Genomic DNA, 54,811 nt, shown 5'->3' with positions numbered 1-54,811 from the left:
CTCGCGGCCCTCGCGAAGCCGGCGGGAGCGCCGGGCGGCGGGGCCGCGTGCGGCGTCGTGCTCGCCGTCTCGGCCGGACTCCTGCACATGGTCGCCGGCTACACCGACGACCCGCGCGCCGAGGAGTGCGCGGACCGCGTCGCGCTGGCTCGCCGTGCCGCGCTCGACGCCGCCGAGGCCGACGGCATCCGCTCCGCCGGCTTCGGGGCCGCGCTCGCCCTGCCCGCCGACGACGCCGAGCGCGACGCCCGGGTGCGCGACGCCGCTCTGTCGGCCGCGCGGTCGTCGATGGAGGTGGGCGAGGTCGGACGGGGTCTCGTGCCCGACCTCGCCCTGCTCGCCGAGATCGGCAACCCCGCGGTGCGCGCCGACCTCGCCATCGCCGCCGAGACCCTCGCGGTCGGCATCTCGGGCGCCGCCATCAACCTCCGCGCCGACCTGGCGCTCGCGACGAAGCACGGCGCCGACGCGTCCGAGCGCGGGCGTCTCGACGAGGCTGCGGCGGCCCTCGGTGACGACCGCGCGCGCACGGTCGAGATCGCCGCGCGCATCCGCGCGGAGATGTGACTACCATTTCAGGGTGGCCGACATGACGCGCGTGATGATTCGCACGCACCTCAAGATCGATGGCGACACGTATGCCCTGTCGCAGGGCACCGACGTCGAGGAGCTCAAAGACCAGGTGCGCGCATGCGTCGCATCGGGCGGGGACTTCCTCGAGTTCGTGGTCGTGGGGAACCGCCTCGTCAGCGTCTTCATATCGCGGCGCAGCCGGATCGTGTTCAGCGTCGAGACCGTTCGTCACGACGCCCGCGACACCGGCGACCGCGACCATCCGTACGGCGGCTTCTTCGATTACGAGTACTGACGCGCCCGTCTGCTGCGCACGCCCAGCACCGCCCCGCCCAGCACCGCCGCAGCGAACGACCCGAGCAGCACGCCGATCTTGACGTGCTCGTCGGCCACCGAGCTCGCGCCGTACGCGAGTTCGCCCACGAGCAGCGACACGGTGAAGCCGATACCGGCCAGCAGCGACATGCCCGCCAGGTCGGGCCAGCGCAGGCCGTCGTCGAGGCGCAGTGCGGGCACCCGGCTGAGCGCGAACGTCGTGCCGAGGATGCCGATCGGCTTGCCCAGCACGAGGCCGGCGATGATGCCGAGAGTGATCGGATCGCGCAGCGCCGAGACCAGCCCGTCGATGCCGCCGATCGTCACGCCGGCCGCGAAGAACGCGAACACGGGCACCGCGAAGAGCGTCGCGACGACGCCCCATCGGTCGGCGAGATGCGGCGCCATGCCGTCGTACTCGGGCTCGCCGTCGGGTCCGACGCGCTTCGCCACGCGCGCGCGGGCGGTCGGCAGCACGGGAACGACGAAGCCGAGGAGCACGCCAGCGACGGTCGCGTGGACCCCGGCCGCGTGCACGCACACCCACACGGCGATCGCCAGCGGCAGCAGGATCCACCACGCGCGGATGCCCGTGCGCACCGCGAGGGCGAACCCCGCGAGGGGCAGCAGCGCGAGCACCAGCCAGGGCACGCTGATCGACTCGGTGTAGAACGTCGCGATGATGGTGATCGCGATGAGGTCGTCGACGATCGCGAGCGTCAGCAGGAACACGCGCAGCGCCGGCGGCAGGAAGCGGCCGACCACCGCGAGCACCGCGACGGCGAACGCGATGTCGGTGGCGGTGGGGATCGCCCACCCCCGCAGCACGTCGGGGCCGCTCCCCGCGGCGATGAGCAGGAAGATCGCGGCCGGCACGACGACGCCGCCCACGGCCGCGGCGATCGGCAGGGCCGCGCGTCGCGGGTCGCGCAGGCGCCCGGTGACGAACTCCTCTTTCAGCTCCAACCCGACGACGAAGAAGAAGATCGCGAGCAGCCCGTCGGCCGCCCAGGCGCCGACGCTCAGTTCGAGATGCAGCTCGGGGATGCCGAAGCGGAAGTCGCGCACCTGTTCGTACCAGGGCGCGAGGGGAGAGTTGGCGAGAACGAGGGCGGCGACGGTCGCGGTCAGCAGGAGGGCGCCGCCGAGCACGTCGCTGCGTGCGTTCTGGCGGATGCCCCGCCAGAGCTCGTGAGGGGCGCGGCGCAGCCGGGAAGGGGTGGACGAAGACATGGAGGCACCTCGGGGTGAGAAGGAAGGGTGACGCGTCTGGCCGCTCCTCCTTCGGATCCCGGAGGGCGGCCTAGATGCGGCGGGGCGGCGGGCAGCCCGCGATCTCGCCGTGCGAGATCGTTCCCCAGACACTGGTCCACCCGTTGGTACCGGGGTGCATGACCACACGCATCCACTCCCCCATCGGCGTCGCCGAGGCGAGGCGACGCGGGGCGCGCGACGCGCCGGCGGAGAGCAGGGTCATGCTCGTCAGCCTATCGGGCCGCCCACGGCCTTCCCTGGGACGCCGTCGTTTTCGTGCCGTCCGCGCCGAGGCCATCAATTGCGCCACGAGACCCCATGCCTCCCGTGGTGTCTCAGGCGCGAGGCGGTGTCTCGCCGGCGCCGTCGAGCGCCAGCGCGGTGAGCACCCGATCCACGTGCGCCTGCACGTCGAGCGCGGAGGGCGCGGCCGCGAGACCGAGAAGCCGACGGCGATGCGGTTCGCCGAGCAGAGCCGCGAAGAGCAGGTCTGCGCAGTCCGCGGCATGCGGCGGAAGGTGCTCGGCCAGGAATCGCTGCGCCCGGCCCGGACCCTGTTCGTAGAACTCGGCCGCGAGCGAGGCATCCGCTCCGGCCGCGCCGACGAGCGCGCGGTGCACGGCGATCGCGTCGTCATCGAGCAGGTGCGCGACGACCGAGACGGATGCCGCCCGCAGGTCGGCTTCGGACGCCCAGGCCTCGTCGACATAGGCGTGCTGCCGTCGCACGGCGGCGCGCACGAGGCCGAGGCGGTCGCCGTAGTCGGCGTAGAGCGTGCGCTTGGCGACCTGCGCCTCGGCCGAGACCCTATCGAAGCCGACGGCACCGTACCCTTCGGCGGCGAGCAGCGCGACGACCACGTCGACCACGCGCTCGTGTCGCTGCGCCCTTTCGCCGGCCGAGGGTCGTCCGCGCTTTCCCGTCATGGGAGTAGCCTACCGTTAATGCAACGAAACCGTTTCATTGAGGAGGGCCCGTGAACACCCACATCCATCACATCGCGATCCAGGACGACTGGGAGATGAGTCGCGGCTTCGGCGAGTACGCCGTCGCCACCCGGGGCACGCACCTCGACGACGAGGGGTTCATCCACGCCACGACCGCCGACCGCGTGTTGCAGGTGGTCGCCCGGCGGTACGGAGACCTCGCCCTGCCCCTGCTCGACATCACGATCGACGTCGAACAGCTGCAGAGCGCCGGCGTCGATGTCGAATGGGTCGACGGCGCGCCCCGCATCCTCGGCGAGCTGCCGATGTCGAGCGAGGTCATCGTGGCGGAGCATCCGATCGCGCGCTGAGCGCTCGCGTCGCACCCCGCGACGGGTTTACTCCCCTGCAGGATCCTTCGCGGCCTGCGCCTCGGCGATCGACGCCCGCACGGCGTCCATGTCGAGTGCGCGCACCTGACCGATCAGGTCTTCCAGCGCCGGCGCGGGAAGGGCCCCGGCCTGCGAGAAGACGAGCACGTTGTCGCGGAACGCCATGAGCGTGGGGATCGAGACGATGCCCGCTGCTCGCGCGAGATCCTGATTGGCCTCGGTGTCGACCTTGGCGAAGGTGATGTCCGAGTGCTGCTCGGACGCCTTCTCGAAGATGGGGCCGAACATGCGGCAGGGACCGCACCATTCCGCCCAGAAGTCGACGAGCACGATGCCGTCGTCGGCGACCGTCTGGGCGAAGTCTGCACTGCTGAGGGCTGTGGTTGCCATGGGTATCCTTCCGTCGTCTCCAGTATGGGTGCGACGGCACCCGTCGAGGGCCGCGACAGAGTCGGTCAGGAATTCGCCGCTCGCGCCAAGGGAGCCCCGGGGCGATCGGCCGCACTCGCCTACCGTCACTGGGGAGGGGGCGAGATGTGGCGAGTGTTCTGGGTGGCGTCGTTGGCCGTCGGGGTTGCGGCGGTGGCAGTCGCAGCGATGTCGGGCACGCCGGAGGGCGTTCTCGAGGCAGACGTTCCGGCGTCGGCGGCGCGTGTCGCGGTCTTCCTGCTGGGCGGGATGCTCGTCGTGACGGCGATCGTCGGCAACATCGCGCTCACCGCGATCGAGCCCCGTGTGCGACTCGACGAAGGTCTGTAAGGAATCGTCCCGAGCCGCAAAGAGGGCTGCCGCGGGCGTCGGCTCGGCCGATCCATACTGAAAGCCGGGGGGCCGGCTCGTGCGCCCCCGGGGAGGGGCGCACGAGTGCCGGCGCTAGCGTGGGCAAGACGACGATGACACGGAGCGGGGTGGCGATGCTGCGGGGGACAGCGCTGTTCGTGCCACTCTCCGCGGTGCTCGCGGCAGCCATGCCGACCCGGCGTGGCGCCCGGAGCCGGTCGTCGACCTGGCCGTCCCACGCCCCGTCGGGCCGGGCGGCATCGGCGAAGGCGTCGGCGAGCCGGGCATCGGCGGGCCGGGCGGCGGCGAGCCGCGCATCGTCGGGCCGCGCATCGTCGGGCCGGGTATCGTCGGCGAGGGCGTCGTCCCCGGGGACGACATCGACCACCGCATCGTCGACCGCCGCGGCACCGATGCGCGGGGCGCCGCCGAACAAGGCGATGGTGTTCCGCATCCTCTTCGACGAGCACCTGCCGCGGGTGCGGCGCCACCTCGCGTGCTACGTCGACGACCCCGACGAGGTCGACGAGATCGCGGCCGACGTGTTCACCATCGCGTGGCGCAAGCTGCGCCCGCACAGCCCCATGGGCCTCGCCTGGCTGCTGCGCACCGCCGACAACAAACTGAAGGATGCCGCTCGGCGCCACCGCTCGCGCGAACAGGCCCTCGTCGCACTCACCCGTGGCATGCGCGAAGACACCGGCGACCTGCATCCGCTCGAGGCGCTGGCTCTGCGCGAGGCCATGACGGCCCTGTCGGCACGCGAGCGGCAGGTCGTGGTGCTCACCTACTGGGACGAACTGAGTGCCGGCGAGACCGCCGCCGTGCTGCGCTGCAGCCCCGCATCGGTCTGGACCACACTCACCCGCGCACGCGCCAAGCTCCGCGCGCAGCTCGAGACGAAGGAGGAGTCGTGACGATCACCGACGAGCGCATCGACCGCCTCTTCGCCGCCGCGAACCCGGCCCCCACCGGCGAGCGTGCCGACCAGCGCGCCGCCGACATCGCGCTGCGCGAGCGCATCATCCGCGGCGAGCGCCGCCCGGCCCGCCGCCGGGCCCGCCGCCCAGCCCGAGTGGCGCGTCGCAGGGCCTGGGTCGCCGGGGCGTCGATCGCCGTCGCCGCTGCGGCGGTCATGACGATCGTCGCCGTCGACGTGCTGTCGCCGGGGCAACAGGCGAGCGCTCTCGCCCCTCCCCCGCTGACCTATGTCGACCCGGAGCCGCTCGACGACGTGATCCGCGATGCGCAGACCGCCCTGGCCGATGGCGACGGGCCCGCGCAGAGTCCGCACGTCGCGTCGATCGGCTGGGCCTGGAGCATCGACATGGGCGACGAGCAGATCGAGATCGTGCCGCAGGAGGTCACCACCGACTGGTCGTACGAGACCGGATCGGTCACGACGATCGTCGCCGGCGAGTCGTACTGGCCAAACGACGATCGTCCCGACGGCGTCGCCGACAGCCCCTACGACCCGGGCGAGGTGATCGGCGTCGCCACCCAGTCGTCGGCCGAGTTCGACCTGCCCCGCGTGTTGGGCGACCTCGACGGCGCGAGCGAGCAGGACCTCCGGTCGGCGATGTCGGGGTACGAGGTGGGCGACGCGACGACCTCAGGCGAGCTCGCGCGGGGCATCGTGTCACTGCAGAGCTGGTGGACGCTCACCGACGAGCAGCACGCGACGCTGCTCGGGATGCTCGCGGATGCCGGGGACGTGACCGTGCTCGGGCGAACCGAGGACCGCCTCGGACGCGACGTCGTGGGGCTGCGCGTGTCGGGCGGCAGCGAGGTTCACGACGTGACGCTGCTGGTGTCGGTCGAGACGGGGCGCATCGTCGGCGAGGAGGTGGAGCTGCGGGAGCCGCAGGACTTCATCCCGACCGGGGTCATCCAGTACACCCTCTGGGACGTGGAGTAGGGGCGGCTCAGTCGTCGGCGCGGACCGACACGACGTCGCCGTCCAAGACGAACTCGAGCCCCGTGCCGTCGGCGAATCGTTCACGCAGCGCCTCGGGCTGACCGGGGTTGACGGTCATGTGCAGGGTCGGCGGGAAGTCGCCCGCCCCGCACGCCCACGTGACCGGCTGGAGCGCGCCGACCTCTTCGCGCAGCAGCTCGCTGCGCACGATCACGAGACACGTGTCCCGTTCCTCCTCGGGCGAGAACCAACCGATGTCGCGGATGACCGTGAGCCCGTGGAAGTCCTCGAACAGCGCGGCATCGGGGGTCCGCGCGCCGAGCAGCTCGGGCCAGGGAGCATCCGCGTCGACGGCGATGGTCGCGACCTGCCGCGGGTCGGGCCACGGCAATGTGGTCACCACGGTGGTCACCGCCACCGTGGCGAGCGCGATGCACGCCGCGCCGAGCCAGGTCCGTCCGGACGGACTCAGCGTGTCGAGCATCCGTCGGATGCTCCCCGCCCACCCCCGCCCGGGCGCATCCAGCCCTCCCTCGCCCGAGGGGTCCTCCCTGGCCCGTGAGGGGTCAAGAAATGCCTCATCCGGGGTGCGGAACCCGGCCGCTTCTGACCCCTCGCGCCCCGACCCCAGCCCGCGCGCGCTCGCGTGCCCCACCTCGCGTGAAGAGTCCCCCACCTCACGTGAGGGGTCGAGAACCGCCGTGTCCGGGGTGCCGAACCCGGCCACTTCCGCCCCCTCATGCCCGGGACGGGGGGACGCGGGCACGGAGGGGCGCGGAGCGTTCGCGCGCTCGAGTTCGGCGAGACGCGCCTGGGCGGCGGGGTCGTCGGCGATGTCGGCATCCCGGCCGTACGCGCGGGCCTGCAGTCGGCGCAGCTCGTCCGCCTCGTCCATGGACTCCTCCCCCACGCCGCGCTACTCGATCTGACCGATCGGCTCGCGCTTCTCGGCCTGGAACTGGTCCTCGGCCCGCCCTCGCGCCCAGTACGCCGAGATCGACAGCGCCTCGCGGGGCACCTCGTGCTCCTTCAGCAGCGCCCGCACGGCCTTGATCGTGCCGCGCTCCCCGTGGGCGAACACGCCGGGGTGCCCTTCGCGCCAGGGCAGCGCGGCGAGTTCGGCGAGCAGGGCCTCGTCGTCGGCGACCCAGTGGATGCTCAGACCAGCCGACGCATCCGGCAGCAGCCGATCGGCGGGATCGGGGATGCTGAGCAGGACGTGCCCGACGGCATCCGGCCCCATCGCCTCGACGGCGGAGGAGATCGCGGGCAGTGCCGTGTGATCGCCGATCAGCAGATGCCAGGGGCTCGCGGGATCGGGGCGGTATCCGCCGCCCGCGCCGCTGATGACGAGCGTCTGCCCGGGCTGCGCCTGTCGCGCCCAGGGCCCGGCGACCCCCTCGTCGCCGTGCACGACGAAATCGATGACCACGCGGCGACGCTCGGGGTCCGACGCGCGGATCGTGTAGGTGCGGCGCGTGGGCAGCTTCTCGGGGCTCTCGTCGCGCAGGCGCGCGAGATCGTACGGAGGGGTGAGACCGTGCGCCGGGTCGGCGAAGAGCACCTTGACGTACTTGTCGGTGAACGGGTTGTCGGTGAAGTCGTCGTAGCCGTCGCCGCCCGCTGTGACGCGGATCAGGTCGGGACTGATCTCCTCGACGTCCTCCACCGTGAGAACGGCCTGGGCGGGGGTGCGACGCGGTTCCGTCATTCGATCTCCTGGGTTCGCGGGTCGGATGCCTCCAGTCTGCCCGCGCCGCCGCCGGTCAGGGCCGTTCGAGCGATGCGTCCTGCTCCCACACGTACTCCTGCTCGCGCTCCCGCAGAACCCACCCGACCGGGTCGCCGACCCGCCGCACGCCGGGCGCGAACCAGCACGTCTCGTCGGGGTGCCACCCCGCGATGACCGACGCTCGCGTCTCGTCGACGGCGATCGCCGTACCCGCCGCCGCGAGATAGGTCGCGACGGGCAGGTGCACCGCGTCGTAGTGCTCCGCCACCCGCACCCAGTCGGGCACCACCCAGGCGCCGTCGCGCCCCGTGGCGCGGAACCAGTCGTGCCGCTTCTGCGCGGTCGCCTCGAAGGGGAACCTGGCGCACAACTCGGCCCAGGCCTCCGCCGAGTCGATCTCGAAGACGCGCGCATCCTGCGGGGTCTGCACGCGGAACGCGTGCGCCGCGTCCCAGCCCATCGCGTCCTCCCACGCCCAGAGCGCCACCGGTGCGTCATCGGCGTAGGCGCGGGTCGACGTGGGGATGCCCCAGTTCGGGGTCGACCACCAGTTGCCGCTCCACCGCGCCGTCGGGTCGGAGGGTCGCTCGCGCTGCGCCTGCGCCTCCTCCTCGAGCTCCTGCACCCGCCGTTCACGCAGACGCTCGCGCGGATCGTGGTGCAGCGGCTCGCGCGGCATATCGTCGACCCACTCGACCGCCCACTGATCGGCGGCGAGCGGCGACCACCACCACGCGCTGTCCGGCGCCTGCGCGACGTGTGCGGCGACCCGGGCGAGCGCGTCACGCATCTCGGGGGTCGCGGCGAGCACGTCGTCACCGTCGGGTTCCTGCCAGTACCGGGCCGCATCCGCCGCAGCCTGCAGCGACTGGCGCAGCCGCGGCATGGTCGGCGCGGGGAGGTCGAGTGCGGCGAGCGCGTCGGCAACCTCACGCGGCGACACCTGCGGAACATCCGGCACCGCGCCCGGGTCGCCGCCGATCATGACGAGCGTGCTCGACCCTCGATGCGGGTCCAGATGATGCGCGGCATGGTTCACCGCCAACCCGAACGATCCGAGCCAGCCGTCCGCCGTGGGCGCTTCCGAGGCGCGCGCGAAATCGAGCAGCATCCGCCGTCCGCGGGGTCCGCGCAGCAGTGCTTCCGCGCGCTGCGCCGCCGTCGAGGCATCCGTCATCGTCGCCCTCCCCTGTCCGCGCTCCACGGTAACGGGAACGCGCGGCGCGAACCGGTCTGTCAGGAATTCCTCGCTCGCGCAAAGGCGCGTTCCGACAGTGGCCATCCGTCGTCGCACCCGCTTCACTGGGCCGATGAGGAAGATCGCGGCGACGGCGCTGCTCGCTCTGTCCATCGGGATGCTGAGCGGATGCGTGTCGTCGGCCACTCCCGTCCCCGAGTTCGATGCGCCCGCCGACGCCGACGACGCCCTCCCGCCCGGATCGGACGTCATCGAGTCGTCGGCCCTCGTCGAGTCGAGCATCCGTCAGGTCGGCACCGTGCAGGACTGGCGCGTGTTCATCGCCCGCTCCTCCCCCGACGACGTCCCCGGCTACTGCATCGTGGTGGTACCGGCCGACGACGGGGCCGGCAGCGGATGCTCCACGAGCCTGCCCGTCTCGATCACCCCCGACGACGGCCCGACGTTCTGGTTCACGGGAGACGTCGGCACGCCGCCGGACGACGCCGAAGCCCTCTCGCCGAGCGTCTCGTGGGTGAGGTGACGCGTCCGAACTCATAGCCGGGATGCATGAGTGAACCCGCTCGAGCTATTTGTGGTCATGAGTCGACCGTGATGTCGTGGGTCGGTGAGACGTCCAGACCACCTCCGGCGCATCGCCGACGAGACCCGCTCGACCGACCCCTTCGAAACGGGCGCCGCCGAGACTGGACCGGCCTCCCGTCGCCGCCGACGCCGGCGCACCCTCGGCGTGGCCGGCGGGGCCGTGGCGCTGGGCCTCATCTTGAGCACGGTCGTCGCCGTCGCCCAACTGCAGGGCAACGTGACCACCGCACCGATCCGGTCCGACCCGGGCGCCGAGACCGATGACGCCGCGCCCGCGCTCGACACCGGGTCGCTGAACATCCTGCTCCTGGGGTCGGACGCTCGCGCCCTCTCCTCCGACGCCTTCGGTGATGATGACGGCACGCAGCGCAGCGATGCGATGGTGCTCGCGCACATCTCCGCCGACAACACCCGCATCGACGCCGTTCAGCTGCCCCGCGACACCCTCATGGACCTGCCGCCGTGCCCCGACACGGGGCGCGGCGCGACGCGCGGGGGCCAGGGGATGCTGAACTCGGCGCTCAACGCAGGACCCGCATGCTCGGTGGCGGCGGTGGAGAGGCTCACCGGTGTGCACGTCGATCATTTCGTGCAGATGGACTTCGAAGGCTTCATCGGCATGGTCGACGCGATGGGGGGAATCGACGTATGCCTGCCCGAGCCCCTGCAGGATCCTCACGCGATGCTCGATCTCCCGGCCGGACCGCAGGCGGTCGACGGCACCCAGGCTCTCGCGCTCGCCCGCACTCGCCACGCCCTCGCGGAAGAGAGCGACATCGCCCGACTCGGGCATCAGCAGATGGTGCTGTCGGCGATCGTGCAGAAGGCGACCCGCAGCGACGTGCTGGTGCGTCCCGACCGCCTCTACGCCTTCCTCGACGCCGCGACCTCGTCGATGACCGTCGACCCCGATCTCGGCGCCCTGTCCTCGCTCGTCGGCCTCGCGGCGCGCGTCGCGAACGTACCGCTGAGCGACGTCACGTTCCTCACCATGCCCTGGGCACCGGCGCCGCAGGACCGCAATCGCGTCGTGCCGGCCGCCGACGCTGCCGTCGTGTTCCAAGCCCTCCGCGACGACACCCCGGTGACGCTGACGACGGATGCCGTCGACGCGACGACCGAGCAGCCCGTCTCGCCCGACCCGGGCACGGTCGACACGGCACCCGCCGTCCGGAGCGCCCCGGTGCTCGTGGCGAATGGAGCGGGCGTGGCGGGACTCGCCGCACAGGTGGCGGAGGAGGCCAGGGGCCTGGGGTTCGGCATCCGCGGCCTCTCGAACGCCGACGCGACCGATGTCACCGTGATCCTCGCAGCGGACGATGCGGAGGCGCAGGCCACCGCGCGAACGCTCGCCGCCGATCTCGGCGGAGACATCGAGATCCGTACCGAGCAGGTCGACGGCGTGCGCCTGGTCCTCGGCCGCGACTATCCCGACCGCGCGGCCGCCGTCGTGGTGTCGCCGCGCCCGGTGGATGCCGTGAGCCGAAGCGCGGACATCGACCTCTGTACCGCATAGAGCGCGCCGCTCGTGGTCGTTCCGGCGTCGAGGCGGCGACGCTGGGCTCACGCCGCGAGGAAGGCGAGCGCGGCGTCCAGCGCGGGATTCCGCCGCGCCTCGGCCGTATACAGCACACCGACCGGCCGGGTCGACTGGTCGTCGAGTTCGAGACACCGCCCGCCGAGTGCGTGTGCGAGGTCGCCGAACGCGTCGGGAACGATCGTGACGCCCCCGACGGACAGGGCGAGTCGCACCAGGCTGTCGCGCTGGGTGGTCGTCATCACCCGAGGCGGTGCGATTCCCCGTCGGCGGTACGCCTGATCGGCCAACGATCGCATCGAGGTCCCGGCGGGCAGCGTGACGAGGGTGGACCCGCGCAGCAGGTTCTCGAGGTCGCCGTCGGCCGCGTCAGCGCGCGCGACCGCGACGAATCGCTGCGGCGGCAGCTCGATGCTCCGGAGGTCGCTGGGCACACCGTCGAGCACGCACAGCGCGAGGTCCGCACGCCCGGAGCGGAGCGCCTCGACCACCGACGCGGTGTCCTCCTCGGTGGCCATACTGATCGCCACCCCGGGATGCGCGCGATGGAAGGGCGCGACGAAATCGGGCGCCAGCGACGAGACCAGCGACGGGAGCCCTGTGATGCGGAGCGATCCCGCAGCGAGCGTGCGCACCGACTCCGACAGCGCATCGACCACGGCGACCTCGGCAAGCGCACGGCGCGCGGCGGCGACGGCCTCGGCGCCCGCCGGGGTCAGTGCGACTCCGCGACCCGAGGGGCGGAGGATCGCCACACCGAGCGCCTCTTCCAGTCCCTGCAGACGTCGGGAGAGCGACGGCTGCGAGACCCCGAGCTCGTCCGCGGCGGCCGTGACGGACGCATGGTCGGCGACCGCGACGAGCGCTTCGAGCTGACCGAGGGAGAGGCGAGACATCGGGAGGCACGCTACCAGCCACGGCCCTGGCGAATCGCTCCTCGGCGGAGGAGGATCGAAAAAGGGCGACGGCGGAAGGAGAACCGAACGTGTCGAAGAGCGAATCCCCGGGGACGACCCTCCCCCTCGAAATGGACAGCGCCGAATGCTGGCGGATGCTCGGCTCGACCGCCCTCTGCCGGCTGGCGTTCGACGGGCCGGACGGGGCTCCCGACATCCGACCGGTGAACCACCTCGTTGTCGACGACGCCGTCTATATCCGCTCGGCGTTCGATGCGAAGGTCGTCGCGATCGCCGCGCACTCGTACGTCGCGGTGGAGGTCGACGGGGAGGACGATCAGGGGTACTGGAGCGTCGTCGTGCGCGGTGTCGCGGCTCAGGTGACGAGCGAGGCCGAACTCCGCCGAATCGGAGTCGAGCGCTTCGCTTCGTGGACGGCGACCCCGAAGCCGTTCGTCCTGAAGGTCGATGCGCGATCGGTCACGGGCCGCAGGTTCCCGAAGAATCCCCGGATCGCACCCCCGGTGTACGCGGTGCCCCTCACCGACGAGGCGGCCGCCGAACACCGGAACCAGCGCGGCGAGCGCCCCTCGCCCATCCCGCACTTCGCTCCGCCGGCCGCCGACTGAGCGCACGGGTTACATGACCCAGGCGCGAAGCCGAGTCTCAGCTGGGGACCGTCCGCCGCTACCTCCGCCGAACTCGCTTCAGTAGTACATCCAGCTGTATTGCGCCGGCAGCACGACCAGCGCCAGGATCAGCGCCGCCACCGTGAGGCCGCTGGACAGAGAGATGAGGGCGGTCCCGAGACTCTTCGCCTTCATGCCACCCACTGTTGCAGCGCCGGTCCGCGAGACGACGGCTGTCGCGATCAGCGACGCCAGCCACACGAGAAGCCACATGACGGCGAGACCCACACCGACGTCGCTCTCCATGGGGTCCCAATAGGGGGCGTGGCCGAATCCGTCGCCCGCCCAGACGAGACCGGAAAGGTTGAACTGAGCGGCGCCGCTCAGACCGCAGAGCACCCCGACGACGGTGATGAGAATCAGACCGATGATCTTCAGCACTCGCGCCCCTCCCCGTCCCCGCGCAGTCGTAACCCCCGGTGGCTGCGGCTCAGCGTCCAGTACAGCATGCGATGGCGCCGACCTCGCGCACGCCGGCCCTGATCTTCCGGCGCGGGGAACGCCGAAATCTTGAATGGTACGGCGGGCGAGGGACGCGGATAGCCCTCGCGGCGGATGCCCGCGGCCGAGCGTACCGCTCTCGTCAGCGCGCCCCTGTTCCCGTTCCAGGTTGTGATCGGTCCGTATGCCCGGTGACCGGTGACCGGGGCGTCCGCCGCGCGTCGGCGCGGAACGCGGGGCCGCTCCTCGGTCAGCGGATGCTGCGACGCATGCGCAGCGCGCCGAACACTGTGACCACGGCGACGAGTGCGGCGAAGATCAGCAGCACGGTCGTCTGCGGCACGACCGTCAACGCGGCGCCGATCGCGAGCACCGGCACGGCGAGGCCGAGGTAGGCGACGAGGAAAATGCCGGCGAGCGTCTCGCCGCGCTTCCCGGGCTCAGCGACGCTCGCCGCCGCGGCGAGCGCGTTCTTGAACAGCGCCCCGACACCGGCGCCGGCGACCAGGCCGCCGCCGATGAAGAGCGGCAGAGAGGGGAGCACGGCTCCCAGGGCGATGAGCACCAGCCCCGAGCCACTCGCGAGGGCGGCGAACAGCAGCTGCACCCGCTGCGGGAGCGCGCCGAGCACGACCTGTGCGGCCGCGGCGGCCCCGAACACCGCGAAAACGGTGAGCCCGGCGACGAGGTGCGCCGTCTGGTCGAAGGTGCCGATGAGGATGCTCGGGGCGAGCGAGGTGAAGAGGCCGAAAAGGGCGAAGCCGGCGAAGGCTGCGAAGCCGGCGGTGAGGAAGGTGCTGCGGGCGCCCCGCGGCACGGCGATGCGCTGCGGGCGGTAGGCGCGGGGGGCGGCATCCACCGTCTCGGGTACGAGCGTGACGGCGATGGCGAGCCCGATGAGCACGATCGCGAACACGGTGTGCGGCAGGTGCAGCGGGTCGGGCAGGTAGTCGGCGAAGAGGCCGCCGATGACGGGGCCGAGCCCCAGACCGCCGAGGTTCGCGCCACCCGCGACCGCCGCCGCGACGATGACGTTCTCGTCGGGGCGCGCCTGCGCGCGCAGCTCTCCCAGGTGGGCGGTCGCGGTGGCCGTCAGCACGCCGATGCTCACACCGTTCACGACCCGCGCGACGAGCAGCCCGGCGACGTCGGTGAACACCATGAACAGCACGGCCGAGAGCGCCGACACGAGGATCGCGATGACGAGCATCCGCCGACGTCCCATCCAGTCGCTGATGTGACCGAGCAGGAACAGGCTCGCCACGACGCCCACGGCGTACGCCGCGAAGATCACGGTGATGGTCGACACCGGGAACCCGTCCGCCGCTTGGTAGAGGGGATAGAGGGGTGTCGGCACGGTCGAGTACGCCATGACGAGCAGGAACGTCACCGCCACGACCCAGAAGCCCCTCGCGTGTCGGGGTGAAACGGCGGATGCGGTCATGACGTGCTCCTTCTCGGGCGGGCCCTCTCGACCCGACGATGAGGGAACCGCGAACCGCACCGGTTTCTTCCCGGGTGCCCCTAGCGGCGCGTGCGGGCGGTGTTCACCGCGCCGCCACCCAGCGACCGAGCGCCGCGGCGAACGCCGCCGGTTGGTCGAACCAGGGGTATGTCGGTGGTGCCGGTACGTGAGTGCGTGCGGGCCGCCTCATTCCCGCGCTCATCCGCCTGGTCTACAGCCCGAGGAACGACGAAGGCCGGACCCGATGGGCCCGGCCTTCTCACACTCGCTGTGCGCGAGGGGGGACTTGAACCCCCACGTCCTTACGGACACTGGCACCTGAAGCCAGCGCGTCTACCATTCCGCCACTCGCGCGAGTCGTCTCGTTCCGAAGAACTCAACTTCGCAAGGCTATCACGCAGTCCGCCGCACCGAAAACTCGCGCCACGCTCGCCCGCCACGACCCCCGGAAACCGGCGCCACAACCGCCTGCGCGGGGGATTTCCAGGACACCTGGCTACGATGGCCGTACCAGTCGGCATGCCAGAGGAGCCCCGTGGGACTACTTGACAGCTTCGAGAAAGGTCTCGAGCGCGCGGTCAATGGCGCGTTCGCGAAGACCTTTCGCAGCGGCATCCAGCCGGTCGAGATCGCCTCGGCCCTGCGCCGCGAGGCCGACACGAAGGCCGCGGTCGTCAGCCGCGACCGCATCATCACGCCCAACAACTTCGTCGTGCGCCTCAGTGCCGACGACGCCGACCGCATGCGCGGCCTCGGCAGCGCGCTGACCGACGAACTGCACGCGCTGCTCACGAAGCACGCGTCGTCGCAGGGCTACAGCTTCGCCGGACCCCTCACCATCTCGCTCGAGAGCGACGAGAAGGTCGCCACCGGAACGGTGCGGGTCAGCTCGGGTTCGGTCGAGAGCCGCGTCAGCTGGCAGGCCGTCGTCGACGTCGACGGCCGCCGCCACGTCGTCACGCAGGCGCGCACCGTGATCGGGCGCGGGTCGGATGCCGACATCACGATCGCGGATGCCGGTTCGAGCCGCAAGCACGCCGAGATCCTGTGGGACGGCGAGCGCGCCATGATGCGCGACCTCGGCTCGACCAACGGCACGAAGGTCAACGGACAGAAGCTGCGCGAGGCATCCCTTCCGTCTGACACGACCATCACGATCGGCCGCACCGACCTCGTCTTCCGCGTCGTGCCGCAGTCGACGCCGTCGCGCGGCTCCGGCGGCGACGCGGCGACCCGCATGTTCGGGGGCCTGTCGTGAGTGAGCTCGTCCTCCTGCTGCTGCGCATCGGGTTCCTGGTGCTGCTGTGGTTCTTCGTGTTCGGCGTCGTGTATTCGCTGCGCGCCGACCTGTTCGGCGTGAAGGCGCGCAAGCTCCCCGCCGAGGCTGCCGCGGGCGCCGCCGCATCGCCCGGCGCCGCCGCCCCGAAGCCGGCGGCCAAGCCCGCCTCCGCCCGGGCCCAGACCGGCCCCGCGACCATCGCCACGGCCAAGCGCCTCGTCATCACCTCCGGCCCGAAGGCGGGCCTCGAACTGCCGCTCGGCAACGACACCCTCACGATCGGGCGGTCGAGCGAGTCGGCCCTCGTGATCCGTGACGACTACACGTCCAGCCATCACGCCCGCCTCGTGCTCCGCGGCGACGCGTGGGCGGTGCAGGACCTCGACTCCACCAACGGCACGTTCGTCGCCGGACAGCGGGTCAGCGGCTCGCCGGTCTCCCTGTCGCTCGGCACGCCCGTCAAGGTCGGGGCCACGACGTTCGAGCTGCGGGCCTGACTCCGGCATGGTCTTCGAGGGTTCGAGCGCCGCGATCTCCCACACCGGGAAGGTCCGCTCCAACAACCAGGACTCCGGCTACGCCGGGGCCAACCTGTTCGCCGTCGCCGACGGCATGGGCGGCCACGCGGGTGGCGACGTCGCATCGAGCATCGCGATTCAGCGCCTCGAACCGCTCGACCAGGCCTACGAGTCGACCGACGACGCGCAGGCATCTCTGCAGGCGGCGGCGACGACCGCGGCCGGCGACCTGATCCGCGCCGCGAAAGACCGCCCCGAGCTCGCCGGCCTCGGCACCACCGTCAGCGCGATCATCATGGTCGACGACTATGCGGTGATCGGCCACATCGGCGACTCCCGCATCTACCTGTACCGCGACGACGCGCTCACCCAGATCACCGCCGACCACACGTTCGTGCAGCGGCTCGTCGACTCGGGCCGCATCACACCAGAAGAGGCGCGGTACCACCCGCGCCGCTCGGTGCTCATGCGCGTGCTCAGCGACATGGACTCCGACCCCGAGCTCGACATGTTCGTCATGCCGACGCAGCCCGGCGACCGCTGGCTGCTCTGCTCCGACGGGCTCTCGGGCGTCGTCGACGAGACCCGCATCCTCAAGGCGCTGCGCCTCGACCAGCCTCCGGGCCGCACGGCGGACAACCTGCTCAAGCAGGCGCTCGACGGCGGCGCGCCCGACAACGTCACGATCGTGCTCGTCGACGTCGGCGGCCAGCATCCGCTCTCCTCCGGCACCCCGACGATCGTCGGCTCCGCCTCGAACCCGTCGGGCGTCATCGTGCCGCCGGTGCGCGCACCGCGCAGCAGCTGGCTGCACCCGGTGCGCCAGGCCGCGAACGAACCGACGCACTTCGAACCCGCGGCCGAGTACCTCGAAGAGCTCATCGAGGAGGACCGCCGCCGGGCCACGCGCCGACGCGTGGGCTGGATCGCCGCGATGCTGCTCGTGATCGGCATGCTCGCGTTCGCGGCGTTCGCCGCCTACAGCTGGACGCAGACGCGCTACTTCATCGGCGCCGACGACGACAGCGTCGTGATCTTCCAGGGCGTGCAGCAGAACATCGGCCCGATCACCCTGTCGACGGTCGCGGAGGACACCGACATCCTGCTCGCCGACCTTCCGCAGTTCCAACGCGCGACGGTCGAGCGCACGATCTCGGCGCGGTCGCTGTCGGATGCCATGGCGATCGTCGACCGTCTGCGTGCGGCCGCCGAGGCCAACGTGCTGCCGACCCCGCTGCCCACCGAGACCCCGCTGCCCACTCCGGCGCCCGAGGAGACGACCGACGGGGGTGAGGGATGAGCACCGACGTCTCGACCGACACCGCCGTCCTCAAGGCGCTGAAGCGTCTGCGCATGCCGCAGACCCAGCGCAACCGCGAATTCTGGCTGCTGCTGTTCGCCGTGGTCGTCGCCGCGTCGTCGCTCACGCTGGTGCAGCTCGGCGCGCTGGGCACGATCGACCCGATGATCCTCGCGATCGGCGGCGGCCTCGCCGTCCTCGCCTTCGCCCTGCACTTCACGCTGCGGTTCGTCGCGTCGGATGCCGATCCCTTCGTGCTGCCGATCGGCACGCTCCTCACGGGGCTGGGCATCGCGATGATCTACCGCATCGACATCGCCAAGCGGCTCACCGGGTGGGATGCCTACTCGACGAAGCAGCTCGCCTGGACGGCGATCTCGCTCGCCGGCGCGATCACCGTGGTCATCATGCTGCGGAACTACCGGGTGCTGTTCCGCTACACCTACATCTTCGGCTTCGCGGGCATCCTGCTGCTGCTGCTGCCCTTCGTGCCCGGTCTGCGCATCCCCGAGGCGAACGCGCAGGTGTGGGTGTCGCTCGGCGGCCTGTTCGCCTTTCAGCCCGGCGAGATCGCGAAGATCTGCCTCGCCATCTTCTTCGCGGGCTACCTCGTGCGCACCCGCGAGAGCCTGACCTCGGTCGGCACGCGGTTCCTCGGCATCACCTGGCCGCGCATGCGCGAGCTCGGGCCGGTGCTGGTGGTCTGGGCGATCTCGCTCGGCATCATCGTGATCCAGCGCGACCTGGGTACCGGAACGCTCATCTTCGGCCTCTTCATCGCGATGCTCTACGTCGCCACGGGCAAGACGAGCTGGGTGGTGATCGGCCTCGGCCTCGTCGCCGCGGGCGTGGCCGTCGCCACGCAGATCCTCAGCTACGTGCGCGGACGCTTCATCAACTGGCTGTTCCTGTTCGACCCCGAGCAGGTCGACCCCGACGGACCCGGCTACCAGCCGATGCAGGGCCTGTTCGGCCTCGCCCGCGGCGGGCTCATGGGCACCGGCTGGGGCCAGGGACGGCCCGAGGTCACCCCGCTCGCCCACAGCGACTACATCATCACCAGCCTCGGCGAGGAACTCGGGCTCATCGGCCTGTTCGCCATCCTCTGCCTGTACATGGTGTTCGTCAGCCGGGGCATCCGCATCGGCCTCGCCGGGCAGGACGACTTCGGGAAGCTGCTCGCCACCGGCCTGTCGTTCACGATCGCGCTGCAGGTGTTCATCATGGTCGGCGGGGTCACGCGGCTGATCCCGCTCACCGGACTCACGACGCCGTTCCTCGCGGCGGGCGGGTCGTCGCTGATCGCGAACTGGCTCATCATCGCGATTCTGCTGCGCATCTCCGACGGCGTGCGCCGCCAACCGAGAGTGGTGATCGGATGACTCGGACCACGACGACCACGGGAGGTGCCGCATGACCAAGGAACTGCGACGCCTCAGCATCGTGATGCTCTTCATGTTCATCGCGCTCTTCGCCTCGACCAGCTTCATCCAGGTCGTGCAGGCCGACGCCCTCGCGCAGAACGGCAACAACAAGCGCACCCAGCTCGACAGCTACGAGATCCAGCGCGGCGCGATCATCGTCGACGGCGTCACGATCGCCTCGTCGGTACCGAGCGACGATCGCTATCAGTACCAGCGGGTGTATGCGGATGCCCCGATGTGGGCGCCCGTGACCGGCTACTTCAACGCCGCCCTCGACTCCCGCACGGGCATCGAGCAGGCGCTGAACGCCGACCTGTCGGGAACGGGATCGAGCGCGTTCCTCTCGGAGATCGACCGCATCCTCTCGGGTCAGCCGCAGCAGGGCTACAACGTCGAGCTCTCGCTCGACGCCGCGGCGCAGAAGGCCGCGTACGACGCGCTGGGCTCGATGAAGGGCGCCGTGGTCGCGATCGAGCCCGCGACCGGGCGCATCCTGGCCCTCGTGTCGACGCCCGGTTTCGACACCAACCTGCTCGCGACCCACGATGCGGATGCCGCGAACGCGACGTACGACCAGCTCTCCGACGACCCGCTCAAGCCGCTGTCGAACCGTGCGATCGCCGGCGACCTCAATCCTCCGGGGTCGACGTTCAAGCTCGTCGTCGCGGCCGCCGCGTACGCCAGCGGCGAGTACACGCCCGACTCCGCGCTGCCGAACCCCGTGTCGTACACGCTCCCCGGCTCGAGCAGCCGCGTCTCGAACGCGTGGGGCGGCACCTGCGGTCCGGGCGAGACGGTGTCGATCGCCGAAGCGATCCGCTTGAGCTGCAACATCCCGATGGCCGAGCTGGCGGTCGAGCTGGGCGACGACGCCATCCGCGAGATGGCCGAGAAGTTCGGCTACAACCGCAGCTTCGACATCCCGCTCACCTCGACGCCGTCGAGCTACCCGCGGGCCCTCGACGACGCGCAGACCGCGCTGAGCGGCTTCGGCCAGGGGCAGGTCACCGCGACGCCGCTGCAGATCGCCATGATCTCGGCCGGGATCGCGAACGACGGAGTCGTGATGAACCCGCGGATGGTCGACCAGGTCATCGGCGATGACCTCTCGGTCGTGAGGTCGGGGGAGGACAGCGAGTTCGGGCGTGCGCTCGAATCCGATGTCGCCGCCGACGTGACGGATGCCATGGTCGCGAGCGTCTCAACCGGCGCTGCGCAGGGTGCAAGAATAGACGGGATCGACGTGGCCGGTAAGACCGGAACCGCTGAGAACGGAAACAAGCCGCACACGTTGTGGTTCACCGGCTTCGCGCCGGCGGACGACCCGGCGGTGGCAGTAGCGGTCGTCGTCGAAGACGGCGGAGGACAGGGTCAGTCCGGATCCGGCGACACGATCGCCGCTCCGATTGCGAAGAAGGTCATAGAGGCGGTGCTGGGCAGATGAGGCCGACGCAGGGTGTGTCGTTCGGTGGTCGTTACGAGCTGCAGTCGCGTATCGCGATCGGCGGTATGGGCGAGGTCTGGGAGGCGACGGATCACGTCATCGGGCGTACCGTCGCGATCAAGATCCTCAAGGACGAGTACATGGGCGACCCCGGGTTCCTCGAGCGCTTCCGCGCCGAGGCCCGTCACGCCGCACTCGTCAACCACGAGGGCATCGCGAGCGTGTTCGACTACGGCGAGGAGAACGGCAGCGCCTACCTCGTCATGGAGCTCGTGCCCGGCGAGGCGCTCTCGACGATCCTCGAACGCGACGGGGCGCTGAACGCCGACAAGACGCTCGACATCGTCGCGCAGACGGCGTCGGCGCTGCAGGCCGCGCATGCCGCGGGCCTCGTGCACCGCGACATCAAGCCCGGCAACCTGCTGATCACGCCCGACGGGCGGGTGAAGATCACCGACTTCGGCATCGCGCGCATCGCCGACCAGGTGCCGCTCACCGCGACCGGCCAGGTCATGGGCACCGTGCAGTACCTCTCCCCCGAGCAGGCATCCGGGCACCCGGCATCGCCGGCGACCGACACCTACTCGCTCGGCATCGTCGCGTACGAGTGCCTCGCGGGCAAGCGTCCCTTCACGGGCGAGTCGCAGGTCGCGATCGCGATGGCGCAGATCAACGAGCAGCCGCCGCCGCTGCCGCCCACCGTGCCCATCCCGGTGCAGAACCTCGTGATGGCGATGATCGCCAAGAAGCCGGGCGACCGCCCGTCGTCGTCGGCCAGTGTCGCCCGTGCCGCGCAGGCGCTGCGCCGCGGCGACCTGAACTCGGCTGCCATCGCGGTTCCCGCCATCGCCACGGGCGGTGTCGCCGCCGACGACGACGCCACGCGCATCCTCTCCACCGGCGACGACGGCACGACGCGCATCCTGCCGACCACGGCGCAGGTGCCGGCGGCGGCGGCGGAGCCGACCGACGAGGTCGTCAAGAAGAAGCGCAGCCGCTGGACGTGGCCGCTCGTCGCCCTCATCGCGCTGCTGCTGATCGCGATCGCCGGAACGGTGTTCTCGCTCATGAACCAGGGCGATGCGGATGCCGACCCCACCCCGTCGACGAGCGCACCGGCCACTCCGCGGCCCACGCCGACCGAGACCGAGACCGAGACTCCCGAGCCGGAGGCGGTCGACGTCGATGCGCTCGGGCTGGTCGGACAGAGCTGCGACGCCGCCCTCGCCGCCGCGCGCGATGCCGGACTCGAGCCCAGCTGCGTCACGGGGTCGACGACCGCGCCCTCGGGCGACCTCGTCGGCACCGTCGAGCGCGTCGAGCCGCGCGGCTCGGTGCAGCCGGGCTCGGCGATCACGCTGTACCTCTACGCCGACCAGGTCTCGGTGGGCAAGCCGCAGAACGCTCCGACGTTCTCGGGCACGTTCACCGAGGGCGGCACGGCCACGGTCAACTGGACGGCGTACTCGTGCCCCTCCGGCACCGGCAACCTCACGGCCTACGAGGTCACGCTCACGAACGCGACGTTCGACAACGGCCAGACGGTGTTCAACTTCGACCCGAGCCAGCGCTCCAGCCAGATCACGGTCGACGCGGGCAAGGCCGGCCAGGTCGTCACCGCGACGTACCGCGCCTTCTGCGGCGACCGCCCCTCCGAGGTGTCGCCGCAGGGCCAGTCCGGTCCGATCGTGGCCGCATCGACGCCCCCGGGCAACGGGAACGGCGACGGCAACGGGAACGGCAACGGCACGGGCACCACGCAGGGTGGGGGCAACCAGCCGGGGTAGTGTTGCCCGTCGAGTCTTTTCACCGTTCGTGTTCCAGGGGGTCAAGCCGTGTCCACAGAGCCACGCGTTCTCGCGGGTCGTTACCGCGTCGATGAGCTCATCGGTCAGGGCGGCATGGCGAAGGTCTACCGCGGCTACGACCTGACCCTCGGGCGCGACGTCGCGATCAAGATCCTCGACGCCGACCTGGCCCGCGACACGGCGTTCCGCACCCGGTTCCGGCTCGAGGCGCAGGCCGCATCGCGCATGTCGCACCCCTCGATCGTGCGTGTATACGACGCCGGCGACTCGGCGAGCGACCCGTCGTCCGACGACCCGCCGTACATCGTCATGGAGCTCGTGCAGGGCCGCCTGCTCAAGCAGATCATCGCGGAAGGCCCCGTACCGCTCGACGACGCGGTTCGCTACGTCGACGGCATCCTCGAGGCGCTCGACTACTCGCACCGCGCAGGCGTCGTGCATCGCGACATCAAGCCGGGCAACGTGATGGTGCTGCCGAACGGCAAGGTGAAGGTGATGGACTTCGGCATCGCCCGTGCCGTCTCCGACTCGTCGTCGACCGTCGCCCAGACCACCCAGATCATCGGCACCGCCGCGTACTTCTCGCCCGAGCAGGCCAAGGGCGAGCCCGTCGACGCGCGCGCCGACCTGTACTCCACGGGCGTCGTGCTCTACGAACTGCTCACGGGTCGTCAGCCGTTCCGCGGCGACTCCCCCGTCGCCGTCGCGTACCAGCACGTCAGCGAAACGCCCATCCCGCCGACCGAGCTCAACGAGCAGGTGCCGGGGGCTCTCGACCCGATCGTGCTGCGCGCACTCGCGAAAGACCCGTACCAGCGGTACCCCGACGCCGCGCATTTCCGCGCGGCCCTCGACGGGGCCGTCACCGGCGCCGCCCCGACGCGCAAGCAGCTCGGCGCTCTGACCAGCGAACTCTACGGGCCCAATCCGCGGCAGGCGCAGGAGACCGCTCGGTCGCTGCGACAGCTCAGCACCGACACCACCATGGCACGTACGCAGTCGGGTCCCCCGGTCGCGTGGATCTGGGCGGGTGTCGCCCTGCTCGCCGTGCTGATCGCGTCGGTGCTGTTCTGGGTCGTCACGGTGCGCACGCCCGAGGTGCCCGACTCTGCCCGCGTCGTGCCCGACCTCGTCGATGTCGCCTCGGAGCGCGCGCAGGACGATCTGGCCGGACTCGATCTCGAAGCCAAGATCATTCTCGAGTCGAGTGCCGAGGTGAGTGAGGGCAACGTCATCCGCACCGATCCGGCCGCCGGCACGGCCGTTGACGAGGGCGACCTCGTGACCCTGTACGTCTCGACCGGTCAGGAGATGGTCGTCGTGCCCTCCGTGGAGGGTATGAAACTCGACGCCGCCAAGAAGGCCCTGACCGATGCGGGGCTCTCCGTCGGCACCGTCATCCAGCGCAACGACAAGGACCTGGCCACCGACACCGTCATCTCCGCGAGCCAGCCGGCCGACGCCGAGGTCGCACCGAACACGGTCGTCAACCTCGTCGTCGCCAGCGGCAAGGTCACGCTCAACGACATGGCGGGCTGGACCGTCGACGCCGCCACCGCCAACCTCGAGAACCTCGGACTCGTCGCCGCACCGGTCGAGCAGGCCGACTGCGTCGCGACCACGCCGCCCACGGTCGTCTCGATGTCGGCGCCTCCGGGTGACGTGGCGGTGGGATCGACCGTCGAGCTGCGGTACTGCACCGGCGCCGCCGGCTGAGCTGACGCACGAGTCGTCCGCCGATGCGGATCGCCCAGCCGCCGCGCGAGTCCTCAGCCTACGAGCGGGTGCAGCGCTGCCGCGCGGGCGACCGCATCGGGGTCGCCGCACGCCGCGAGCCAGTTGGCCAGCAGCCGGTACCCCCCTTCGGTGAGCACGCTCTCGGGGTGGAACTGCACCCCGACGATCGGCAGCGCGCGGTGCGTGATCGCCATCACCGCGCCCGTGTCGGCGCGGGCGGTCACCGCGAGCTCGGCGGGCAGGTCGGACTCCCGTATGCCGAGCGAGTGGTACCGCCCGGCGGCGAACGGCGACGGGATGCCGTCGAAGAGACTCGAGCCGTCGTGGGTCACCGACGACACCATGCCGTGCATCAGCTCGGGCGCCTCCGAGACCGGCGCGCCCAGCGCCTCGGCGATGACCTGATGCCCGAGGCACACGCCCAGCAGAGGCATCCGACGCGCCGCGGCGAGCCGTGCAGCGTCGATCGAGACGCCCGCGTCACGCGGCGCGCCGGGGCCCGGCGACAGCAGGAGGCCGTCGAATCCGTCGATCATGCCCTCCACGGCATGAATGTCGACCGCATCCGCCTCGACCATCTCGGTCTCGGCACCGAGCTCGTGCAGGTAGCCGATGAGGGTGTGCACGAAGCTGTCGTGGTTGTCGACCACGAGCACCCGGGTCATTCGAGGTCGACCTCGCCCGGGTTCACAATGGGGCTGATCCACGGGAACACGTACCAGAACAACCCGTAGAGGATGGCGGCGACCAGCACGAGAACGATCAGCAGACGGACGAACCAGGGTCCGGGCAGCAGACGCCAGAATGCGGAGTACATGGATTCTCCTCGTCGCTCAGAGAGACGGCGCGGCCGGCGGAGGCGGCGGATCGGTGAGCGCCGGGGGCGGTCCCTCGGCGCGGGGCTGGAAGCTCTCGAAGACGCCGTAGGCGACGATGCGCTCCGCGAGCGAGTACAGAGGCGAACATGCCGTGAGCGTGATGTACCGCTCCCCCGTCGCGACCTCGGGCATCTGGGGCACGTCGGCGAGCACGTCGGTCTGGGTGGGCTTGACGTATTCGAGGGTGCGGAAGCGGTAGGTGTACCAGCCGTCGGGGGTCTCGACGACGATCGCGTCGCCGATCTGCAGCTTGTCGAGCTGGTTGAACGGCTTGCCCCAGGTGGTGCGATGGCCGGCCATGGCGAAGTTGCCCACCTCCCCCGGCATCTTCGAGTTCGTGTAGACGCCGATGCCGAGATGGTCCAGTGTGCGCGCACGGGTCGTGCCGCCGTAGATGCCCTTGATGTAATCGGTGCCGAAGCGCGGGATGTGCATCACCCCGAGCTGCTCGGTCTCGGCCGGATGCGCGGGGACGACCGGCTCGTACACCGTCGTCCCGTCGTCGGTCACGGTCGCGGGCGGGGCCTCGGGCACGGGTCCCGCGGCGTACTCGGCGACGATCGCCGCGCCCTCGTCGTTCTTCTGAGCGTTGATGATGATGTCGCCGATCCACATCTGCCACGCGACGAACAGCAGCACCAGCACTCCGGCGGTGAGCAGCAGCTCGCCGAGGACGCTCGCGAAGGTCGCGCGCGAACGCGGACGGGACCCCCGTGCGCGTCGCCCCCCAGGAACGACGGATGCACTCATGGCGCGATCCTATCCCCTCGTGCTGAGGGCGGAGCATCCGCTGTGGGTACGGACATGCGCTTTCGGTACACTGGCGGAATGGCACGAGACCGCAAGCCCGAAGAACCCGTGATCGAGCGCTCCGAAGGGGATGTCGCCCCCAACGCCGTTTGGTTCAAGCCGGTGATGCTCGGCTTCATGCTGCTCGGCCTGATCTGGATCCTCGTGTTCTACATCTCGGGTCAGCAGTTCCCGATCCCGGGTCTGGGTAGCTGGAACCTCGCCATCGGCCTCGGCATCGCGCTGATCGGCTTCTTGATGACCACGCGCTGGCGCTGACCGCATCCGTCTCGTCTTCCGAAGGCCCCTCGCTCCGGCGGGGGGCCTTCGTCGTCGCGTCCACAGCAATTCACAAGCCACCCACAGAGTTATCCACAGGGCTATCCACACCTGGGGAGAATTACACGAGTGTTATTCACAGGTGTTAACAGAGTTGTTAACAACCTCTGATCAGGCGAGGATCAACAGCGGCGGCACCACGAAGACGACGGCGAGCAGGGCGACGACGAGGGCCGAGAGCGCGACGATCTGCCAGACCCGCTGGTCGCGGCGCTTCGTCTTGACGTAGATGAACGCGACCAACGCGCCGATCAGCAGGCCGCCGAGGTGCGCCTGCCACGAGATGCGCCCGCCGCCGAACACGAGTCCGTAGACGAAGTTGATCGCGAGGATCACGAGGATGCCGGTGACGTTCGCGCCGAGATGCCGACCCACGATGAACAGCGCCGCCATGAGGCCGAAGATGGCTCCGGATGCGCCGACGGTGGGCTGGCCCGGGTCGAGCACCGCCACCATCACAGAACCGCCGAATCCGCTGATCAGATACAGGGCGAGGAACCGGGCACGGCCGAGCATCGGCTCGAGACCCTGACCGATGAGCCACAGCGCGAGCATGTTCAGCGCGAGGTGGATGAACCCGCCGTGCGCGAAGACCGCGGTCAGCAGGCGCCACGGCTCGAAGGGCGCGCCCGTGAGGTCGGGGTAGAGGTAGGCCGCAGCGAAGACCAGCTGCGAGGTGATCGCGTCGCCGAGGCCGGGGATGAGCTGCAGCAGGCCGATGAGAGAGGTCACCGCGAGCAGCACGTAGGTGACCATCGGGCGGCCGGGACGCGTGGTGCCCATGACTGCGGCCCCGCCGCCGCGCCAGCGGCGCTCGGCGCGCTTCTGAGCGGGCGTGCGGTTCTTGCGCTCGGCCGCCATGCACTCGGGGCAGATCACCCCGACCGGGGCCTGCGTCTGGCACTCGGGGCAGATCGTGCGCAGGCAGCGCTGACAGAGCACGAAGCTCTGCCGATCCGGATGCCGGTAGCAGAAGTTGTCGCGGTTGCGGGCGAACTCAGGCGTGGTCATCCGGATCGGCCGAAGCTGCCGTCAGTTGGCGACGACGTCGATCGAGTGCAGCACGACCGGCTCGATCGGACGGTCGCCCGCCGCGGTCGGAACGGCCGAGATCTTGTCGACGACGGCCTTGGAGGCGTCGTCGGCGACCTCGCCGAAGATCGTGTGCTTGCCCTGCAGCCACGGCGTCGGGTCGGTGGTGATGAAGAACTGCGAGCCGTTGGTACCCTCGGCCTGACCGGTGATGGCGTTGCGGCGCAGGCCGGCGTTCGCCATGGCGAGGATGTAGGGCTCGTTGAAGTTCAGCTCGGGGCTGATCTCGTCGTTGAAGTTGTAGCCGGGGCCGCCGATGCCCTGACCGAGCGGGTCGCCGCCCTGGATCATGAAGTTCGGAATGATGCGGTGGAACACGACGTCCTTGTAGAGGGGACCCTCGCCCGGCTTGCCGGTGGCGGGGTGCGTCCACTCCTGGGTGCCGTCGGCGAGACCGACGAAGTTCTTGACCGTCTTCGGAGCCTGGTCGCCGAAGAGGTTGATGACGATGTCACCGTGGTTGGTGTGCAGGGTTGCGACGTGAGAAGCGTGAGGCATGTGCTCATTCTCGCAGAGTGAGCAGGGAGGGAGCCGGGGATTGCGGGTCGGAGGGTCGGATGTCAAGGGGCGGCGATTCCCTCCTGCCATACAGCCTGTTCTGGCAGTATGGGGAACCCGTACTCCACATGGACAGGAGAGCAACGTGAGCCTCAGCCGTAAGCGGAAGAAGCAACTGCGTCGTCTGCAGAAGGACGCGAACCAGCTCTGGGAGGCCCAGCAGGAGCTCGTCGGGCATGCTGCCGGCGTCGCCCGAGAAGCGGGTCGCCAGCTCGGCAACTTCAATCGCGAGCAGGTCGTGCCGGTCGTGCAGGACACCTACAACCGTCGCGTCGCACCGGTCGTGAACCCCGTCGTCAAGGCGGGCAAGCACGTCGTCGACGACAAGGTCGTGCCCGTGATCGGCGGTGTCGTCGGCTCGGCCCTCTCGGCTTGGGACGTCGCGAACGCCAAGCGTCACGGTCTGCCGTCGCCGCTCGCGCACAAGAAGAGCAAGAAGGCCGCGAAGAAGGGCGGCGGTGTCGGTTCGATCATCGCCATCGTGCTCGGTGCAGCCGCTGCGGTCGGCGTTCTCTACGCCGCCTGGACCGCTCTGCGCGCCGACGACGAGCTCTGGGTCGCGGACGACCCGCTCTCCGCGCCCGACGCGTGAGCACCGACGCACCACTCGACCCGCACGCGCGGGTCACCACCGCCGCCGCCGCTCGCGGTCTCGACATCGAGATCCGCGAGCGGCCGGAGGCGAGGAGCCTGTTCGAGGCCGCCGAGCTGCTCGGCCTCCAGCCCTCCGACATCGTCAAGACCCTCGTGGTCAAGCGCTCCGACGACACCTACCTGTTCGCCCTCGTGCCGGGTGGGCGGTCGATCTCGTGGCCCAAGCTGCGCGCCGTCGTGGGCGTGAACAAGCTGCGCCTCCCCGAGCCCGAGCTCGCCCTCGCCGCGACCGGCTACGAACGCGGCACGATCGTGCCCATCGGCAGCACGACCGACTGGCCGGTCTACGCCGACGAGACAATCGTCGGCCGCCGCATCGCCATGGGAGCGGGTGCGCACGGGCACAGCCTGTTCGTCGACGCGGATGCTCTGATCGCCGCCTACGGCGCCACCGTCGCCGACATCTCCGAGCCCGAGAAGCCCCGCGGCTGAGCCCTTCGGGCGGGGTCGAAGGCGGGTCGACGCGCTATAGCGTTCGACCCCCGAACTCCCTCGGATACGAGGGAAAACCGGTGTACCGAGACCGCTCTCATTACGGCTGGAAAACGCTTCGGCGGGTCTCTTGACATCGCATCACGCGAGGGCATACATATAGTCCTGCGAGGCCGTCGTCCCCCTTATGTGACGACCTCGCCGGGCAGGGGAGGCCCTTCGTTCGTCGCGCTTCGGCGTGCGCGAAACATCTCCGCGCCCGTCCCCACAACCGGAGATGAAGGAACCCCCTTATGCGTGCAACCATCCGCCGCGCCGTCGAGGCGCACAAGGCACAGCGCGAGGAGAACGGCGACGCCGGCTTCTCGCTCATCGAGCTCATCATCGTGGTCGTGATCCTCGGCATTCTCGCCGCCATTGCGATTCCGATCTTCCTCAACGTCCAGCAGGACGCCCGGAACAACGCGGCGTCGACGGTCGCGGCGAACGCCGCCACGCAGGCGGCGACCGAGGCTGCTACCAACGGCGCCGCTGCGACCGCCGAGGTTATCCAAGGCAAGCTGACCTCGAACTTCGTCGAAGGTGACATCACCGAGGTGGAGCTCAACGCCACCACGTACAAGCCCGGCGATGTCGGGTCGATCTGCGTCACCGTCACCGCAAAGAACACTGACGCCGATAAGGTCGAGCCCGCCGGTCCCGGCTGCTAAGGCATCCACCTCGCGAATCGCACCGGGCCGGCGTTCCCCACGTCGGCCCGATGCGGTCGTCTCCACCCCGTACTCCCTCTCCAGAAGGGAGCCCGACCATCCGTCCCCCCACGGCTGATGACGGCTTCAGTCTCGTCGAGGTCATCATCGCGATGTTCCTGCTCGCGGTGCTCGCCCTCGCCGTGCTCCCGCTCATGATCGGCGTCGCCCAGACCAGCTCGGGCAACCGCACGCTCGCGAGCGCCAACACCTTCGCGAACGCGCAGCTCGCGCCCATCCGCGCCGCGTTCCCCACGGCCACCGCGTCGAAGGGTTGCGGCGAGGCCCGCTCGGCACTGCCGCGCACAGGCGTCGTCGACCCCGCCGGCACCGGCCTCAGCGCCGACGTCACGGTGGGCTCGTGCCCCGCGACCTACCCCGGCACCCTGACCGTCACCGTGCGCGTCTATCGCACGGGCGAGCCGTCGAAGCCGCTCGTCACGCTGCCCACCCGCATCCTGGTCGTGAAGGCCTGACCATGACGTCCTTGGCCCACCGCACCTCATCCGGACGCCGCACCTCATCCCCGCGCCGCACCACCGCACGCCCCGCGGCACGACCTGCGACGCACCCGCTCGCCGACGACGCGGGCATGACGCTCGTCGAGCTCATCATGTACATCCTGCTCAGCGCCCTGTTCCTCGGGCTCCTCGCGACCCTGTTCGCCACCACCCTCACCGCCGGCCAGCAGACTCGCAACCGCGACGCCGCCACCGGCACGGCTCAGGTCGTCTCGGAGTCGCTCCAGACCTCGGTGCGCAATGCCGCGATCGTGCGGGTCGACGGGGCGCAGCTGCGTGCGGTCGTTGCGACCGGGGCGAGCCTGTGGGAGTGCCGCGCCTGGGCGTTGCAGTCGGGCGAACTGCGGTACCGGGCATCCGCCTCGGCGATTCCGGTCGGCACCGCGACCACCGGATGGGCGGTGCTGGCGAGGGGCGTCGTCGGCACGAAGGCCGCGGGCTCTCCGTTCGAGCTCAGCAGCTCCGACTCGGTGTCGATCGGCTACCGCGTCACGGTCGGCGAGGCATCCGTCGACATCACCTCCGCCGCGACCGCGCAGGCGAAGTCGGAAGGGAGCATTCCCGCATGCTGGTGAAGATCCGTGACGAGGGATCGGCCCTCGTCTCCGTGCTGGTGATCATGCTCGTGCTGACGATCACCGGCCTCGCCCTCGCCGCCATCGTGACCAACACGACCTCGGGCCTCGCGGGAAGCCGCGATACGGCGCAGTCACGCGCCGCCGCCGACGCGGGCCTCGCGACCGGGCTCGCCGAGGCGAAGCGCACGGGACAGGCCTGCGGCATGGACATCGCGTCGACCACCGCGCCGAAGTTCCGGGTGACGAGCGTGTGCGGCTCGGGCCGGGTGACTTTCACCGTCACGGGCACGGGGGAGAACGGCGGACGCACCAAGACCGAGGCGACCTTCAGCTACTCGTCGGGCACGGCGGGCACCGGCGCCGACATGATCTTCTTCGGCGACACGACGTTCTCTCACGAGACCATCACCAACTCCATCGACAGCTCGCTGCTGAGCATCGTGATCCCGTCGGGCGACTTCACCTGCATGGCGCCGATCCCGGCGAACATCATTGTCGCGGGCGACCTCTCATCGACCGGCGGATGCACGATCAAGGGGTCGGTCATCGCCGGCGGCACCGCCCAGATGTCGGTGGGATCCGATCGCATCGAGAAGTCGCTGACCACCACGGGTACCGCCGACAACCGCGTGCAGCAGGTCGGGGGAGACATCCACGTCAGAGGCGGCGCCAACTTCGGCTGGAACGGCAACACCATCGGGGGCAAGGTCATCTCGGGCGGCAACGTGTCGTTGGGGAGCACGAAGATCGCCGGGTCGCTGACCCTGCCGAAGAACAAGACCTACAAGCAGGACAGTGGATCGGTCGCGGGCGGTGTCACGTACCTCGACAGCGTCACTCCGCCCACCGCACCCACCTTCGCCAAGTGGTTCGACTACAAGTACAAGCTCAGCGACTGGCAACCGTACGAGGGTGGCACCTTCACCGCGCGCACCCTCGCCGCATCGGGCAGCGGCGACAACACCTGCTCGTACTTCAACAGCTACCCGGCCGACGGCTGGAAGTCGCTCGGCGCCGCGACGACACCCACCATCCTCGACGCCCGCGCCTGCACGAACCTCAGCTCCAACAGCGGCACCGCGCCCGTCGTCGAGCTGAAGAGCGACCTCGTGCTGCTCGCGAAGAGCTACGACCTCACGAAGCTCACCTTCACCGCAGCGCCCGGGGTCACCACGCCGCCCCGCGTGTGGTTCATCGTCGAAGACACCGTCGACGACGATGCGGTGACCTGTGCCGGCGGTGCGGGCAACATCAAGATCAACGGCACGGTGATGTCGACCTCGATCACGGCGATGGCCTACACCCCCTGCACGATCGACATCGCCGGTATGAACAACGACACCTGGAAGGGCTCGTTCTACGGCGGCAAGTTCAACTACGGCGGCGGGATCCACTTCTACGGGTCGCCGATCGCCCTTCCGGGCATGCCGTCGTCGCCCACGTCGACCATCCCGTCGACGCCGAGCGGCGGCACCGTCGGCGCGCTCATCTCGCAGCGGGACATCCCATGACCCCGGTGCTCGTCGTCTTCTCCGGCCTCCTCGGCCTCGTGATCGGGTCGTTCCTCAACGTCGTCGTCGCGCGCGTGCCCGTGGGCGCGTCGCTGCTGCCCGACAGCCGCTGCCCGCGGTGCGAGGCGCCCATCCGTGCGTGGCAGAACGTGCCCGTCGTCTCGTGGATCGCGCTGCGCGGCCGGTGCGCGGCCTGCCGCGAACCCATCTCGCGCCGGTACCCGCTCGTCGAGCTCGGCACCGGGCTCGCGTTCGCCGGGGTCGCGGCCTGGGTGCTGCTCGCACTGCGCCCAGACGACATCGTGGTCGGCATCCTGCTGTTCGCGGCCTACGCCTGGTTCGCGGCCGCCGGTATTGCACTGACCGCGATCGACCTCGACACTCGGCGGCTGCCGGATGCCGTGGTGCTGCCGTCGCTCGCGGTCATCGGGATGCTCCTCGCCGGGGCCGCTCTGGTCGACGGCGACCTCGCGGCCCTGCTGCGTGCCGCGCTCGGCGCCGTCGCCCTGTTCTTCTTCTACTTCCTGCTGAGCGTCGTGCGCCCCGGCGGCATGGGCGGGGGAGACGTCAAGCTCGCCGCGGTCGTCGGGCTCGTGCTCGGCTGGCTGGGGGCCGGGCCGCTCGTCGTCGGGGCCTTCGCCGCCTTCGTGGTCGGAGGCATCGTCGGCATCGCGCTGCTCGTGCGGGGGAACGCCGACCGCCGCACGGCCATTCCGTTCGGCCCCTGGATGCTGCTGGGCGCGTGGATCGGCATCGTCGCCGGTGACCCGCTCGCGGCCTGGTACCTGCGACTGATCGGAGTCGACGCATGACCCCCGCCCCGCCCCCTGCGACGCACGAGAGACGAGGCACCCCATGACCCGCACCGTCATCGGTCTCGAGATCACCGAAGAGAGCGTGCGCGCCGTCGAGGTGCGCACCGGGCGCGTGCCCGTGCTGCTCGCGGCCGGATCCGTCCCCCTTCCTCCCGACGCCGCCCACGACTCCGAGGTGCTCGACGCCGAAGCCGTCACCCTCGCCGTGCGTCAGCTGTGGTCGCGCGCCGGCTTCAAGAGCCGATCGGTCGTGCTGGGCCTCGGCAGCCGCCGCATCCTGGTGCGCGAATACACGACGCAGGCGGTGCATCCGCGACTGCTGCGCCAGGCGCTGCCCTTCCAGGTGCAGGACCTGCTGCCCGTGCCCATCGACCAGGCCGTGCTCGACTTCTACCCGGCGTCGCAGTCGGGCGATCAGGTGACGGGACTGCTCGTGGCCGCCGTCGCCGAGACCGTCGAGCAGCTCGTGTCGACGCTCACCGCAGCCAAACTCGAGGTCGAGAGCGTCGACCTCATGCCCTTCGGCCTCGCCCGCATCGCCGCCGGGCGCGCGGCGCCGGGCGAGACCGTCGCGATGGTGCACATCACCGACCACACCACCTACGTGGTGGTCGTGCGCGACGGCATCCCGCTGTTCGTGCGCATAATCCCGATCGACGTGCCCACGACGGCTGCCCGCGCGCGCGCCGAGGCGCAGCGCGACGACGCCGACGAGCAGGTCGAGGTCGAGACCTTCACGCCACCCTCCCTGTCTGACGTGGCTCCCCTGCGATCGCGGGCGTCGATGCGCGGAGACGTCGCGATCGCCGAGGCCACTGACCCCGCCGTCGTCGACATGGTGCGCCGGGTGCGCAGCACGGTGCAGTTCGCCGACAGCCGCCCCGGGGCGGCGCCGGTCACGAGCGTGCACCTGAGCGGAGCCGGCGCGGCGATCACCGGCGTGCAGGCCGCCTTGGCGCAGCTGCTCGCCATTCGCGTCGACCTCGTCGACCTCGCATCGCTCGCCACCATGAAGGCACCGATGGATGCCGAGCTGGCGCTCGACCTCGTCGGCACGCTCGGCGTGGTCTTCGGAGAGGGGATCTGATGGCCCGCGCGACACCCGGATCGATGCTCGTCGTCGGGGGGATGCCCCGCGTCGACCTCATGCCGCCCGCCGAACTCGAACGGCGATACCGCCGCGGTCTGCTGCGCCGGTGGGGGATCGGCCTGCTGGCCGCCGCCCTCGTCACGGTGCTCGTGATCTCGGGTGCCATGGCGTTGCGCATCGTCGCCGAGACGCGACTCGCCTCGGAACGGGCCCGCACCGACGCGAGCATTGCCGAGATCGCCGCGCTGTCGGAGGTCGGAGACACCGTTCGTACACTCGACGACCTCGAGGCCTTCCGCGCGGAGGCGATGCTCCCCGACTTCGAGTGGGCGCGGCTGGTCGACGCCGTCGCCCAGACACTGCCCGCCGACGTCCGCATCGTCGGGTTCGACGTGACGACGGGGGCGGGTCCGGATGCGGATGCCGCCGATGCGGCGAGCGCCCCCGGCGCGACGGTGCTGCTGACGCTGTCGAGCCCGGTCCCGTTCGACATCCTCCCTGCCGTGCGCGGCATCCGCACCCTACCGATGGTGCTCACCGCCGACGGCGGCGAGCTCCGGGCGGAGGAGAGCGGCGGCGACTACCGCTACGAACTGACGGTCGTGACTACTCAGGACGCCTACTCCGGCCGCTTCGCGCCCGAACCCGCTACCGAGGAGGACGAGGGATGACCCTGTCGCGCCAGCTCATCAACCTCGCCGGGGGACTCGCGGTGGTCGTCGTCCTCGCCCTCGGCATCCTGCTCGTGGCCCTGCCCACGTTCAATCAGGCGCGGGCGACCGAGCAGCAGGCCGACGAGATCGCCGCCACGAACGACGTCTACGACATCCAGGTCGAGACGCTGCGGGGCCAGCAGACGCAGCTCGGCGACCTGGAGCGCGAGCTCGCCGCGCTGCGCGCGCAGATTCCCGCGACGCCGCTGAACGACGAGGTGTTCGAGCTCGTCGGCGAGGCGGTGGAAGCGACGGGCGGTGTCACCGTTGAGACGATCACGGCGGCCGATGCCGAGGCGTGGCTGCCGCCGACCGCCGACCCCGAGGGCACCGACGGCACCACTGCGGCGCCCGACGCCACCACGGACGCCGCGGCCACCGACGGCGCCGCCGCCCCCGCTCCGACCGACGCTGCGACCGACCCCGCCGCCGACCCGAACGCGACCGCCAACGGCACCACCGCCGACGGCACCACCGCCGAGACGCCGGCGCCCGTCGAGGTCGACCCCCGGCAGATGGTGCCGTTCACGCTCGTGGTGACGCTGGGGGATGCCGCGCAGGCGGCCCGGTTCCTCGACGCGCTCCGCGACGACGACCGCTTGCTCACGATCGAGCAAGCCGTGCTGACCGAAGAAGAGGGCGAGCTCCGCCTGACCGTCAACGCCCGCAGCCTCGTTCTGCTGCAGAAGTGAGAATCCGATGAGCCAGCCCCTCACCCTCGACGCCCTGCTCACCCGCGCCGCGGCGGAGCGTGCATCCGACGTGCACCTCACGGCCGACCATCCGGCCCTCATCCGCGTCGACGGCGCACTGACCCCGGTGCCGGGCATCGAGTTCGCGCTGCCGGGCGACTGGCTCGACGCCGTGCTCCGCGGCATCCTCTCCACCGACCAGGCGCGCGAGTTCGACGACCACGGCGAGGTCGACCTCGCGTACGCCGTCGAGGGCGTGGGGCGCTTCCGCGTGAACGTGTTCCGTCAGCTCGGGCACACCGCTGTCGCCCTGCGCCTCATCTCGACCCGGGCATTCTCGCTCGACGAGCTCGGGGCCCCAGCGATCGCCCGTGACCTCGCCCTGCGCCCCCGCGGACTGGTGCTGGTGACGGGTCCGACCGGTTCGGGCAAGTCGACCACCCTCACCGCGATGGTCGACATCATCAACGAGACGCGGCCCGCGCACATCGTGACGCTCGAAGACCCGGTCGAGTTCCAGCACACGAGCAAGCGCTCGCTCGTGCACCAGCGCGAGATCGGCAGCGACACCCGCTCGTTCGCCGAAGCGCTGCGCCGCGTGCTGCGCCAGGACCCCGATGTCATCCTCGTCGGCGAGCTGCGCGACCCGGAGTCGATCCAGACCGCGCTGTCGGCCGCCGAGACCGGCCACCTCGTGCTGTCGACCCTGCACACCCAGGGTGCGGCGAAGTCGATCAACCGCATCATCGACGCGTTCCCGGCGCACCAGCAGAACCAGGTGCGCACCCAGCTCGGCGACACGCTGCAGGGCGTGCTGAGCCAGTCGCTCCTGCCCCTCGCGCAGAAGAACGGCCGCACGATCGCCACCGAGGTGCTCGTGAACACCCCGGCCGTCGCCAACCTCATCCGCGAAGGACAGGTCGCACAGCTCTACTCGGCGATGCAGGCGGGTTCCGGACAGGGCATGCACACCCTCGATCAGGACCTCAAGCGGCTCGTCAGCGAGGGCATCGTCTCGCAGCAGGTCGCGCGCACCTTCGCCGCCGACCCGCGCGACCTCGACGACGTGCGGGTGCGACCGCGCGAGCTCGACGCGGATGCCTGGACGATGCACGCCGACGAGCACAAGACGCTGGGCTGGACGCAGTAGCCATGGCCGTCACCGAGGAGTACTCGTACCGCGCGGCCGACTCCGCTCAAGGGCGGATCGTGAAGGGCACGCTCGAGGCCGCGTCGCAGAGCGCCGTGGTCGCGAAGCTGCGAGCGCAGGGGCTCATTCCCCTCGAGGTCGTCGAGGTCTCGAAGACCGGCCTCAACCAGGACATCACGATCCCCGGGTTCGAGAAGCGGGTCAAGACCGAATCGCTCGCCGTGTTCGCGAAGCAGATGGCCGGTCTCGTCAACGCCGGCCTGCCCCTGCTGCGGGTGCTGGTCATCCTCTCGGAGCAGACCGAGGACAAGGTGCTGCGGTCGGCCCTCGTCACGGTGCAGTCTGAGGTGGCGCGCGGCGCCGCGCTGTCGACCGCGATGGCGAACCAGCCGAAGGTGTTCCCGCCGCTCATGGTGAGCATCATCCGGGTCGGCGAGACCGGCGGATTCCTCGGCGAATCGCTGCAGTCGATCGCCCGTACCTACGCGGGCGAAGCCGAGCTGCAGAACAAGATCAAAGCTGCGACGACGTATCCGATCGTGGTGCTCATCATCGCCATCCTCGGCGTGCTCGCCATGGTCACCTTCGTTGTGCCCGTGTTCAAGGACATGTTCGAGGGCCTGGGCTCCGACCTGCCCGTACCGACCCAGATCATCGTCACCCTTTCGAACCAGATGGGGTGGATCCTTCCGCTGCTCGCCGTGCTCGGCATCGGCGGATGGATCTGGTGGGTGCGCAACAAGCACACCGAGCGCGTGCGCCGTGTCGTCGACCCCCTCAAGCTCAAGCTGCCCGTGTTCGGACCGCTGAACACGAAGATCGCGGTGGCGCGCTTCGCCCGCAGCCTGTCGATGATGCTCAACGCCGGTGTGCCGCTCATCCAGGCCCTGTCGATCGTGGGCGAGGCGAGCAGCAATCACCGGGTCGAGCAGGCGGTGCTCGCCGTGCAGGAGTCGGTGCGGCAGGGGCGCTCGTTCGCGGCGCCGCTGGCGAACGCCGAGGTCTTCCCGCCGATGGTGTCGCAGATGGTGTCGGTCGGCGAGGAGTCCGGGTCGCTGCCCGACATGCTCACCAGCATCGCCGAGTTCTACGAGAGCGAGGTCGAGACGGCCACCTCGCAGCTGACCTCGACGATCGAACCGGTGCTCATCGTCGGCATCGGCATCCTGATCGGCGGCATGGTGATCTCGCTCTACCTGCCGATCTTCACCATCTACGGCGAACTCGGTTCGGGCTGAGCATCCGATCGCCGCGCCATCCGACCGCCGCGCGATCCGCTCGCGGGCGCAGCATCCGCTCGCGAGCGACGCGCGGGCCCGCCGCCGTCAGATCGTGACGCGCAGCACTTCCTCGATCGTGGTGAGCCCCTCGGCGACCTTCGACCAGCCGTCGTCGCGCAGACTCGTCATGCCCTGCTGCAGGGCCACGCGCCGCATGTCGGTGCCCGTCGCGCTCGACACCACCATCTGCTCGAGCTCCTCGGTCACCGTCATCACCTCGTGCACGGCGATGCGCCCGCGGTAGCCGGTGCCCGAGCACGCCGTGCATCCGCCGGCGCGGTACAGGGTGGGCGGGTCGGACGGATCGTGCGGGAAGCCGATGCCCGCCAGCACCGCGGCAGACTCCGTCACCGGCACGCGGCACTTCTGGCACAGGCGACGGGCGAGCCGCTGCGCCACGACAGCAGTGAGGGCGGTGGCCACGAGGAACGGCTCGCTGCCGATCTCGATCAGGCGCGTCAGGGCGCTCGGCGCATCGTTGGTGTGCAGGGTCGACAGCACGAGGTGGCCCGTGAGCGCCGCCTCGATCGAGATGTTCGCGGTCTCGTGGTCGCGGATCTCGCCGACCAGCACCACGTCGGGGTCGGAGCGCAGGATCGAGCGCAGCGCCGACTGGAACGTCAGCCCCGCCCGCGGGTTGACCTGCACCTGGCTGATGCCCGCGATGCGGTACTCGACCGGGTCCTCGACGGTGATGACGTTCACGCTCGGGTTCGCGACCGTGGTCAGGGCGGTGTAGAGGGTGGTCGACTTGCCCGACCCCGTCGGCCCGGTCACGAGCACCATGCCGTGCGGGCGACCGATCGCGTCGCGGAACGACGCCTCGTTGCGCGCCCCGAAGTGCAGGTCGCTCATCGCGAGCGCCGTGCCGGAGTTGTCGAGGATGCGCATGACGATCTTCTCGCCCCACACCGTCGGCAGCGTCGCGACGCGGAGGTCGACCTGACGGCCCTCGTGCGAGACCGACATGCGGCCGTCCTGCGGGCGGCGCCGCTCGGCGATGTCGATGGATGCCATGATCTTCAGCCGCGAGATCACGCCGTCCTGGATCGCACGGTCGGCCCGCTGCATCTCGTGCAGCACGCCGTCGATACGGAAGCGCACGGTGAGCTGATGCTCGCCCGGCTCGATGTGGATGTCGCTTGCGCGGTCGTTGATCGCCTGGGTGATCAACAGGTTGACGAAGCGGATGATCGGGGCGTCGCTGTCGGCATCGTCCAGCGACTCGGTGAAGGCCGTCGCGCCCGGGGCGGCGGTCTCGCCCAGCAGCTCGGAGAGGTCGCTGAGTTCCTCGTCGGAGCGCAGGTAGCGCTCGAACGCCTGCCGCAGGCCGTCGCTGCTGACGACGACCGGCTGCACGGTCATGTCGGTCACCGACTGCACGTCGTCCATCGCGATGATGTCGGTCGGATCGACCATACCCACCACGATGGTGCGCCGACGTCGTTCGAGCGGGATGAGCTGGTACCGCCGGCACAGCGATCCCGGCACGAGCGCGACGATCTCGGGGTCGAGATCGCGGTTCGCGATGTCGGTGAACGGCAGGTCGCGCGCCGTGGCGACCGCGTGGGCGAGCTGCGTCGGGGTGATCAGCTGCGCCTGCACGAGATGCGCCGAGAGCTGCGGCCCCTCGCCCACGGCGGCCACCGCCGCATCGAGCTGGTCGGCCCGCACCGCACCGCTCTGCAGCAGTGTCTGCGCAATGATGTCGTGCATGTCGATCCCTCGCATCCCCGCCGGATCCCATCCTATTCGGCGGGTGCCGGGCGGCGGCCCGGCCGGATGCACGGACTTCGCACACCTGCACGGAGAAACCGCCGGTGTCACCCTGCATCCGTGAACATTCCGTGCAGCCGGTCATGCACCCCCGGAGGCAGGAGGGCGACCCGGTCGGGATCAGAAGATGCCGGCCATGCGCAGCGCGATATCGACGAGCTTCACGCGCTGCAGCTGCGCGACCTGCGAGCGGGTGAACCATCCCGCCATGTCGGTCGAGCCGTCGGTCTCGAAACGCAGACGACCGCCGCGCACGCGAGCACGGTAGACGATGCGGAGGGTGTGCAGCGGGGCGTCGGCCTTGTGCACGCGGCGCCCGGCGGGGATCACGCGGGAGTGGATGCCGAGCAGCTCGCCGACCTCGACGCTGTAGCCGGTCTCCTCGCGCAGCTCGCGGCGCACGGCATCCTCAGGCGACTCCCCGTCTTCGAGACCGCCGCCCGGCATGGTCCAGGCGACGCGTCGACCCTCGATCCACCGCGCGAGCAGCAGCCGGTCGTCGTCGTCGGTGACGACCGCATACGCCGCGACACGCAGGTCCATGCGCTCACACTATCCCCCGCTCATGCCGCGAAATGCGCATGTGACGCCGCCCCCGCCCTGTGAACGCTGGACGGCGCGGCACCGCGAACGTCATCATGAGAGAGACGGCACCGACGTCTCTCCGGGTGCCGCCATCCACCTGCTGCGAAGGAGCCGGCCGTGGCCGAAGACACCAAGAACTTCACCGCCGAGGAGCGGGAGGCCATGCAGGCCGCGGCGAAAGAGGCGAAGGCGAAGCGCTCGCGCGCTAAGAAGTCGCCCGAAGAGCAGCGCGCCGCCGGCGAGGCCGACCTGCGCGAGGCCGTCGACAAGCTGCCGGACGAGAACGACAAGAAGCTCGCGCTCGCCCTCCACGACCTGGTGAGCGAGGTCGCGCCCGAACTCGTACCGCGCACGTACTACGGCATGCCCGCCTGGGGGAAGGACGGCAAGGTGCTGTGCTTCTTCCAGCCCGCGAGCAAGTTCAAGGTCCGCTACGGCACCTTCGGGTTCGAGCCGATCGCGAACCTCGACGACGGCACGATGTGGCCGACCGCGTACGCCCTGCTCGAGCTGACGGCGGCGAACCGGAAGGCCCTGACCGAGCGCATCCGCCTCGCCGTCGGCTGACCCCGCGCCGGAGTAGCGTGGAGAGAGTGAGCACCCCGCCCTTCGCCCCTGCCGTGTACGCCGCCCGTCTCGAACGGGCATCCGCCCTCGCTGCCGACGCGGGGCTCGACGCCGTGATCGTCGGACCGGGACCCGACCTGCAGTACCTCGCGGGCGTGGAGGGTGACACGATCGAGCGTCTGACCGCGCTCATCCTCGGCCCGGGCAGCGACCCGACCGTCGTGGTGCCGCGCATGGAGCTCGCCAAGGTGCGCAGCACGGCCGTCGGGTCGCTCGGACTCGCGGTCGCCGACTGGGTCGACGGCGAGAACCCCTACGACCTCGTCGCGACGGCCGTCGGCTCGGCCGCGCGGGTGGGGGTGTCGGACGCCCTCCCCGCCCTGCACGTGGTGCCGATCGGCGAGCGCCTCGGCGTGCGCCTGGAACTCGCGACGCCCGTACTGCGCGAGGGCCGCATGATCAAGGATGCGGCCGAGGTCGCCGAGCTGCGCCGTGCCGGAGACGCGATCGACGCCGTGCACCGCCGGGTACCCGAGTGGCTGCGCGCCGGGCGCACCGAGCGCGAGGTCGCCGCCGACATCGCCGCCGCCATCGTCGAGGAGGGTCACGAGACCGTCGAGTTCGTGATCGTCGGGTCGGGTCCGAACGGCGCCGACCCCCACCACGAGGTGTCGGACCGCGTGATCGAAGACGGCGACATCGTCGTGGTCGACATCGGGGGAGCGGTGCCGAGCGGCTACAACTCCGACAGCACCCGCACCTACGCGGTGGGCGAGCCGTCGCCCGAGGCTGCGGAGCGTATCGCCGTGCTGGTGCGGGCCCAGCAGGCCGCCGTCGACGCCGCGCGCCCGGGGGCGACGGCATCCGAGGTCGACGCTGCGGCCCGTCAGGTTCTCGCGGACGCCGGCCTGGGGGATGCCTTCCTCCACCGCACCGGGCACGGCATCGGGGTGTCGGTGCACGAGGAGCCGTACATCGCCCCCGGCAACGATCTCGTGCTGCGCGAGGGCATGGCCTTCAGCATCGAACCCGGCATCTACTTCGGGGGCGAATGGGGTGCGCGCATCGAGGACATCGTGGTGCTCACCGCCGACGGCTGCGAGCGTCTCAACACCGCCGCGCACGCGCTGCGCGCGGTCTGACCCCGCCTCGCGGTCTGACCCCGCCTCGCGGGGGTTTCCTGCCTCAGCGCCCGGTCGACGAACTGCAGGCACCCGCGCGAAGTGCAGGCCGGATCCTGCACGAATCGCCTGCATCCGCCGCCGGAGCCTGCAGTTCGCCCGCAGGACGACCGCGACCGCGCACCGGCGCAGGCGCAGGCGAAGAGGCCGCCCTCCCTGGGGATGGAGGACGGCCTCTTCATTTCTGGGGATGGGGAGGGGTCAGGACTCCACGCGGCGGCGACGTGCGGCGAGCACGCCTCCCGCGGTGAGGAGCAGGAGCAGCGCCACGAGGGCTGCGGCGGGAACCGTTCCACCGGTGGCGGGGAGTCCGCCACCGCCGGCACCCGGGGCCGCGGTGACCGCGAGGGCCGCCTCGGCCGACAGGCCCGAGTCCGCTCCGAGGGCGACCAGCGTGTGGTCGCCGACCGGGGCGTTCGCGGGGATCGTGACCACGGCGCGGAAGGCACCGGTGTCACCTGCGGTCACCGTGGCGAGCAGGATCGGGTCGGAGTTCAGCGTGAGCGACACCTTCTCGCCCGCCGCGAAGCCGCGACCGATGACCTCGACCGTGCCGCCCTGCACGACACTCTTCGCGCTGACCGAGATCTCGGCCTCGAGCACCGGAGCACTCCGCACCTCGAGCGTCAGGGGCGACGACTCCGATGCGCGGAACGCGTCCTCATCGGCCGGCACGAACCGGGCGATGTAGGTGTGCGCGCCCGAGGTCGCGATGACGACGTCGGCCGTGGCCGTGCCGCCCGTGACCTCGGCGGATCCGACGATCTGCTCGCCCTCGAGGAACTCGACCTTGCCGGCCGCACCCGCGGGCTTCACCGTCGCGATCAGCGCCACCGACTCGCCGGCGACCGGGTCGTCCGTCCCTGCGGCGAGCGCGACCGAGGTGTTGCGCGGAGCGGTCGGGTCGACGGCGACCTGCACGGATGCCCGCGCCTCGACCTTCGACACGTCGCCGAGCGCGACGACCGGGTGCGCTCCGTCGACGGCATCCACCGGCACGACCACCTCGGCACGGATGCCGCCGTCGCCGTCGGCCTTCACGCCCACCGGCGCCGCGTCGTCGATGCGCACCGACACGTTCTCGCCGGGAGCGAAGCCCGTACCGGTGATGACCGCGGTGTCTCCCGGTGCGACCGTACCGGTCGGCGCCTGGATCTCCGGGGTGTAGACGGGCTCGGGGTCGACGACCGCGATCTGCAGCTGCGCATTCGCCGAGGTCACCCCGTCGTCGGCCGTGACCGTCACCGTGTAGGTGCCCGCCGCGGCGTACGTGTGGGTGCCCGTGACGGTGCCGTCGACGATCGTGGCCGCGGAGACGGGAGTGCCGTCGCCCCAGTTCACGTTCGCCGTCGTCTCGCCCTGACCGCCGGCGATCGTCGCGAGTGCCGCATCGAACTCCTCACCGGTGACCTGGCCGTCGACCGAGCCGGCCGTGACCTGGAGCGGTGCGGCGGCGGCGCGGTCGCCGTCGGAGGCGATGGCGAAGATGTGCACGCGACCGTCGTTCAGTTCGCCCGGCTCATCGGGCATCGTCAGCGACTCCACGACCTTCGGCGCGCCGTTGCCGTCGACCGCCAGGGCGACCGGGGCGGTGGCGTAGATCGCCGTGTTCTTGGCTCCGCCCGACTCGGCACCGGTGCCCGAGAGGCGACCCTCCGAGATGGTGAGCACGGTGTTGCCCTTGTAGGGGTTGCCGGATGCTCCGACCCAGTCGCCCAGGCTGATCGTCACCGTCTGCGTGGTGCCGTCGGTGAAGTTCAGCGTGGCCTGCGAGTCGCGGTTGCTCTCGGTCGCGGTGCCGATGAACGCGAGCTGCGTCGCACCGTCGCCCAGCGACACCCTCACGGTCTGACCCTCGCCCGTGATGTTGTCGGGCTGACCGGCGGGGATCGCCGGCAGGTCGTACGTGAGCGTCGTGTTCGGCACGGTCAGGGTCTGCCCCTGCACGAATCCGTCGGCGGCCAGCTTGTCGCGGAAGTAGCCGTGACCCTGCGAGTCGCAGTTCGCCGCCGTGACCCCGAGGTCGCCGATGCACACGTTGTTGAAGGCGCCGGTCAGCGACTCGTCGCGGAACACCTCGACCGTGGCGGTCGCCTGGGCGACGGCTCCGGTCGAGTCGCGCACCGTGATCGCCGCCGAGTAGGTGCCGGGAGCGGTGAAGGTGTGCGGGGCGCTGACCTTCCAGCCGCCCAGCTCGTCACGGGTGAGCGTGACGTCGTCGACCGTCGTGCCGTCGCCGTAGTCGACCGTGACGTCGTAGCCCGACGCCTCGGTCTCGGTGCCGACGATGGTCGCGATCGAACCGGTGAACTCCGTGTCCACGGCCACGCGCTGCGGAGCGCCGGCCGAGATCGAGAGGCCGTCGGCGGCCGCGGCGGAGGCGAACAGCTCGACCTCCGAGAGCGCGAGCGCGTCGGCATCCGTCGTCATCGTCAGGCGCACGCTCGTGAACCCGGCGGGGTTCGCCGCCGTGAAGGGGCGGGTCTGCGTGTCCCACTGGAAGGACTGACCCTTCCGCGCGTCGATCTCGGTCCACGTCGTGCCGTCGAGCGAGCCCTCCAGCGTCCAGCTCGACGGCGCGTTCGCCTTCGTGCCGCTGGTGAGCGTGTACTGGCCGATCGAGACGGGACCCGACTGCGAGGTCCACGTGAGCTCGGCCGTCTTGCCGCCGAACGTCACCTTCGAGTTCATGTTGTCGTCGACGAGCGACCCGACGGGGGTGCCGTCGGCGGCCGTGAGGACTCCGCGCCCCGACTTGGTGGCGTCGACCAGGGTCTTCGGGGTCTCGAGCTCCTCGCCGAGATCCTTCGCACCCCATGCCGACGGGCTGTCGCTCATCGTGAAGTCGAGCCGTCCGCCCTCGCGCAGCAGGTCGCCGTCGAAGGTGGTCTCGGTCACGGCGGTGCCGTTGAGGCTCACGCCCGCCACGTAGTCCTTGCCCTCGGATGCCCCGGGGGCGTTGATCACGAGCTCGGTGTCGCCGATCGACAGCGTCGCGCTGTCGAACAGCGGCGTGCCGACGGTGTAGTCGCCGGAGCCGACTTCGAGGGGGTAGAACCCGAGGGCCGAGAAGACGTACCAGGCCGAGAACTCGCCGTTGTCCTCATCGCCGGGGTAGCCCTGGCCGATGTCGTCGCCGATGAACAGACGGTCCTGGATGTCGCGGATCAGCTCCTGCGCCCCCGACGGGTCGCCGGCCTCGGCCAGCACGTAGGGGATGTGGTGGGCGATCTGGTTCGACATGCCGAGCATGCCCAGGCGCACGTCGCGCGCCTCGCGGGCCTCGTGGATGCCGGAGTAGTCGGCCTTCTCGCGCTCGGTGAGGAAGGCGTGCATCACGTCGAGCAGACCCTGGCGGCCGCCGTAGAGCGCGGCCAGACCGTCGACGTCGTGCGGGGCGTGGAACCCGAAGGTCCAGGCGCTCGCCTCGGTGAACGCTCCGCCCCACGCCTTCTTGTCGAAGTCGGCGCCCGTGGTCCACGAGCCGTCGGCGTTGCGCGAGGTGAACGTGCCCGCCTCGGGGTTGAACATCTCGACGTAGTGCTCGGCGCGGGCCTCGAAGTACGTGGCCTCCTCCTGCAGCTGCGCGACGCGGTCGGCCGGGGTGTTGGGGTCTTCGGCGAGCTTCTTCGCCATCTCGGCGATGCCGAAGTCGTTGATGTAGCCCTCCAGGCCCCACGAGGCGCTCTCGTGCGTCGACGCCTCGGTGTACCCGAGGAAGATCGACTGCCCGAGGCCCTTGCGGCCGACGGCGTTGGATGCCGGCAGCACGGTGGCGTTCTTGACGGCCGCGTCGTACGCCTCGAGCGCCGTCTCGGTGCTCAGGGCGCCGGCGAGGTACGCCTCGGCGAACGCGACGTCGGAGCTGGTGCCGGTCATGAGGTCGGCGTAGCCCGGCGACGACCAGCGCGCGATCCATCCGCTGTCGCGGTACTGCTGCACGAAACCGTCGACGAGGTTCTCGGTCACGTCGGGGTACAGCAGCGAGTAGAGCGGCCACGCGGTGCGGTACGTGTCCCAGAAACCGTTGTTGACGTAGATCTCACCGTCGACGATCTTGGCGTTGGTCTGGGTGTCGGTCGCCGAGCCGGTGGTGCCGGCGACGGGGCTCGCGTACTTGTAGACGGGCGCTTCTTCGGTGCCGGTGTTCTCGAACTGCGAGTTCGGGTACAGGTTCAGCCGGTACAGGCTCGAGTAGAGCGTGACGAGCTGGGTGTCCGTCGCGCCCTTCACGTCGTGCACGACGCTGAGGCGGTCGTTCCAGGCATCCTTGACGGCGGCGTGCGCGGCGTCGAACGAGACGCCCTCGACCTCGAAGCCGTGGTTCTTCTTCGCCTGGTCCTGCGAGATGAACGACGAGGCGATGCGCAGCTCGACCGTCTTGTTCCCAGTCGTGTCGAACGCCGCGTACCGGGCGGTGCCGTTGCGGTCGCCGACCGTCGTGGCGCCGGCCGTGGTCGGGGTCTGGTCGAACGTTCCGTAGACGAACATGCGGGTGCGGCCCGGCCATCCCGATCCGCCGTCGACCCATCCGCTGACCGTGTTGCCCGAGATGGTGAGCTTCGAGTTGTTCACGAGCTGGTCGACGAGCACCGAGCTGGTGTCGCCGGTGAAGGTGAAGCGGTAGATCGCGCCGTGGTCGGTGGCGGTCACCTCGGTGCGGATGCCGTTGTCGAAGGTGACGTCGTAGATGTCGGGGCGCGCAGTCTCGTTCTCGTGCGTGAACGTGAGCTTGCGGCCGGAGAGGCTCGACGTGGGGGAGCCGTTGGCGGCGGGCATCACCGCGAGCTGGTTGCGGTCGCCCATCCAGATGCTCGGCTGGTGGGAGAACCCGATGCCGTTGAGGCCCGGTCGGTTCTGCGCGTCGTTGGCCCGCTGATACTGGTAGATCGTTCCGGTGTTGTCGGCGTTCGTCATCGGGGTGATGAAGTTGAAGCCGTTCGGCCACGCAGTCGCGGGGAAGTTGTTACCGCGCGAGAAGCCGCCGGTCGAGTTCGTACCGCGACGGGTGTCGACGTACGAGACGAGGCCGTCGCTGGTGTCGATGGGCGTGGCCGCCTCGATCGACACGTCGTCGAGCCATCCGCTGAACGACGTCGCGGCCGTCGGCACCTCGATGTTCTTCACGTCGGAGCCGGGGTGGTCGTAGGTGAACACGATGTCGTCGATCGTGCGCCCCTCGAACTGGCCGAGGTCGACGGTCACCTTGTTCCACTGGTTGGGCCACAGGCGGTTCGACCGGCCCTGCTCCTGCGCGTTCGCGAGGTAGCCGTAGGTGTCGGTCGCACCGGAGGTCGAGAGTCGTCCGCCGTCGGTGAAGGTGATGTCGACGCCGACGAACGTGGCCGCGTAGGTCTGCTCACCGTCGAGGATCGGGAAGACGGTGTACGACAGCTGCGTGTCATCGCCGATCGCGGTGCCGACGTTCTCGTACAGGGTGGTCGACGACGAGGCGGCGCCTGCGCCCAGGTGGCGGCCGGAGTACTGCACGGCCTTGGTGCCGGTGAAGCCGACGCCGGTCTTGGCGGTGTCGGATGACGTGGGCCCGTTGCCGACGGTCAGGCGCAGGTCGCTCGGGGTCGCGGCGCCGTCGCCGGCGGCGATGGGCTCGAAGTCGGCGAGCTGGATGAGGTTGGTGGTGGGGGTGCGGTTCTCGAGCACGTCCAGGCGGTAGTAGAGGAACGGCGCGCTCGGCTGCGCGAGCTCGAAGGTGCGGGTCTGGCCGCGGCCGGTGAACAGCTCGCCGGTGCGCTCGTCGACGGGAGTCCAGTTCGTGCCATCGTTCGAGCCGAGCACGCGGAAGTTCTTGGGGTCGCGCTCCTGCGCGTCGTTGCCCGAGGTGAGGGTGTAGCGGGCGAGGGGCTGTGCGGCGGTGAGCTCGTACTGCAGCCAGCCCTTGTTGACGAAGGCGAGCCACTTGGTCGACGCATTGCCGTCGGCCGCGAAGGCGGCGGCTTCGTTGGGGGCGTTCTGCGCCGATGCGGTGACGTTCTTCACCGCGGGCAGCATGCTGCCGGGGGCGAACCGGTCGCCGGTGACGTTGACCGGCTGTCCCGTGCCGGTCAGCAGCGGCGCGGCATCCGCCGCTTCGAAGGACGACGAGAACGTGCCCCCCGGTGCGGCTGCCGCGGACAGCGGCGTCAGCATGGCCGCTGTCACGGTGATCGCGGCGCCGGCGGCCGCCCAGATACGACCCGCGGGTCGTGCGTTCCTCGAATGGGGAACCGTCATGGTTGCTCCTCAAACTCCACTGCAGTGTGTCGTTCGCCGACCGCAGCCCGGATGGGGCCGCGGCCGGCATGGTTTTATGACATCGCTGTCATACGTCGAGACGCTATCACAGCGGATGCCCCGTGGGGAAGGAGGGGGAGGCATCGGATGACCCGTCATAATGAGCAGATCGCTCGGAGCCGCAGGAGCACGATGACATCACACGAAGACGGGGTCGCCCCGCGCGCCACCCTCGCGCAGGTCGCCGCGCGCGCCGGCGTCAGCCTCAAGACCGCCTCGCGCGCACTCGGCGGGGAGTCGTACGTCAGCGAGAAGACGTTGACGAGCGTGCTCGCGGCCGCCGCCGAGCTCGACTACCAGCGCAACGCCGCGGCCAGCCTCCTCGCGAGCGGACGTCTCGCCGACTCGATCGGCCTCATCACCGGCGACTTCACGAACCCCTTCTACTCGGCGCTCGCGCAGGCCGTCGAAGACGAGATCCGCCCACGCGGCATGCACCTCTCGGTCGCGAACTCGCGCGAGTCAGCCGAGCAGGAGCAGCGGGTCGCCCACGACCTCGCCGACCGGCAGACCAAGGCCGTCATCACCGTCTCGGCGATGACCGACCACTCCGACTACGCGCAGCTGCAGGCCCGCGGCATCCCGGTCGTGTTCGTCGACCGCCCGGCCGAGGGACTCGCGGCCGACTCGGTCGTGTTCGACAACCGCGAGGGAGGTCGCCTCGTCGCCCGGCACCTGCTGGAGCGCGGACACCGCCGCATCGCGTTCATCGGCGACTACGCGTGGCTGCCCACCTACCGTCAGCGCCTGGCCGGAATGGGCGATGTGCTCGACGCCTCCGGGGTGCAGTGGCGCGACCTGCTGCGCACCGATGCGCACGACGTCGCCTCGTCGCGCGCCTGCGTGCGCGAGCTGCTCGCGCTCGACGAGCCCCCCACCGCGATCGTCGCCGGCAACAACCGCATCCTGCTCGGCGCGATGGAGGAGATCGCCGAATCGGATGCCGCGCCCGCGGTGATCGGCTTCGACGACCCGGAGTGGGCCCGCGTGCTCGGCATCAGCGTCGTCGCGGGAGACGTCGAGGAGCTCGGTCGCTGCGCCGCCCGCCTCGCCCTCGCCCGCCTCGGCGACCGCACCCGCGACCCCGAAGCGGTCACGGTGCCCATGCGCCTCCTCGAACGACGCTCGACCGCCCCGCGCTGACCCGGGGTCAGACGAGCGAGGCGGCCCGGCGCACCTCCTGCTCGTGCATCGCGGACTCGACCGCCTCGACATCGCGCACGGCGCCGCGGTCGGCCGAGGTCGCCATGGCCGCATACGCCCGCAGGGCGAGCGACACGGGGCGCTGACGGTCGACGGGCCGGTAGCCACCGGCATCCAGCAGGCGCACACGGCGCTCCTCGAGCTCGGCCTCGCTCACCTCGAGGGTCATTGCGCGTGTCGGGATGTCGATCGAGATGATGTCGCCGTCTTCGACGAGCGCGATCACGCCGCCCGACGCCGCCTCGGGCGAGACGTGGCCGATCGAGAGCCCCGAGGTCCCGCCCGAGAAGCGGCCGTCGGTGACCAGCGCGCACACCTTGCCGAGTCCGCGACCCTTGAGGAACGACGTCGGGTGCAGCATCTCCTGCATGCCGGGACCGCCCTTCGGTCCCTCGTACCGGATCACGACGACGTCCCCCGGCTGCACCTTCTTGCCGAGGATCTTCGCGACCGCCTCCTCCTGCGACTCGCAGACCACCGCCGGCCCCGAGAACACCAGGATCGACGGGTCGACACCGGCGGTCTTCACGACGGCGCCGTCGACGGCGAGGTTCCCGCGGAGCACCGCCAGTCCGCCGTCGACCGAGTACGCGTGATCGACATCGCGGATGCATCCGTTCTCGGCATCCTCGTCGAGCGCCGTCCATCGCTCCGACTGCGAGAACGCACTCGACGAGCGCACCCCGCCGGGAGCGGCGAACCAGAGGTCCTTCGCCGTGTCGGTCGCGCGGCCGCCGCGGATGTCCCAGTCGTCGAGCCACGCGGCGAGCGACGGCGAGTGGATGGTGCTCACGTCGTCCTTCAGCAGACCGCCGCGACGCAGCTCGCCGAGCACGGCGGGGATGCCGCCGGCGCGGTGCACGTCCTCCATGTAGTACATGCGGCCGTACGCCGGGTTCGGGGCGATCTTCGCCAAGCAGGGCACGCGCCGCGAGATCTCGTCGATCTCGTTGAGACCGAAGTCGATGCCCGCCTCGTGCGCCGCGGCGAGCAGGTGCAGGATCGTGTTCGTCGACCCGCCCATCGCGATGTCGAGCGCCATGGCGTTCTCGAACGCCGAGAAGCTGGCGACTTCGCGCGGGAGCACCGAGCGGTCGTCTTCGTCGTAGAAGCGGCGGGTGATCTGCACCGCCACCTCGCCGGCCTTCTCGTACAGCGCGCGGCGGGCGGTGTGGGTGGCCAGCACCGAACCGTTGCCGGGAAGAGCGAGACCGAGCGCCTCGACGAGGCAGTTCATCGAGTTCGCGGTGAACATGCCGGAGCACGAGCCGCAGGTGGGGCACGCGTTCTCCTCGATGCGCTGGATGTCGGCATCCGACACGGTGTCGTTCGCCGCTTCGGAGATCGCGTCGACCAGGTCGAGCGTGCGCACCGAGCCGTCGACGAGGGTGGCGCGGCCCGACTCCATCGGCCCGCCCGACACGAAGACCGTCGGGATGTTCAGCCGCAGCGCGGCCATGAGCATGCCGGGCGTGATCTTGTCGCAGTTCGAGATGCACACGAGGGCGTCGGCCTGGTGCGCGTTCACCATGTACTCGACCGAGTCGGCGATGAGGTCGCGCGACGGCAGCGAGTACAGCATCCCGCCGTGCCCCATCGCGATGCCGTCGTCGACCGCGATCGTGTTGAACTCGCGAGGGATGCCGCCCGCGGCCGAGATCGCCTCCGAGACGATGCGGCCGACCGGCTGCAGGTGGGTGTGGCCGGGGACGAACTCGGTGAAGCTGTTCGCGACCGCGATCATCGGCTTGCCGAAGTCGGCGGCGTTGACGCCGGCGGCGCGGAACAGCGCGCGGGCTCCGGCCGCATTGCGGCCGTGGGTGACGGTGCGGGAGCGAAGAGGGGTCGGCATGATTCCACCCTGGCCGGGAGGGGCGGATGCCGGAAGACGGCGCTGACACTAGTAGTGAGAGCACTAGGTTTGTGAGTATGGCCGTCGACGAGGAGCAGCGTAAGGAGCTCGGCGCCTTCCTGCGCGCCCGGCGGGAGCAGCTCGACCGCGCGGCCTTCGGACTCCCGCCCGCCGGCCGCGGGCGCACCATCGGACTCCGCCGCGAAGAGGTCTCCTTCCTCTCGGGCGTCAGCGTCACCTGGTACACATGGCTGGAGCAGGGCAGAGAAATCAACGCGTCACGGCAGGTGCTGGACGCCGTCGCCACCGCGCTGCACCTCACGGTCGCCGAGCACGACTACGTGCTGCGTCTCGCCGGGTTCTCCCCCGCGCGGCCGGGGGTCGGCGCCGCGGTCGAGACCGCCCCCGCGCACGTGCAGCGGTTCCTCGACGCGCTCGACGAGCATCCGGCCTACGCCCTCGCCCCCGACTGGGGCGTCGCCGGCTGGAACCAGGCGTACGAGGCGCTGTACCCGAACATCGGCACGACCCCGCCCGAGAAACGCAACCTGCTCTGGCTCATCTTCACCGACCCCGCGGTGCGCGATCTGCTCGACGACTGGGACGACACCAGCCGCCGGTTCCTCGCCGAGTTCCGCGCCGAGGCGGGCCCGCGGCTCGGCGACCCGCGCTACCGCGATCTCGTCGGCCGGCTCAGAGAGGCGAGCCCCGAGTTCCGGGAGCGGTGGGAGAGCCACGACGTGCGTGGGTTCGAGTCGCGCGAGCGCGTGTTCCGGCATCCGCGGCTCGGGCGACTGGTGTTCGCGCACCATCAGCTGCGCCCGTCGGACCAGACCGAGATCCAGCTCGTCGTCTACACCCCGGCGGATGCTGCAGCCCGCGCGCGCTTCTTCCGCCGCGAGTAGCGAGGTCGCGCGTGGGGGGTGAAGGGGACCGGCGAGCAGGTCAGGGGGCGGGCGGCGCGATCGGCTTGCCCAGGAGGCCGTGCGTCGACTCGATCTCGACCTGCTCGTACAGGCCCGCGTACGCCTCGCGCTGATCGGGGTCGTCGGCGAGATTCTCGAGGATGCTCATCTGCCACACCACGTTCTCGAACTCGGTCTCGAGCATTTCGTGCACGCGTCGCTGCAGCGCGTCGAACACGGCCGGCGGGGCGAGGAATCCGATCGACAGCTCGGCGAGGTCGAAGGTACTCGGATCGGTGAGATCTGTGTGCTCGGTCATGCCGCCACGGTAGCGAAGCCCCCTGCGCGTCAGCTGGCCGGGCGTCGTGCACCGGGCTGATGCCGACGTCAAGACCCTTCACCGCGGCTGGAGGATGGCGGAGGGTGGGAGCATGTCCACCGCCACCGAGCACCGAACCGAGCCCGAACGCACGCCCGACGGGCACCACTTCGTGATCGACGGGCGACGCTGGCGGGCCACCGACCCGACGATCCCCGACTCGTTCCGCCAGGAGTTGGTGGACGAGTTGATGTCGGCTCGACGCGCGGTTAAGAGCGCGGAGAAGGATGCGCGTGCGCGCGTGCAGGATGCGAAGGTCGCTCTCGGCGAACGCGGGCATCCGTGGTGGGAGGACCGCGCGGGTGAGGCGTTCGACGCGCGCATCGCCTCGGCCGTGCGCGCTCTGGTGCGAAAGCGCGAGGGGTCGTCGATCTGCCCGAGCGACGTCGCACGCATCGTCGGCGGGGAGTCGTGGCGCGACCACATGGACGCCGTGCGCCGCGTCGCGTACGGACTCGCCGCGCACGGCGATATCGTCGTGACCCAGAAGGGCGAGCCGGTGCGCATCGATCAGGCGCGCGGCCCCGTGCGGATCATCCGCGGCCCCGGTCTCTGACCGCGGCTCACCCGACTTAGCGAGGGGCGCGGTCGTTCACTCCACCCTCTGCAGCGACACCGCGTAGATGGTGGGATCGCCCTCCAGGTCGAGGAGGATGCTCGCCCCCGTCTCGGTGGTGACGACATCGAACGCGATGGTCTCGTTCGTGCAGGCGACCGGGTCGGCGGATGCCTCGGCATCGATCTGTCCGGCGGAAAGCGTGATGGTGCCCTCGCCGCGGCAGGCGATCTGCCCCTGGAACGTGCCCGGCTCGAGCGACTGGAAGTCGGTGCGGTGGTGCGCGGAGGTGTGCGCGCTCATCCAGCCCGAAAACGGACCCGCTCCCGTCGCGGTGTCCGGCACGGGCACGGCGGTCGCCGCCCACTCGCCGATCTCGTCGACCGAGAGGGGCAGCATCGCCTCGTCGGTCTCGGCATCCGCCGTCGGCGTCGAGGTCGGGGTCGTCGCCGCGGGCGTCGATGACGGCGACGGTTGCGTCTCGGCATCCGTCGCCTCGCCCGTGCATCCGGCGAGCGCGACGCCGACCGTCAGCAGCGCGCCCATGATGAGCCCTCGTCTGGTATCCATGCCTGCCACGCTACGGACGGCCCGTCCTCGGGGCGAGCGATGCGCCGCGACTCGGAGGAGGTACGGAGATTCAGATCGAGCCCTGGACGGTGACCCTCACCAGGAGACGCTCGTGGAGACGTCGGCAATCGATCAGAGCGACGGCGGCGGGAGCAACGGCGGCCGAGGGCGTGCCGCGGGGGGCTCCGCGTCCCTGGCCGCGGCCAGATCGCGCACGTTCTTCTGCACCGCGACGACCGCGAACAGGCTCATGGCGAATCCGATCCCGTAGAACCCCTTCTCGGACAGCAGCAGGTCGGCGTTCCACAGCCCGACGGTCAAGAGCACGACAGCGGCGAGCAGCATGCTCCACGCCACGCCGAGGTAGACGCCGGTGACGGGCACGTCTTCGGCGCGATCGCGCACCGCCTTCTGCACCGACACCGCGGCGAAGATGCCGAGCAGGAACACCGCGAGGTTGAAACCCTTCTCGGCGAGGGTCATGGAGGCGTTGTACAGGCCGATGAAGAACAGGGAACTCCCGAGACCCAGAGCGACCCAGGAGGCCCCGACGAACGCGGCGGTCGGTCGAGCGGGCACCCTCTGCGCAGGCTGGTCCACGTCTTTCTCCTTCGGTAGTTCCGCGCGCAGGGGCCACACGGGGTCGAGAGCGGCGGCAGGGACGCCGGAAGTCTCGCACGAAGCCGCTCCGGGATTCACGCGTTTTCAGAAGGCATACCGAAGTACTTCGGATCGGGAGTTGTTAACAGGGTTGTTAACAGGCTCTTCACGAACGAGGGTGTAGCGCGGGCCTGAAGCCTCCGGCCTCGAGCAGCGATCTTGCGGCGTAGTGCGTGAGGTTCCGGAAGCCGAGGGCGGAGCCCCGGAGGTGCTCGAGGCGGCCGTTGATCGCCT

Annotated in this window: 56 protein-coding genes and 1 tRNA gene (1 of these 57 cut by a window edge); 34 read left to right on the top strand and 23 right to left on the bottom strand. The window is 70.5% G+C overall.

Annotation, left to right across the window (positions count from 1 at the left end):
- Together AC3A3J_RS05630 and AC3A3J_RS05625 are read left to right on the top strand one after the other, a co-directional pair.
- Positions 1-567 carry the 3' portion of a cyclodeaminase/cyclohydrolase family protein gene (locus tag AC3A3J_RS05630; protein WP_487671466.1) on the top strand. It extends 48 nt beyond the left edge of the window, so 567 of the gene's 615 nt are visible here — the last part of the coding sequence; its start codon lies beyond the left edge, outside the window; its stop codon occupies positions 565-567.
- A 13-nt stretch (positions 568-580) separates the two neighbouring features.
- Complete coding sequence (locus AC3A3J_RS05625; protein WP_487671344.1) at positions 581-868, top strand: hypothetical protein; 288 nt, start codon at positions 581-583, stop codon at positions 866-868.
- On the opposite strand, the gene nhaA is transcribed toward AC3A3J_RS05625, so the two are convergent.
- The 3 genes from nhaA to AC3A3J_RS05610 form a co-directional block, all read right to left on the bottom strand.
- Positions 856-2,121: a Na+/H+ antiporter NhaA gene (nhaA, locus tag AC3A3J_RS05620; protein WP_487671343.1), complete on the bottom strand. Its 1,266-nt coding sequence runs from the start codon at positions 2,119-2,121 to the stop codon at positions 856-858. The genes AC3A3J_RS05625 and nhaA overlap by 13 nt on opposite strands.
- A gap of 70 nt (positions 2,122-2,191) precedes the next feature.
- Positions 2,192-2,365, bottom strand: coding sequence for a hypothetical protein (locus AC3A3J_RS05615; RefSeq protein ID WP_487671342.1), 174 nt, complete (start codon positions 2,363-2,365; stop codon positions 2,192-2,194).
- A 112-nt stretch (positions 2,366-2,477) separates the two neighbouring features.
- Positions 2,478-3,068 (bottom strand): TetR/AcrR family transcriptional regulator C-terminal domain-containing protein, encoded by a 591-nt coding sequence (locus AC3A3J_RS05610; RefSeq protein ID WP_487671341.1) that lies wholly within the window; start codon positions 3,066-3,068, stop codon positions 2,478-2,480.
- Positions 3,069-3,118: 50 nt separating this feature from the next.
- Here AC3A3J_RS05610 and AC3A3J_RS05605 point away from each other — a divergent pair, with 50 nt between their 5' ends.
- Positions 3,119-3,439, top strand: a complete 321-nt coding sequence (locus AC3A3J_RS05605; RefSeq protein WP_487671340.1) for a DUF952 domain-containing protein — start codon at positions 3,119-3,121, stop codon at positions 3,437-3,439.
- A gap of 27 nt (positions 3,440-3,466) precedes the next feature.
- Here the strand turns inward: AC3A3J_RS05605 and trxA are convergent, their stop codons facing one another.
- Positions 3,467-3,850 (bottom strand): thioredoxin, encoded by a 384-nt coding sequence (gene trxA / locus AC3A3J_RS05600; protein ID WP_487671339.1) that lies wholly within the window; start codon positions 3,848-3,850, stop codon positions 3,467-3,469.
- A gap of 144 nt (positions 3,851-3,994) precedes the next feature.
- Here trxA and AC3A3J_RS05595 point away from each other — a divergent pair, with 144 nt between their 5' ends.
- The 3 genes from AC3A3J_RS05595 to AC3A3J_RS05585 all read left to right on the top strand — a co-directional run bounded on the left by AC3A3J_RS05595 (position 3,995) and on the right by AC3A3J_RS05585 (position 6,158).
- Positions 3,995-4,219 carry a hypothetical protein gene (locus AC3A3J_RS05595; RefSeq protein ID WP_487671338.1) on the top strand — a complete coding sequence of 75 codons (225 nt, stop codon included), beginning with the start codon at positions 3,995-3,997 and terminating at the stop codon, positions 4,217-4,219.
- A 134-nt stretch (positions 4,220-4,353) separates the two neighbouring features.
- Positions 4,354-5,157 carry an RNA polymerase sigma factor gene (locus AC3A3J_RS05590; protein ID WP_487671337.1) on the top strand — a complete coding sequence of 268 codons (804 nt, stop codon included), beginning with the start codon at positions 4,354-4,356 and terminating at the stop codon, positions 5,155-5,157.
- Positions 5,154-6,158 carry a hypothetical protein gene (locus AC3A3J_RS05585; protein WP_487671336.1) on the top strand — a complete coding sequence of 335 codons (1,005 nt, stop codon included), beginning with the start codon at positions 5,154-5,156 and terminating at the stop codon, positions 6,156-6,158. The genes AC3A3J_RS05590 and AC3A3J_RS05585 overlap by 4 nt, the downstream gene beginning before the upstream one ends.
- A 7-nt stretch (positions 6,159-6,165) precedes the next feature.
- On the opposite strand, the gene AC3A3J_RS05580 is transcribed toward AC3A3J_RS05585, so the two are convergent.
- The 3 genes from AC3A3J_RS05580 to AC3A3J_RS05570 are packed head-to-tail and all read right to left on the bottom strand — an operon-like array spanning position 6,166 to position 9,067.
- Positions 6,166-7,053, bottom strand: coding sequence for a hypothetical protein (locus AC3A3J_RS05580; protein WP_487671335.1), 888 nt, complete (start codon positions 7,051-7,053; stop codon positions 6,166-6,168).
- Between the two features lie 21 nt (positions 7,054-7,074).
- On the bottom strand, positions 7,075-7,869 hold the full coding sequence (locus tag AC3A3J_RS05575) for a siderophore-interacting protein (protein ID WP_487671334.1): 795 nt from the start codon (positions 7,867-7,869) through the stop codon (positions 7,075-7,077).
- Positions 7,870-7,924: 55 nt separating this feature from the next.
- A complete protein-coding gene (locus AC3A3J_RS05570; protein WP_487671333.1) occupies positions 7,925-9,067 on the bottom strand; it encodes a hypothetical protein in 1,143 nt (380 codons plus the stop codon).
- Positions 9,068-9,200: 133 nt separating this feature from the next.
- Between AC3A3J_RS05570 and AC3A3J_RS05565 the strand changes: the two genes are divergently transcribed.
- Positions 9,201-9,611 (top strand): hypothetical protein, encoded by a 411-nt coding sequence (locus AC3A3J_RS05565; RefSeq protein ID WP_487671332.1) that lies wholly within the window; start codon positions 9,201-9,203, stop codon positions 9,609-9,611.
- An 84-nt stretch (positions 9,612-9,695) separates the two neighbouring features.
- Entirely contained in the window at positions 9,696-11,189 is a 1,494-nt protein-coding gene (locus tag AC3A3J_RS05560) for an LCP family protein (protein WP_487671331.1), read from the top strand.
- Positions 11,190-11,236: 47 nt separating this feature from the next.
- On the opposite strand, the gene AC3A3J_RS05555 is transcribed toward AC3A3J_RS05560, so the two are convergent.
- Positions 11,237-12,106 (bottom strand): LysR family transcriptional regulator, encoded by an 870-nt coding sequence (locus AC3A3J_RS05555; protein WP_487671330.1) that lies wholly within the window; start codon positions 12,104-12,106, stop codon positions 11,237-11,239.
- An 89-nt stretch (positions 12,107-12,195) separates the two neighbouring features.
- Here AC3A3J_RS05555 and AC3A3J_RS05550 point away from each other — a divergent pair, with 89 nt between their 5' ends.
- A complete protein-coding gene (locus AC3A3J_RS05550) occupies positions 12,196-12,735 on the top strand; it encodes a pyridoxamine 5'-phosphate oxidase family protein (RefSeq protein ID WP_487671329.1) in 540 nt (179 codons plus the stop codon).
- Between the two features lie 78 nt (positions 12,736-12,813).
- Here AC3A3J_RS05550 and AC3A3J_RS05545 read toward each other — a convergent pair whose 3' ends face one another.
- The 3 genes from AC3A3J_RS05545 to AC3A3J_RS05535 form a co-directional block, all read right to left on the bottom strand.
- Positions 12,814-13,176, bottom strand: coding sequence for a hypothetical protein (locus tag AC3A3J_RS05545; protein ID WP_487671328.1), 363 nt, complete (start codon positions 13,174-13,176; stop codon positions 12,814-12,816).
- A gap of 310 nt (positions 13,177-13,486) precedes the next feature.
- Positions 13,487-14,680: an MFS transporter gene (locus tag AC3A3J_RS05540; protein WP_487671327.1), complete on the bottom strand. Its 1,194-nt coding sequence runs from the start codon at positions 14,678-14,680 to the stop codon at positions 13,487-13,489.
- A 292-nt stretch (positions 14,681-14,972) separates the two neighbouring features.
- Positions 14,973-15,055: transfer RNA gene (locus AC3A3J_RS05535), tRNA-Leu, on the bottom strand.
- 181 nt (positions 15,056-15,236) lie between these two features.
- Here AC3A3J_RS05535 and AC3A3J_RS05530 point away from each other — a divergent pair.
- From AC3A3J_RS05530 to pknB, 7 genes are read left to right on the top strand one after another with little or no spacing between them, the layout of a single operon-like run.
- Positions 15,237-15,959: an FHA domain-containing protein gene (locus tag AC3A3J_RS05530; protein ID WP_314648402.1), complete on the top strand. Its 723-nt coding sequence runs from the start codon at positions 15,237-15,239 to the stop codon at positions 15,957-15,959.
- Entirely contained in the window at positions 15,956-16,477 is a 522-nt protein-coding gene (locus AC3A3J_RS05525) for an FHA domain-containing protein FhaB/FipA (protein ID WP_487671326.1), read from the top strand. The genes AC3A3J_RS05530 and AC3A3J_RS05525 overlap by 4 nt, the downstream gene beginning before the upstream one ends.
- 7 nt (positions 16,478-16,484) lie before the next feature.
- Positions 16,485-17,798, top strand: a complete 1,314-nt coding sequence (locus AC3A3J_RS05520) for a PP2C family protein-serine/threonine phosphatase (protein ID WP_487671325.1) — start codon at positions 16,485-16,487, stop codon at positions 17,796-17,798.
- Entirely contained in the window at positions 17,795-19,180 is a 1,386-nt protein-coding gene (locus AC3A3J_RS05515; protein ID WP_487671324.1) for an FtsW/RodA/SpoVE family cell cycle protein, read from the top strand. The genes AC3A3J_RS05520 and AC3A3J_RS05515 overlap by 4 nt, the downstream gene beginning before the upstream one ends.
- 31 nt (positions 19,181-19,211) lie before the next feature.
- Positions 19,212-20,666: a penicillin-binding transpeptidase domain-containing protein gene (locus AC3A3J_RS05510; RefSeq protein WP_487671323.1), complete on the top strand. Its 1,455-nt coding sequence runs from the start codon at positions 19,212-19,214 to the stop codon at positions 20,664-20,666.
- Positions 20,663-22,453 (top strand): serine/threonine-protein kinase, encoded by a 1,791-nt coding sequence (locus AC3A3J_RS05505; protein ID WP_487671322.1) that lies wholly within the window; start codon positions 20,663-20,665, stop codon positions 22,451-22,453. The genes AC3A3J_RS05510 and AC3A3J_RS05505 overlap by 4 nt, the downstream gene beginning before the upstream one ends.
- 48 nt (positions 22,454-22,501) lie before the next feature.
- Positions 22,502-24,190, top strand: a complete 1,689-nt coding sequence (gene pknB, locus AC3A3J_RS05500; protein WP_487671321.1) for a Stk1 family PASTA domain-containing Ser/Thr kinase — start codon at positions 22,502-22,504, stop codon at positions 24,188-24,190.
- A 53-nt stretch (positions 24,191-24,243) separates the two neighbouring features.
- Here the strand turns inward: pknB and AC3A3J_RS05495 are convergent, their stop codons facing one another.
- From AC3A3J_RS05495 to AC3A3J_RS05485, 3 genes are read right to left on the bottom strand one after another with little or no spacing between them, the layout of a single operon-like run.
- On the bottom strand, positions 24,244-24,876 hold the full coding sequence (locus AC3A3J_RS05495) for an anthranilate synthase component II (protein WP_487671320.1): 633 nt from the start codon (positions 24,874-24,876) through the stop codon (positions 24,244-24,246).
- Complete coding sequence (locus AC3A3J_RS05490) at positions 24,873-25,028, bottom strand: hypothetical protein (protein WP_314648386.1); 156 nt, start codon at positions 25,026-25,028, stop codon at positions 24,873-24,875. Before AC3A3J_RS05490 ends, AC3A3J_RS05495 begins: the two co-directional genes overlap by 4 nt.
- Before the next feature lie 16 nt (positions 25,029-25,044).
- Entirely contained in the window at positions 25,045-25,839 is a 795-nt protein-coding gene (locus tag AC3A3J_RS05485) for a class E sortase (RefSeq protein WP_487671319.1), read from the bottom strand.
- Between the two features lie 78 nt (positions 25,840-25,917).
- Between AC3A3J_RS05485 and AC3A3J_RS05480 the strand changes: the two genes are divergently transcribed.
- Complete coding sequence (locus AC3A3J_RS05480; protein ID WP_487671318.1) at positions 25,918-26,157, top strand: cell division protein CrgA; 240 nt, start codon at positions 25,918-25,920, stop codon at positions 26,155-26,157.
- 171 nt (positions 26,158-26,328) lie between these two features.
- Here the strand turns inward: AC3A3J_RS05480 and AC3A3J_RS05475 are convergent, their stop codons facing one another.
- Together AC3A3J_RS05475 and AC3A3J_RS05470 are read right to left on the bottom strand one after the other, a co-directional pair.
- Positions 26,329-27,228, bottom strand: a complete 900-nt coding sequence (locus AC3A3J_RS05475) for a rhomboid family intramembrane serine protease (protein WP_487671317.1) — start codon at positions 27,226-27,228, stop codon at positions 26,329-26,331.
- 21 nt (positions 27,229-27,249) lie between these two features.
- Entirely contained in the window at positions 27,250-27,807 is a 558-nt protein-coding gene (locus tag AC3A3J_RS05470; RefSeq protein WP_487671316.1) for a peptidylprolyl isomerase, read from the bottom strand.
- A gap of 145 nt (positions 27,808-27,952) precedes the next feature.
- On the opposite strand from AC3A3J_RS05470, the gene AC3A3J_RS05465 reads away from it, so the two are divergent.
- From AC3A3J_RS05465 to AC3A3J_RS05410, 12 genes are all read left to right on the top strand, one after another.
- Positions 27,953-28,459, top strand: coding sequence for a DNA helicase (locus AC3A3J_RS05465; RefSeq protein ID WP_487671315.1), 507 nt, complete (start codon positions 27,953-27,955; stop codon positions 28,457-28,459).
- Positions 28,460-28,524: 65 nt separating this feature from the next.
- Positions 28,525-28,953, top strand: a complete 429-nt coding sequence (locus AC3A3J_RS05460; RefSeq protein WP_487671465.1) for an aminoacyl-tRNA deacylase — start codon at positions 28,525-28,527, stop codon at positions 28,951-28,953.
- Positions 28,954-29,246: 293 nt separating this feature from the next.
- Positions 29,247-29,663, top strand: coding sequence for a type IV pilin protein (locus AC3A3J_RS05455; protein ID WP_487671314.1), 417 nt, complete (start codon positions 29,247-29,249; stop codon positions 29,661-29,663).
- Positions 29,664-29,713: 50 nt separating this feature from the next.
- The gene (locus AC3A3J_RS05450) at positions 29,714-30,178 is read left to right on the top strand and encodes a prepilin-type N-terminal cleavage/methylation domain-containing protein (protein WP_487671313.1); all 465 of its coding nucleotides are present in this window, start codon (positions 29,714-29,716) and stop codon (positions 30,176-30,178) included.
- Between the two features lie 2 nt (positions 30,179-30,180).
- Positions 30,181-30,798 carry a hypothetical protein gene (locus AC3A3J_RS05445; protein ID WP_487671312.1) on the top strand — a complete coding sequence of 206 codons (618 nt, stop codon included), beginning with the start codon at positions 30,181-30,183 and terminating at the stop codon, positions 30,796-30,798.
- The gene (locus AC3A3J_RS05440; protein ID WP_487671311.1) at positions 30,789-32,312 is read left to right on the top strand and encodes a pilus assembly PilX family protein; all 1,524 of its coding nucleotides are present in this window, start codon (positions 30,789-30,791) and stop codon (positions 32,310-32,312) included. The genes AC3A3J_RS05445 and AC3A3J_RS05440 overlap by 10 nt, the downstream gene beginning before the upstream one ends.
- The gene (locus tag AC3A3J_RS05435; RefSeq protein WP_487671310.1) at positions 32,309-33,124 is read left to right on the top strand and encodes a prepilin peptidase; all 816 of its coding nucleotides are present in this window, start codon (positions 32,309-32,311) and stop codon (positions 33,122-33,124) included. Before AC3A3J_RS05440 ends, AC3A3J_RS05435 begins: the two co-directional genes overlap by 4 nt.
- Before the next feature lie 43 nt (positions 33,125-33,167).
- On the top strand, positions 33,168-34,214 hold the full coding sequence (gene pilM / locus AC3A3J_RS05430) for a type IV pilus biogenesis protein PilM (RefSeq protein WP_487671309.1): 1,047 nt from the start codon (positions 33,168-33,170) through the stop codon (positions 34,212-34,214).
- The gene (locus AC3A3J_RS05425) at positions 34,214-34,888 is read left to right on the top strand and encodes a hypothetical protein (RefSeq protein WP_487671308.1); all 675 of its coding nucleotides are present in this window, start codon (positions 34,214-34,216) and stop codon (positions 34,886-34,888) included. The genes pilM and AC3A3J_RS05425 overlap by 1 nt, the downstream gene beginning before the upstream one ends.
- Positions 34,885-35,622, top strand: a complete 738-nt coding sequence (locus tag AC3A3J_RS05420; protein ID WP_487671307.1) for a hypothetical protein — start codon at positions 34,885-34,887, stop codon at positions 35,620-35,622. Before AC3A3J_RS05425 ends, AC3A3J_RS05420 begins: the two co-directional genes overlap by 4 nt.
- 7 nt (positions 35,623-35,629) lie before the next feature.
- Positions 35,630-36,772 carry a type IV pilus twitching motility protein PilT gene (locus AC3A3J_RS05415; protein WP_487671306.1) on the top strand — a complete coding sequence of 381 codons (1,143 nt, stop codon included), beginning with the start codon at positions 35,630-35,632 and terminating at the stop codon, positions 36,770-36,772.
- A 2-nt stretch (positions 36,773-36,774) separates the two neighbouring features.
- Positions 36,775-38,010, top strand: coding sequence for a type II secretion system F family protein (locus AC3A3J_RS05410; protein WP_487671305.1), 1,236 nt, complete (start codon positions 36,775-36,777; stop codon positions 38,008-38,010).
- An 87-nt stretch (positions 38,011-38,097) separates the two neighbouring features.
- On the opposite strand, the gene AC3A3J_RS05405 is transcribed toward AC3A3J_RS05410, so the two are convergent.
- A complete protein-coding gene (locus AC3A3J_RS05405; RefSeq protein ID WP_487671304.1) occupies positions 38,098-39,768 on the bottom strand; it encodes a GspE/PulE family protein in 1,671 nt (556 codons plus the stop codon).
- A 180-nt stretch (positions 39,769-39,948) separates the two neighbouring features.
- Entirely contained in the window at positions 39,949-40,371 is a 423-nt protein-coding gene (locus AC3A3J_RS05400) for an NUDIX hydrolase (RefSeq protein WP_487671303.1), read from the bottom strand.
- A 159-nt stretch (positions 40,372-40,530) separates the two neighbouring features.
- Here AC3A3J_RS05400 and AC3A3J_RS05395 point away from each other — a divergent pair, with 159 nt between their 5' ends.
- Both AC3A3J_RS05395 and AC3A3J_RS05390 read left to right on the top strand, forming a co-directional pair.
- Entirely contained in the window at positions 40,531-40,980 is a 450-nt protein-coding gene (locus AC3A3J_RS05395; protein ID WP_487671302.1) for a hypothetical protein, read from the top strand.
- Between the two features lie 26 nt (positions 40,981-41,006).
- Positions 41,007-42,122, top strand: a complete 1,116-nt coding sequence (locus tag AC3A3J_RS05390; RefSeq protein ID WP_487671301.1) for a M24 family metallopeptidase — start codon at positions 41,007-41,009, stop codon at positions 42,120-42,122.
- A 240-nt stretch (positions 42,123-42,362) separates the two neighbouring features.
- Here AC3A3J_RS05390 and AC3A3J_RS05385 read toward each other — a convergent pair whose 3' ends face one another.
- A complete protein-coding gene (locus tag AC3A3J_RS05385) occupies positions 42,363-48,392 on the bottom strand; it encodes a GH92 family glycosyl hydrolase (protein ID WP_487671300.1) in 6,030 nt (2,009 codons plus the stop codon).
- Positions 48,393-48,584: 192 nt separating this feature from the next.
- Between AC3A3J_RS05385 and AC3A3J_RS05380 the strand changes: the two genes are divergently transcribed.
- On the top strand, positions 48,585-49,595 hold the full coding sequence (locus AC3A3J_RS05380) for a LacI family DNA-binding transcriptional regulator (protein WP_487671299.1): 1,011 nt from the start codon (positions 48,585-48,587) through the stop codon (positions 49,593-49,595).
- Positions 49,596-49,602: 7 nt separating this feature from the next.
- Here AC3A3J_RS05380 and ilvD read toward each other — a convergent pair whose 3' ends face one another.
- Complete coding sequence (gene ilvD / locus AC3A3J_RS05375) at positions 49,603-51,507, bottom strand: dihydroxy-acid dehydratase (RefSeq protein WP_487671298.1); 1,905 nt, start codon at positions 51,505-51,507, stop codon at positions 49,603-49,605.
- Between the two features lie 77 nt (positions 51,508-51,584).
- On the opposite strand from ilvD, the gene AC3A3J_RS05370 reads away from it, so the two are divergent.
- Positions 51,585-52,412, top strand: coding sequence for a helix-turn-helix transcriptional regulator (locus AC3A3J_RS05370; protein ID WP_487671297.1), 828 nt, complete (start codon positions 51,585-51,587; stop codon positions 52,410-52,412).
- A gap of 40 nt (positions 52,413-52,452) precedes the next feature.
- On the opposite strand, the gene AC3A3J_RS05365 is transcribed toward AC3A3J_RS05370, so the two are convergent.
- Positions 52,453-52,731 (bottom strand): hypothetical protein, encoded by a 279-nt coding sequence (locus AC3A3J_RS05365; protein ID WP_487671296.1) that lies wholly within the window; start codon positions 52,729-52,731, stop codon positions 52,453-52,455.
- 112 nt (positions 52,732-52,843) lie between these two features.
- Between AC3A3J_RS05365 and AC3A3J_RS05360 the strand changes: the two genes are divergently transcribed.
- A complete protein-coding gene (locus AC3A3J_RS05360; RefSeq protein ID WP_487671295.1) occupies positions 52,844-53,347 on the top strand; it encodes a DUF3253 domain-containing protein in 504 nt (167 codons plus the stop codon).
- 36 nt (positions 53,348-53,383) lie between these two features.
- On the opposite strand, the gene AC3A3J_RS05355 is transcribed toward AC3A3J_RS05360, so the two are convergent.
- Both AC3A3J_RS05355 and yiaA read right to left on the bottom strand, forming a co-directional pair.
- Positions 53,384-53,917: a hypothetical protein gene (locus AC3A3J_RS05355; RefSeq protein ID WP_487671294.1), complete on the bottom strand. Its 534-nt coding sequence runs from the start codon at positions 53,915-53,917 to the stop codon at positions 53,384-53,386.
- 132 nt (positions 53,918-54,049) lie between these two features.
- A complete protein-coding gene (gene yiaA / locus AC3A3J_RS05350; RefSeq protein WP_487671293.1) occupies positions 54,050-54,517 on the bottom strand; it encodes an inner membrane protein YiaA in 468 nt (155 codons plus the stop codon).
- Between the last annotated feature and the right edge of the window lie 294 nt (positions 54,518-54,811).

Source organism: Microbacterium sp. Soil_N32, from assembly GCF_057655505.1.
Note: the sequence above shows the minus strand (reverse complement) of the source record. Positions and strands in the feature narration are given on the sequence as shown.

What these genes read in the sequence shown, in the direction of transcription:
- AC3A3J_RS05555 (WP_487671330.1), bottom strand. Translation starts at nt 12,106, where the DNA reads ATGTCTCGCCTCTCCCTCGGTCAGCTCGAAGCGCTCGTCGCGGTCGCC.
- AC3A3J_RS05355 (WP_487671294.1), bottom strand. Translation starts at nt 53,917, where the DNA reads ATGGATACCAGACGAGGGCTCATCATGGGCGCGCTGCTGACGGTCGGC.
- AC3A3J_RS05510 (WP_487671323.1), top strand. Translation starts at nt 19,212, where the DNA reads ATGACCAAGGAACTGCGACGCCTCAGCATCGTGATGCTCTTCATGTTC.
- AC3A3J_RS05515 (WP_487671324.1), top strand. Translation starts at nt 17,795, where the DNA reads ATGAGCACCGACGTCTCGACCGACACCGCCGTCCTCAAGGCGCTGAAG.
- AC3A3J_RS05590 (WP_487671337.1), top strand. Translation starts at nt 4,354, where the DNA reads ATGACACGGAGCGGGGTGGCGATGCTGCGGGGGACAGCGCTGTTCGTG.
- AC3A3J_RS05490 (WP_314648386.1), bottom strand. Translation starts at nt 25,028, where the DNA reads ATGTACTCCGCATTCTGGCGTCTGCTGCCCGGACCCTGGTTCGTCCGT.
- pilM (WP_487671309.1), top strand. Translation starts at nt 33,168, where the DNA reads ATGACCCGCACCGTCATCGGTCTCGAGATCACCGAAGAGAGCGTGCGC.
- AC3A3J_RS05470 (WP_487671316.1), bottom strand. Translation starts at nt 27,807, where the DNA reads ATGCCTCACGCTTCTCACGTCGCAACCCTGCACACCAACCACGGTGAC.
- AC3A3J_RS05380 (WP_487671299.1), top strand. Translation starts at nt 48,585, where the DNA reads ATGACATCACACGAAGACGGGGTCGCCCCGCGCGCCACCCTCGCGCAG.
- AC3A3J_RS05445 (WP_487671312.1), top strand. Translation starts at nt 30,181, where the DNA reads ATGACGTCCTTGGCCCACCGCACCTCATCCGGACGCCGCACCTCATCC.
- AC3A3J_RS05505 (WP_487671322.1), top strand. Translation starts at nt 20,663, where the DNA reads ATGAGGCCGACGCAGGGTGTGTCGTTCGGTGGTCGTTACGAGCTGCAG.
- AC3A3J_RS05580 (WP_487671335.1), bottom strand. Translation starts at nt 7,053, where the DNA reads ATGGACGAGGCGGACGAGCTGCGCCGACTGCAGGCCCGCGCGTACGGC.
- trxA (WP_487671339.1), bottom strand. Translation starts at nt 3,850, where the DNA reads ATGGCAACCACAGCCCTCAGCAGTGCAGACTTCGCCCAGACGGTCGCC.
- AC3A3J_RS05425 (WP_487671308.1), top strand. Translation starts at nt 34,214, where the DNA reads ATGGCCCGCGCGACACCCGGATCGATGCTCGTCGTCGGGGGGATGCCC.
- AC3A3J_RS05495 (WP_487671320.1), bottom strand. Translation starts at nt 24,876, where the DNA reads ATGACCCGGGTGCTCGTGGTCGACAACCACGACAGCTTCGTGCACACC.
- AC3A3J_RS05450 (WP_487671313.1), top strand. Translation starts at nt 29,714, where the DNA reads ATGCGGTCGTCTCCACCCCGTACTCCCTCTCCAGAAGGGAGCCCGACC.
- ilvD (WP_487671298.1), bottom strand. Translation starts at nt 51,507, where the DNA reads ATGCCGACCCCTCTTCGCTCCCGCACCGTCACCCACGGCCGCAATGCG.
- AC3A3J_RS05410 (WP_487671305.1), top strand. Translation starts at nt 36,775, where the DNA reads ATGGCCGTCACCGAGGAGTACTCGTACCGCGCGGCCGACTCCGCTCAA.
- AC3A3J_RS05540 (WP_487671327.1), bottom strand. Translation starts at nt 14,680, where the DNA reads ATGACCGCATCCGCCGTTTCACCCCGACACGCGAGGGGCTTCTGGGTC.
- AC3A3J_RS05575 (WP_487671334.1), bottom strand. Translation starts at nt 7,869, where the DNA reads ATGACGGAACCGCGTCGCACCCCCGCCCAGGCCGTTCTCACGGTGGAG.
- AC3A3J_RS05485 (WP_487671319.1), bottom strand. Translation starts at nt 25,839, where the DNA reads ATGAGTGCATCCGTCGTTCCTGGGGGGCGACGCGCACGGGGGTCCCGT.
- AC3A3J_RS05595 (WP_487671338.1), top strand. Translation starts at nt 3,995, where the DNA reads ATGTGGCGAGTGTTCTGGGTGGCGTCGTTGGCCGTCGGGGTTGCGGCG.
- AC3A3J_RS05435 (WP_487671310.1), top strand. Translation starts at nt 32,309, where the DNA reads ATGACCCCGGTGCTCGTCGTCTTCTCCGGCCTCCTCGGCCTCGTGATC.
- AC3A3J_RS05420 (WP_487671307.1), top strand. Translation starts at nt 34,885, where the DNA reads ATGACCCTGTCGCGCCAGCTCATCAACCTCGCCGGGGGACTCGCGGTG.
- AC3A3J_RS05615 (WP_487671342.1), bottom strand. Translation starts at nt 2,365, where the DNA reads ATGACCCTGCTCTCCGCCGGCGCGTCGCGCGCCCCGCGTCGCCTCGCC.
- AC3A3J_RS05570 (WP_487671333.1), bottom strand. Translation starts at nt 9,067, where the DNA reads ATGACGGATGCCTCGACGGCGGCGCAGCGCGCGGAAGCACTGCTGCGC.
- AC3A3J_RS05455 (WP_487671314.1), top strand. Translation starts at nt 29,247, where the DNA reads ATGCGTGCAACCATCCGCCGCGCCGTCGAGGCGCACAAGGCACAGCGC.
- AC3A3J_RS05405 (WP_487671304.1), bottom strand. Translation starts at nt 39,768, where the DNA reads ATGCACGACATCATTGCGCAGACACTGCTGCAGAGCGGTGCGGTGCGG.
- AC3A3J_RS05475 (WP_487671317.1), bottom strand. Translation starts at nt 27,228, where the DNA reads ATGACCACGCCTGAGTTCGCCCGCAACCGCGACAACTTCTGCTACCGG.
- AC3A3J_RS05415 (WP_487671306.1), top strand. Translation starts at nt 35,630, where the DNA reads ATGAGCCAGCCCCTCACCCTCGACGCCCTGCTCACCCGCGCCGCGGCG.
- AC3A3J_RS05610 (WP_487671341.1), bottom strand. Translation starts at nt 3,068, where the DNA reads ATGACGGGAAAGCGCGGACGACCCTCGGCCGGCGAAAGGGCGCAGCGA.
- AC3A3J_RS05480 (WP_487671318.1), top strand. Translation starts at nt 25,918, where the DNA reads ATGGCACGAGACCGCAAGCCCGAAGAACCCGTGATCGAGCGCTCCGAA.
- AC3A3J_RS05565 (WP_487671332.1), top strand. Translation starts at nt 9,201, where the DNA reads ATGAGGAAGATCGCGGCGACGGCGCTGCTCGCTCTGTCCATCGGGATG.
- AC3A3J_RS05440 (WP_487671311.1), top strand. Translation starts at nt 30,789, where the DNA reads ATGCTGGTGAAGATCCGTGACGAGGGATCGGCCCTCGTCTCCGTGCTG.
- AC3A3J_RS05520 (WP_487671325.1), top strand. Translation starts at nt 16,485, where the DNA reads ATGGTCTTCGAGGGTTCGAGCGCCGCGATCTCCCACACCGGGAAGGTC.
- AC3A3J_RS05360 (WP_487671295.1), top strand. Translation starts at nt 52,844, where the DNA reads ATGTCCACCGCCACCGAGCACCGAACCGAGCCCGAACGCACGCCCGAC.
- AC3A3J_RS05370 (WP_487671297.1), top strand. Translation starts at nt 51,585, where the DNA reads ATGGCCGTCGACGAGGAGCAGCGTAAGGAGCTCGGCGCCTTCCTGCGC.
- AC3A3J_RS05385 (WP_487671300.1), bottom strand. Translation starts at nt 48,392, where the DNA reads ATGACGGTTCCCCATTCGAGGAACGCACGACCCGCGGGTCGTATCTGG.
- AC3A3J_RS05365 (WP_487671296.1), bottom strand. Translation starts at nt 52,731, where the DNA reads ATGACCGAGCACACAGATCTCACCGATCCGAGTACCTTCGACCTCGCC.
- AC3A3J_RS05400 (WP_487671303.1), bottom strand. Translation starts at nt 40,371, where the DNA reads ATGGACCTGCGTGTCGCGGCGTATGCGGTCGTCACCGACGACGACGAC.
- nhaA (WP_487671343.1), bottom strand. Translation starts at nt 2,121, where the DNA reads ATGTCTTCGTCCACCCCTTCCCGGCTGCGCCGCGCCCCTCACGAGCTC.